Source organism: Kineococcus sp. AC630 (genome assembly GCF_979255925.1).
Genome location: NZ_CEEDMJ010000027.1, coordinates 1 through 52,749, shown reverse-complemented (window position 1 = coordinate 52,749; position 52,749 = coordinate 1). Strand labels below are relative to the sequence as shown.

The window sequence follows — 52,749 nt, the reverse complement described above, 5'->3', positions numbered from 1 at the left end:
GAAACAACACTTTCCGCCCCCGGAGGGGCCCCCGCGAGGGCGGAAAGTGTTGTTTCCGCGGGATCCGGGGGCCTCAGTGCAGCAGCGTCGTCCAGTTCCACGGGACGCGGCCGTGCGGGCCGGGGGCGGGCTGGTCCTCGGGGTGGTTCAGCGGCGGGGCGAGGTCGGGTCCGGACTCGAAGGTCTCCTCGGTGCCGAAGTCGTAGAACCACTCCTCCCCCGGTTCGTAGGAGCGCACCACGGGGTGCCCGGAGGACGCGGCGTGGCCACTGGCGTGCTGGCCGGGCGAGGAGTCGCAGCAGCCGACGTGCCCGCACGCGGCGCAACGGCGCAGGTGGAACCACCAGCCCTGCGGATCGGAGACCTCGCAGTCGGCGCAGCCGGGGCCGCTGGGGGCGGCGGTGGGGTCGATCGGTTCGGTCACTGTTCTCCTCCGGACGAGAGCTCGGACGTGGGGGGTTCTGAGGTGAGCGGCAGCCACACCCGGAACACGGTGTTGCCGGGTTCGCTGGTGACGCCGAGCCGCCCGTGGTGGCGGTGCACGACGATCCGCCAGGCGATGTCGAGGCCGAGACCGGTCCCCTGACCGACGTCCTTCGTGGTGACGAAGGGTTCGAAGATGCGGCCCAGGAGTTCCGGGGGGATCCCCGGTCCGTCGTCGGCGATCTCCACCACGACCCCGGGGTCGCCGTCGCGGACCCGCACGGTGACCGTTCCCGGTCCCGGCGCCAGCGCGTCCAGGGCGTTGTCGAGGAGGTTGGTCCAGACCTGGCCGAGCTCGCCGGCCTGCCCGAGCAGCTTGGGCACGTCGGCGTAGTCCTTCACGACGTGGGCGTTGCCGACCGCGCGGCCGGCGCCCGCACCGAGCATCTCGATCGCCGCGTCCAGCAGTTCCCGGACGTCGACCCAGCCCTCGGCCGCGCGGTCGAGCTGGGCGTAGTTGCCCGCCGAGGCCAGCAGCGCGCTGATGCGGGCCGACGCCGCGGCGGCCTCGGCGACGAGGGAACGCACCGACAACCCCCGCGCGTACGTCTCGACGGCGGTCCGCCCGCCCAGCGACCCGAGGAACTCGGCGCTGACCCCGTGCTCGACGAGGACCGGGGCCAGGTCGTCGGGCTCGGCCACCCCCAGCTCGTCGAGGACGTCCAGCAGCCGGTCCTCCGCCTCGGCGCGTCCCAGCGGATCACGCGGCACCGCAACGGCTCCGGTCACGGGGACGGGAGGTGCGAGGACGTCCAGGCCCTCTTGCAGCTGCCCGAGCGTCCGGGCCAGCGCCGCGGCCGGGTTCCCGAGTTCGTGGGTGAGTCCCGCGGTCAACGAGCCGAGGGCCAGCAGGCGCTCGCGAGCGCCGATGAGTTCTTGGGCCTCGGTGATCCCGATCCGCAGGCCCTCCAGGAGGTGGACGGCCATCGGGAACCACTCGCGGACGACCTTGCCGAACTTCCAGGCCGGCAGGACGAAGAAGCGGGCGGGTTCGAGGACGCGGACGGAGGAGCCGTACCCCTCGGGTGCGTCGTCGCCGAGGTAGGCCTCCCACGCGCCGCAGTAGACCCCGCGCTGGCGGGTGCGGCCGACCTCGAGGTCGTCGGTGCCGCCGCCGCGGTGGGAGAGGGCGATGGCGCCGGAGAGCAGGACGTAGAAGCAGGTGGCCTTCTCGCCCTCGGCGTAGAGCGGGCCGGGCGCGACGTCGACGACCTCCCCGGTCGCCGACAGCATCCGCAACTGCTCCTCCGACAGCTTCTCGAAGAGGAACAGGGTCCGCAGTTCCTCGGGGGCGAGCCGCACGGCGGGGTTCGCGTCGGGGTTCACGACCGGGCCAGGTAGCGGTGGACGAGCATGACGGCCATCGCTCCCTCACCCACGGCGGACGCGACCCGCTTCACGGAGTCCGCGCGGGCGTCGCCGGCGACGAAGACCCCCGGGACGGAGGTCTCGAGGTGGTACGGCGCGCGGTCCAGGGTCCAGCCGGGTGGGCGTCCGTCGACGAGGTGCAGGTCGGGGCCGGCGACGACGAACCCGTGGGCGTCGCGCTGCACGGTCCCGTCGAGCCACCCGGTGCGCGGGGAGGCGCCGATGAAGACGAAGACGTGGGTGGCGGGGAGTTCCTGTTCCTGGCCGGACTGCCTGTCCCGCACCACGATCGAGTGCAGGTGCCCGTCGCCGGCGGCGCGGACGACCTCGGTGCAGGTGCGCACGTGGACGTTGTCCAGAGCACGGATCTGCTCGATCAGGTAGGACGACATCGACGCCTCGAGCGAGGGGCCCCGCACGAGCATCGTGACGCTGCGGGCCGAGCGGGCGAGGTTCACCGCGGACTGCCCGGCGGAGTTCGCGGCGCCGACGACGAAGACGTCCTCCTCGGCGCAGGCGTTCACCTCGCTCAACGCGGCCCCGTAGTAGACGCCGCGGCCGGTGAACTCGTCGAGGCCGGGTCCCTCCAGGGTCCGGTAGGACACCCCGGTCGCGAGCAGGACGGTGTGCGCGGCGACGCTGGTCCCGTCGGCGAAGCGGACGACGTGCGCGCCGCCGGAGGTCTCCAGGGCGGTGACGCTGCGCGCGGCGAGGGTCTCGGCGCCGAACTTCGCGACCTGTCGTCGGGCCCGGTCGGCCAGTTGCGCCCCGGAGAGGCCGTCGGGGAAGCCGAGGTAGTTCTCGATCCGGGAGCTCTGCCCGGCCTGCCCGCCGGTGGCGTGCTCCTCGACGAGGACGGTCCGCAACCCCTCGGAGGCGCCGTAGACCGCGGCCCCCAGCCCGGCGGGGCCGCCGCCGACGATGGCGAGGTCGTAGAAGTCCTGCTGCGGGCGGGTCGAGAGCCCGACGTGCTCGGCCAGGGCGGTGTCGTCGGGGTCGACGAGCACGACGGGGCCGTCGGAGCCCGGGGCGACCACGACGGGCAACCGCGCCTGGTCCGTCTCCGCGGCCGTGGCGGCCAGCAGGCGCACGGCCTCGGGCTGCTCAGCGAGCAGCCACCGGTAGGGGACCTCGTTGCGCGCGAGGAAGTCCCGCACCGCGAAGGACCGCGCCGACCACCGGTCGCCGACGACGACGACCTCGTCGACGGGCCGCGCCGGGATCGCCCGCCAGCCCTCGAGGAGGGCGTCGAGGACGGGGTAGAGCTTCTCCTCCGGCGGGTTCCACGGTTTGAGCAGGTAGTGGTCGAGGTCGACGTCGTTGATGGCCCGGATCGCCGCGGAGGTGTCGGCGTAGGCGGTGAGCAGCACCCGGCGGGCGGTGGGGAAGAGGTCCATCGCCTGCTCGAGCAGTTCGACGCCGTCCATCTGCGGCATCCGGTAGTCGGCGAGGACCGCCGCGACGGGTTCCCCGCGCAGCTTCAGCTCGCGCAGGGCGCCGAGCGCGTCGGCGCCGGACTCTGCGCGCACGATCCGGTACTCGCGGCCGTAGCGGCGGCGCAGGTCGCGGGCCACCGCCCGGGAGACGGCCGGGTCGTCGTCGACGGTCAGCAGGACGGGGCGCGGTGCCGCACCGGCACCGGGGGTGTCCTCGAGTTCTGCCACGCCCGGAAACTGTCATCCGCCCGGACGCGGGTCAAGTGGCCCGCCGGGAGTGCAGTCAGTCGACGGATGCCCGTGCGTCGCGCCGGGCCGTCCGTGCGGCGCTCCACGCGGCGTTCAACGCGGAGCCGACCACCAGCAGCACCCACACCGGGGCCGTCACGCGCCAGAAGCCGGGCATGACCGAGAGCACCACGACGAGGACCTGGGCGATCACGAACCCGACGGCCGTCGACGTCCGTCCCAGGTACGCGTGCCCGAGGCCGGGCCAGAGCAGCGAGAGACCCGCCGCGGCCAGGGCCCGGGCCCGGAGCGGGTCGCGGCGCACCTCGAGATCGCTCGTGCGGTGATTCGCGCGGTGCCCGTGGGCACCTTCCATCCTCGTGACCGTCATGTCAGCCCCCCGGCCGTTCGCTCGTCCGGCTGCCCCCCGGCACCCGAGGGGCAGTCTGCCGTCACGGGGCGTGATCCCGCTCGTGATTCGCCCGGACGGCTCTCAGCGGAGCACGAACCGGGTGCAGTGCGTCCGGTACGGGACACGGACCTCGTCCCGGCCGCGCAGGTCGGGGTGGCCGTCGAGGACGCTCGCCACGGCGGCGAGGAGGTCGCGGCGTTCGTCGTCGGGCAGGACGATGACGTAGCTGCGGGAGGCGACGAGGTCGAGGATCCCGGCCCGGTCGGTGACGTGCTCGAACCGGGTCCCGAAGCGTTCGGCCGGCCCGAACGGCGGGCCGACCTCGGTCGTGTCGGTGCGCATCTCCTGCTCCTGCCCGCGCTGGGCCAAGTCCCAGACCTGGCGGACCCAGTCGACGGTGTCGTCGCGCACGTTCCAGACCAGGCCGAGGCTCCCACCGGGACGCAGGACCCGGGCCACCTCCGGCACGGCCCGCCCCGGGTCCACCCAGTGCCACGCCTGGGCCACGACCACCGCGTCGACGGACCCCGACGCCAGCCCCGTCGCCTCCGCCGAGCCCTCGTGCGCCTCGACCTCCGGCAGGACCTCCCGCAGCTGCGCGAGCATCCGGGTCGAGGGTTCGACGGCGACGACCTCGTGCCCCGCCGCGACCAGGGCCTGGCTGAACTTGCCCGTCCCCGCGCCGAGGTCGAGCACCCGGGCCGCGTCCCCCACGAGGAAGTCGACCGCGTCGCGCGGGTAGCCGGGCCGAGCCCGGGCGTAGGAGTCGGCGGCCGCACCGAAGGACCGGGCGTGCTGGGTGGCGTCCACGGTCGTCATCCTGCGCCCCGGGGAGAACGTGAGCGACGAGGGGCCGCGCGACGGGCGAGAATGGTCCGGTGAGTGCAACCCTCGTCGCCAAGGACCTCAGCGCCGCCCACGGCACCCGCGCGCTGTTCTCCGGTCTGGACCTCGTCGTCGCACCCGGGGACGTCGTCGGGCTGGTGGGGGCCAACGGCGCGGGGAAGTCGACGCTGCTGCGGCTGATGGCGGCCCAGGACACCCCCGAGACGGGCACGATCTCGTTGTCGCCGCCGAGCGCGACCGTCGGCTACCTGCCGCAGGAACCCGAACGCCGCCCGGGTGAGTCGGTCGCGCAGTTCCTCGGCCGGCGCACCGGCGTCGCCGAGGCCCAGCAGCAGATGGACGACGCCGCGAACGACCTGGCCGAGGGGAAGCCCGGCGCCGACGACCGCTACGCCGACTCCCTGGACCGCTGGCTGAACCTGGGCGGTGCGGACCTCGACGAACGCACCGACGAGGTCCTCGCCGACCTCGGCCTGACCGTCTCCGCGGACGCGGCGATGACGTCGCTCTCCGGCGGGCAGGCGGCCCGGGCGGGGCTGGCCGCGTTGCTGCTCTCGCGCTACGACGTGTTCCTGCTCGACGAACCCACCAACGACCTCGACCTGGACGGTCTGGCCCGGCTGGAGAAGTTCGTCACCGAACTGCGCTCCCCCGCCGTCGTCGTCAGCCACGACCGGGAGTTCCTGGCCCGCACCGTCGACCGGGTCGTGGAGCTCGACCTGGCCCAGCAGGTCGTCCGCGTCGTCGGCGGCGGGTACGAGGCGTTCCTCGCCGAACGCGAGGTGCAGCGCCGCCACGCCCGCGAGGCCTACGACGACTTCGCCGACACCAAGGCCGGCCTCGAGGCCCGCGCCCGGATGCAGCGCGGCTGGATGGCGCAGGGCGTGAAGAACGCCGTCCGCAAGGGCGACCCGGACAAGAACATCCGGGCCAAGATGCGCGAGGGCAGCGAGAAGCAGGCCGCGAAGGCCAAGCAGACCGACAAGATGATCGAGCGCCTCGACGTGGTCGAGGAACCCCGCAAGGAGTGGAAGCTCCAGATGGAGATCGCGGCCGCTCCCCGCTCCGGGACGGTCGTCGCGACGACCCGGGAGGCCGTCGTGCAGCGCGGGGGGTTCACCCTCGGGCCGGTCACGCTGCAGATCGACGTCGGCGACCGGGTCGCCGTCACGGGCCCCAACGGCGCGGGCAAGTCGACCCTGCTGAACCTGCTGCTGGGTCGTCTGGCGCCCGACTCCGGTTCCGCCGCGCTGGGTTCCGGGGTGGCGGTCGGCGAGGTCGACCAGGCCCGCGGGTTGTTCCTCGGCGAGCAGCCGTTGGCCCGCGCGTTCTCCGACGCCGTCCCCGACTGGCCCGACGCGGAGGTCCGCACCCTGCTGGCCAAGTTCGGCCTCGGTCAGCACCACGTCGCCCGGACGGCGTCGAGCCTCTCGCCGGGTGAGCGCACCCGCGCGGCCCTGGCCCTGCTGCAGGCCCGCGGGGTGAACCTCCTCGTGCTCGACGAACCGACGAACCACCTCGACCTGCCGGCCATCGAGCAGCTGGAACAGGCGCTGGAGAGCTACGCCGGGACCCTGCTGCTCGTCAGCCACGACCGCCGTCTGCTCGAGGCCGTCCACGTGACCCGCCGGTTCGCCGTCGAGGACGGGCGGGTCCGCGAACTCTGAGGTCAGGCGATCGCGGAACCGCTGAAGTCGTCGCAGCAGACGACCACCCGCGGCGCGCCACCGGGATCGGGGATCGTCCCGTCCTCCTCCTCGCGCACCCCGCGGGCCAGCACCTCACCGGTGGTCGGGTCGATGACCCGGTAGGGCCGCGGCACCTCCGTGCCCCGGACCACCCGCACGTCGCCGCCGTCGTGGGCGTAGACGAGGAGGAACCGGCCGGGGACGACGAGCCCGCGGGGCACGGTGCTGTGTTCCCAGCTGGGCCGGGCACCGGTGAACGGCAGCCCCTGCAGGACCCGGCCGAGGACCCCGGGGTAGGTCGACCCCTCGAAGTCCAGGGCCTCCCGCCAGCCCGCGCCGGGCGCGCTGAAGAACGTGGACTGCCCGACCTCGTCGGGACGCAGCTGCCACTGCCACAGGCTGCCCGCCCCGTAGACGACGCCCATGGTGGCGCCGGCGCAGAGGTTGCTCCACGCCTCGTGGCCCTGCCACCAGCCGGCGTTGAACCCGGAGCGGCCGGTGTTCTCGTAGCTGGGTTCACCGTTCGCGACGGCCTTCTCCGGCTGGTTGCGGGCCATGTCCGCGACCCGTTCGGGGACGTGGTCGCCGCGGTGACCGGTCTGGCACCACTGGAAGTCCAGCCAGTCCGCGTCCTGGTGGGCCCGGTTGTGCGCGAACGGGCGGTAGTGGATCCCCGTCGGGTGGCGGTGGTCGTCCCACTCCTGGACCTCCCGGCCCCCGGCCAGGGTCTGCGGTTCCTCCCCGCTCCCGTCGGCGCCGACGAGCCAGACGACCGGGCCCGCGCCGTAGCGGGCCACGAGGTAGCGGCAGTAGCGCGCGTACTCCTCCGGCGGCACCGTCCCGCCGGCCGCCCGCAGCCCCTTCCAGCCGAACCCCTGGAACACCGGCTGCAGGACGGGGACGAGGTCGTGGGCGCGCAGGACGTCGAGGAGGCGGTCGAGGTCCTGGAAGTAGTCCGGCCGCAGCGCCCGCAACGTGGCCTGCGGCAGGTCGTCGAAGGCGACGCCGAACCCCTCGTCCGCGCCGCGGTCCTCGGGTCCGCGGGCGTCGCTGTCCGGTTGCAGGCTCATGAGCAGGACGGCGTTGAACCCCTTGGCGGCGCGGTCGCGGGCGTAGACCTCGACCTGCTCGGGGGTGGCGCGCCAGGGCAGGGCCCAGGCGGTGTCGCCGACGAGCAGCGCGGAGGTGCCGTCGGCGTGGACGAGGTGACGTCCCTCCTCCGACATCCGCCAGAACCCGTGCCGTTCGAACCGTCCGCGGGGCGCGTCGGCGCCGATCGCGACGGTGCCGCTGACCCCGTGCAGGCCCGGGTCCGGCGCGTTCGCGGAGCTGGTCCAGCTCCACTCCCCGACGGGGCCCGGGGAGGAGAAGCGCACCCGCCAGGTGCGTCCGCCGTCCCAGAACGCGGGACGGCGCAGCACGAGACCGTCGGGGTGGCTGAACACGACGTGGACGTCGAGTCCGCCGTAGGGGTCGGGGTGGTCCTGCCGGGCGGTCAGGGTGAGCTCGACCGGACGCCAGGGTGCGGTCGGGAGTGTCGCCGTCGTCACGGGGCCAGTCTGTCTCCCACCTGCCCGCGCGGCCCTGAGGGGTTCCTGAGGTCTTCCGGCCACGCCCGGGAGGGTCTGGGACGCAACGATTTCGGGACGGCGTCCCGCCGGGCTGGAACAGACCCGTGGCGGCGGGCGATGATCGAGGTGTCGACAGGCGACGGAGCACTGGTCGAACGCCCCTGTCCACCCCCGCACCAGAGGATCCCCACCCGTGCCCATCGCCATCCTGGCCCTCGCCGTCGGCGCCTTCGGGATCGGAACGACCGAGTTCGTCGCCATGGGGCTGCTGCCCCAGATGGCCGCGACGTTCGGCGTCTCCATCGCCGGCGCCGGCTGGCTCATCACCGCCTACGCCCTCGGCGTCGTCGTGGGTGCGCCCACGCTGACGGCGCTCACCCACTCCTGGCCCCGCAAGCGGGTCCTGATGGGCCTGATGGGGATGTTCGTCCTCGGTCACGCCGCCACCGCGCTCGCGCCGACGTTCCACCTGCTGGTCGGGGCGCGCTTCCTGTCCGGCCTCTCGCACGGGGCCTTCTTCGGCGCCAGCGCCGTCGTGGCCCGCAAGCTCGCCCCGCCCGGGCGCCAGGGTCAGGCCCTGGCCCTGGTCTTCACCGGGCTGACCGTCGCGAACGTCGTCGGGGTGCCGCTGGGCACCTACGTCGGCCAGCAGCTCGGCTGGCGGTTGACCTTCGCCCTCGTCGGGATCATCGGTCTGGTGACCATCGCCTCGATCCTGGCGCTCGTCCCCGAGGTCGAGACCCGCACCGGGTCGCTGCGCTCGGAGTTCGCCGCCTTCCGCCGCCGCCAGGTCTGGTGGACCCTGGCCATCACCACGGTCGGGTTCGCGAGCATGTTCACCGTCCTGAGCTACGTCTCGCCGCTGCTGACCGACGTCGCCGGGTTCTCCGAGGGTTCGGTCAGCTGGGTGCTGATCCTCTTCGGGCTCGGGGCGACCTTCGGCAACGTCCTCGGCGGCCGGCTCGCCGACTGGCGCCCCTACCGGACCCTGGCCGTCGGCTTCGTCGCGCAGGTCGTGGTGTTCGGGGCGGTCTACCTGCTGGCGGAGAGCAAGGTGGCCGTCGCGGTGGGCGTGTTCCTCTTCGCCTTCACCGGGTTCACGATGTCCGCGCCGATCCAGACGCGCGGCATCACCGCCGCCGGCGGTGGCGCCTCGATGGCCTCGGCGGCCATGCAGGCCGCGTTCAACGTGGGCAACGCGATGGGTGCCTTCCTCGGCGGCCTCGCCATCGACGGGGGTTTCGGCTACGCCTCGACCGCCCTGGTGGCCCTCGTCCTCGCGCTGCTCGGCCTGGCGATCCTGGGTGAGGCGACCCGCGTGGACAAGAACGGTCGCGCCCCCCTCGACCCGGAGGTCGCCGCGATCCCCTCGCAGCGTCGTCGCGGGGTCCGTGACACCGTGGATTCGTGACCAGCTCGACCACCCTGCAGATCCAAGAACGCACGCTCGGCGACCCCGACCTCGACGCCCTCGTCGTGGCGGCGGTCGCCGAGCTGAACCGCCGCTACCGGGTCCCCGGCGAACCCGACGACGACTACACCCTGGCGCAGGACGCCGTCTGCCTCATCGCGTTCGTGGACGGCGTCCCCGCCGGCTGCATCGCCCGCGAGGCGGTGACCGAGGCCGGCTGGGAGGCCACCGCGGAGATGAAGCGGGTCTTCGTGCACGACGACTTCCGCGGCCGGGGCGTGGCCAAGGCCCTGGTCGCGGCCTACGAGGCCGCCGCCCGCCGCGACGGGTTCACCCGGGTGCGGTTGGAGACGGGCACCAAGCAACCCGAGGCCATGGCCCTCTACGAACGCCTCGGCTACGAACGGTCCACGACGAACTTCGGCCCGTGGGCGGACAGCCCCCTGAGCGTCTGCTACACGAAAAACCTCTGACCACACCGAACTCCAGAGTTCGGTGCTCCGAACTTCTGCCATGATGCTGCGATGACGACGGACGCCCGCGCCGACGCGCCCGCCCGCACCGCCCGACGCCGGCCCCTGCTGCGACTGCTGGGGCCGGCGTTCGTCGCGGCCATCGCCTACGTCGACCCCGGCAACGTCGCCGCGAACCTCACGGCCGGCGCCGGGTACGGGTACCTGCTGCTCTGGGTGCTCGTCGTCGCGAACGCGATGGCCGTCCTCGTGCAGTACCTCGCGGCCAAGCTGGCCGTCGTCACCGACCGGACGCTGCCGGAGGTGCTGCGGGACCGGCTGGGTCAGAAGTCCCGGCTGGCCTTCTGGGCCCAGGCCGAGCTCGTCGCGGTGGCCACCGACCTCGCCGAGGTCATCGGCGGGGCCGTCGCCCTGCACCTGCTGTTCCAGATCCCGCTGCTGCTGGGCGGGGTCATCGTCGGCGTCGTCTCGGTCGGGATGCTGGCCCTGCACAACCGCAACGGGGTGCGCCGGTTCGAGACCGTGATCATGGGCCTGCTGCTGATCATCGTCATCGGGTTCGTCTCCGGGGTCTTCTACTCGCCCCCGGACCCGGGCGAGGCCGTGAAGGGGCTCGTCCCCCGCTTCGACGGGGCCGAGACCGTGCTGCTCGCGGCCAGCATGCTGGGCGCGACGGTCATGCCGCACGCGGTCTACCTGCACTCCGCGATGGCCCGCGACCACCACGGCACCGTCGCCCCGGAGCAGCGCCGGCGGGTGCTCGGCGCGACCCGGATCGACGTCGTCGCGGCCCTCGTCGTGGCCGGTCTGGTGAACATCTCGATGTTGCTGCTGGCGGCGTCCGCGCTGCGCGGGGTCCCCGGCACCGAGACCCTCGAGGGGGCGCACGCTGCCGTGGCCACCCACCTCGGGACCGGCGCGGCCCTGTTCTTCGCGATCGGCCTGCTGGCCTCCGGTCTGGCCTCGACGTCCGTCGGGGCCTACGCCGGCGCGGTGATCATGCAGGGGTTGCTGCGGATCGAGGTCCCGCTGCTGGTCCGCCGGGTGGTGACGTTGATCCCGGCGCTGGTGTGCCTCGGGATCGGGGTCGACCCGACCCGCGCCCTCGTCGTCTCCCAGGTCGTCCTGAGCTTCGGGATCCCGTTCGCGCTGATCCCCCTGGTCCGGCTCACGAGTTCCCGCGAGCTCATGGGCGAGCACGCCAACCGCCGCGCCACCCAGGTCGCCGCGACGGTCGCCGTCGTCGCCGTCGTGGTGCTCAACGTCGCCCTGCTCTGGCTGACCTTCACGGGGTGACCTCTTCCCACTAGGCGGCGGACCGCGCGTCCGCGGGACGGCGTCGCAGCGACGGGGTGAGGATCGGCGGCGTCCGGTAGGCCATGTCGAGCGGACTGACGTCGCTGCCGGGCGGGACGATCGCGTCGATCCGGTCCAGCACGGCGTCGTCGAGGTGGAGGTCGGCGCCGGCGAGGAGGTCGTCGAGCTGCTCCATCGTGCGCGGGCCGATGATCGCCGACGTCACACCCGGGTGGGCGATCGCGAAGGCCATCGCCAGGTGGGTGAGCTTCACGCCGAGCTCGGCGGTCAGGACGAAGAGTTCCTCGACGACGTCGAGGCGGCGTTCGTCGCTGAGGTACCGGAAGCCGTAGGCGGCCCGGCGACCGTCGGTCTCCTGCCCCTTGCGGTAGCGGCCGGTGAGCATCCCGCCGGCGAGCGGTGAGTAGACCAGCGTCCCCATGCCGTAGCGCTGCGCCACCGGCAGGACCTCGTTCTCGATCCCGCGGTTCATGATCGAGTAGGTCGGCTGCTCGGTGCGGAAGCGCTGCAGCCCGCGCCGTTCGGCGACGACCTGGGCCTCGACGATCTCGCTCGCCGGGAAGCTCGAGGTCCCGATGGCGCGGACCTTGCCGGCCCGGACGAGGTCGGTCAGCGCCGACAGCGTCTCCTCGACGTCGGTCTCCGGGTCGGGCCGGTGGACCTGGTAGAGGTCGACGTGGTCGGTGCCGAGCCGGCGCAGCGAGTTCTCGAGCGCGGTGGTGATCCAGCGACGGGAGTTCCCCCGCATGTTCGGGTCCTCCCCCATCGGGAGGTGGAACTTGGTCGCGAGGACGACGTCGTCGCGGCGCCCGACGAGGGCCTTGCCGAGGATCTCCTCCGACTCCCCCTGGGAGTAGAAGTCGGCGGTGTCGACGACGTTCACCCCGGCGTCGAGCGCCTTGTGGATGATCCGGATCGACTCCTCGTGGTCGGGGTTGCCGATCGCGCCGAACATCATGGTGCCGAGGGCGTAGGGGCTGACCTTGATTCCGGTTCGACCCAGGTTGCGGTACTGCACGGGGACCCTCCAACGGGTAGCATCGACGTAAGCGGAACGTGCTTCCGCAACTGTACGGAACGACGTTCCGTTTACGCAAGGGGGTCCCGTGGCGGAGGAACGACGGGTGCGGGCGGACGCCCGCCGCAACGTGGAGTCGCTGCTGGCCGCGGCCCGTGAGGTCTTCGCGACCGCCGGCGTCGACGCCCCCGTCCGCGAGATCGCCGCGAAGGCCGGCGTCGGGGTCGGCACGGTCTACCGGCACTTCCCGCTGCGCTCGGACCTGGTGACGGCGGTGTTCACCCACGAGGTCGACGCCTGCGCCGACGAGGCCCCACGCCTCGCCGCGGAGCTCCCACCCGTGGACGCGCTGCTCGCCTGGCTGCTCCGGTTCACCCGGTTCATCGCCACCAAGCGCGGCCTCGCCGCGGCCCTGCACTCCGGCGACCCGGCCTTCGAGCCCTTGCCCGCCTACTTCCGGGCGCGCTACCTCCCGGCCCTGGAGTCGCTCCTCGACGCCGCGGCCGGTGAGGTCCGGCGCGACGTCGACGCCCACGACCTGCTGACCGCCGTCGCGAACCTGTCGATCCCCGCCGAGGGCGACCCCGAGCACACCGAGCGCATGGTCGCCCTCCTCGTCGACGGCCTCCGCTTCGGCGCCCCCGTCCCCTCCTGAGCCGCCCCCGGCCGCGCGGAAACAACACTTTCCGCCCTCGAACGAGCCCCCGCGGGGGCGGAAACAACACTTTCCGCCCCACGAACGGACGCGGGAGGGCGGAAAGTGTTGTTTCCGCGGGCCTCAGGGGAGGTGACGGGCGACGAAGTCGAGTTCGACCCGCATCTGCCGGACCCGCTCGTCGTCGAGCAGCGAGCCGTGGCCCGCGTCGTAGCGGTACACCTCGTGGGTCGCGCCGCGGGCGTCCAGTCGCTCCAGGTAGTTGTCGATCTGCCGGATCGGGCAGCGGGGGTCGTTGCGACCGGCCAGCACCAGCACCGGCGCGGTGACGGCGTCGACGTAGGTGAGCGGTGAGGAGTCGGCGTACTTCTCCGGGACCTCGCTCGGGGACCCGCCGAACAACGACCGGTCGAAGGCCTTCAGCCCCTCCATCTCGTCCTCGTAGGCCGCGACGTAGTCGGCGACGGGGACCCCGGCCAGCCCGAGCGCCCACCGCTGCGGCTGGGTGCCCAGCCCGAGCAGCGTGAGAAAACCGCCCCAGGACGCCCCCGCCAGCACCAACCGCCGCGGGTCCGCGATCCCCTCGGCGACGAGGTGGTCGGCGACGGCCGCGATGTCGTCGAGTTCGACGTGCCCGACCCGCGCCTCCAGCGCGTCGCGCCAGACCGAGCCGTAGCCCGTCGACCCGCGGTAGTTCACCTGGACCACGGCGAAACCCTCGTCGACCCACGTCGCGCAGTACGGCCGGAACCCGTCGGTGTCGTGCGCGGTCGGCCCGCCGTGGACCTCGACGACGAGCGGCAACGGCACCGGCACTGGCCCGTCCGCCCCGGCGGGGAGGCGGAGCAGGGCGTGGATCCGACCGCCCTCCCCCTCGACCCAGACGTCGCGGACCTCGACGGACTCCGGCGCCGGTTCCCCGGGCGCCCGCAGCAGGACGTCGCCGGCCAGGTTCCGCACGACGCTCGGCTGGGCGGCGGAGGACCACGTGAGCCACACGTCGCCGTCGGGACGCGCGGTGGCGCCGCCGACGCTGCCCTGGTCCGGACCGATCCGCTGCACCGCACCGGTTCCCAGGTCCATCCGGTAGGCGAGGGTGCGAGCCTCGTGGTCGACGAGGAGGACGAGGCCGGTCGCGTCCCGCGTCCACTCCGCACCGGCGACCTCCCCCGGCACCCCGAGGACGATCGGCACCTCACGGCCGGTGAGCAGGTCGAGGACGAGCAGTTCGGCGCGGCCGGACCGCTCGTGCTCGACGAGCAGCCGAGCGTCCCCGCGGACGGGGGAGAAACCCAGCGGCGAAACGCCCCTCCCGGCGCCGTCGGACAGTTCGGCGACCGTGGACCCGTCGGTCATCGCCAGCACCCGCAGGTCCGGGTGCCGGGAGTCGCCGTGCTCGGAGTGCGCGATGGCCAGGAACTGCTCGTCCGGGGAGAGGTCGCCGGCCCAGGCGTCCTCGCGGTGCTCGTAGATCCGCCGCGCCTGCCCGTCGCGGACGACCTCGATGCGCGTGCCGTAGTCGTCGTCCTGCGAACCCACGACGACGACCCCGCTGCGCCCCATCGACAGACCCGCCGGGTAGGCGGCGGGCAACCCCAGCGGGTCCTCGACGGAGGTCCCCGGGGCGGAGCCGAAGGGTTGCCGCCGCCACACGCCGTACTCGTCGCCGGCGGTGTCGTCGAACCACCACACGAACTCCCCCGCGTGGTCGATCGTCGCGCTCGACGTGCCCTCCGGGCGGTCGGTGAGGCGGCGCAACTCCCCCGACGCGGCCTCGAAGGAGTGCACCTCGAGGACCCCCGCGACGGTCGCCTCGACGACGCACCGGTCCGGTGCGTCCTCCGCCCACTCGGGCAGGCCCACCCGGCCGGCACGGAAACGCTTCTCCCAGCGGGGCACGTCAGCTTCGGTCACCCGACCGATCGTGCCACCGTCCCCTCGCGGGGGAACAACCGGCGCAGCACGTCGGCCAGCGTGACGACCCCTTCGACGTGTTCGGCCCCTCCGGCGTGACTGGTCACGACGGCCAGGTGCTGGCGGGTCTCGCGCATCCGCGTCAGCGCCACGTGCACGCTCGTGTCGGCGTCCAGGGTGAACGCCGGCCGGACGAACGGCGTGACGGGGGTCCCGTCGGGTTCGGTGAGGGTGTCGCGGACGTGCACGACCCCCGTGATGCGCTCGGGGGACCCGATGAGGATCCGCAGGTGTCCGGTGCGGCGGGTGACCTCGCGGACCTCGTCCACGCTCGCCGAGGCGGGGACGCAGACCGGCGCCGAACCGAGCAGTTCCCGCACCGTCAGCCGTTCCAGCTCCAGCGCCCCGGACAACTGCTCGGAGAACCCGGCGTCGAGCGCGCCGACGTTGGTGGAGTGCTCGAGCAGGTGCCGCAGCGCGTCGGGGCTGTGCCCGGCGGCCACCTCGGAGGCGGGTTCCGCTCCGGCCCGCCGGACCAGGGCGTTGGCCATCGAGTTCAGCAGCAGCAGCACCGGGCGGAACACCCAGATGAACCCGCGCATCGGCAGGGCCAGGAGCAGCGCGGACCGCTCCGGGTGGGCGATCGCCCACGACTTCGGGGCCATCTCGCCGACGACGAGGTGCACGAACGTCACGACGAACAGGGCCAGCACGAACCCCAGCACGTCGGCCGCGACGGCCGGCAGCCCGACCGCCTCGAACGCCGGCGTCAGCCAGTGGTGCACGGCGGGTTTGCTGATCGCGCCGAGCGCCAGCGTGCAGGCGGTGATGCCGAGCTGGGAACCGGCCAGCAGCACCGTGAGTTCCGAGGCGCTCTTGAGCGCCGCGCGCCCGGCGGCGGTCCCGGCCGCGTCCTCCAGCCGGTGCCGCTTCGCGGCGAGCAGGGCGAACTCGGCGGCCACGAAGAACGCGCTCAGCCCGACGATGACGAGGGTCACCGGGACGATGACGAACGGGTTGTCGGTCACCGGCTTCCCTCCTGGGGCAGTTCCAGACGCACCCGGGCGGGCACGTGGCGTTCGACGGTCAGGACCCGGACGCTGAGGGTCCGGGGTTCGGCGTCGAGCTCGCCGGGGTCCACCGGCAGCTCGACGAGCAGTTCCGTCCCCGGTTCCGGCAGACCGCCGTGGGTGGCGATGACCAGCCCGGCGATCGTCTCGTAGTCCCCGCGGGGAAGGTCGACACCGAGGGCGCGTTCGACCTCGTCGACGTGCACCTCCCCGGACATCTCCCAGATCCCGTCGCCCTCGACGGGGACGTACTCGGGACGGGCGTCGTCGTGCTCGTCGGTGATCTCGCCGACGAGTTCCTCGGCGAGGTCCTCGACCGTCACGACACCGGCGAAACCGCCGTACTCGTCGACGACGCAGGCGAGCTGGTTGCGGGTCGCGCCGAACTGGCGCAGGACGTCGGGCAGCGTCGTCATCGTCGAGGCCACCAGCGCGGGCCGCATGATCCGGGTCACCGGGGCGGTGTCGGGCTCCTCCGTGGCGAGGAGGTCGGCGAGGTGCACGACCCCCATGACGTCGCCGGAACCCTGGGCCAGCACCGGGTAGCGGGAGTGGCCGACGGCCATCAACGCGCGCACGAGCCCGAGGTCGTCGGACTCGGTGACCGTGTCGACCCGCGACCTCGGGATCATCGCGTGCTCCACGTCGCGCTGCGGGAAGTCGAGGATCCGGTCCAGCATCACCGCGAGTTCCGGGGAGAGGTCACCGCTGTCGCGCGACTCCTCGACGATGTGCTCGAGGTCGCGGGGCGTCGCGGCGTGCTCCACGTCGTGGACGGGTTCGATCTTCAGCGCCCGCAGCAGGGCGTTGGAGGCCTGGTCGAAGAACCAGATCAGCCAGCCGAAGACCTTGAGGTAGCCGAGCGTGGACCGCGCCAGCCAGGTCGCGACGGGTTCGGGTCTCGCGATGGCCAGGTTCTTCGGGAACAGCTCCCCGAACAGCATCTGCACGACGGTCGAGAACACCAGCGCGAACACCGCGCCGATCCCGACGCTGACCCCGACCGGGATCCCGACGCCGCCGAGCAGCGCACCGAGGGACTCCCCGATGAGGGGTTCCGCGACGTAGCCGACGAGCAGACCCGTCACGGTGATGCCCAGCTGGGCGCCGGAGAGCATGAACGAGGTCCGCCGGGTGACCTTCAGCGCCCGTTCCGCGCCGGCGTCACCGTCGGCGGCGCGGGCGTTCAGCCCTGAGCGGTCCACCGACATGTAGGCGAACTCCTGGGCCACGAAGTAGCCCGTGACCACGGTGATCGCGAGGACCACCACGACGCCCAGGAGCAGCGCGAGGACGTCCGTCACCGGACCACCCCCGCAGGTTCAGGCGGGTTCGTACTCGGGGGGTCGTCTGATCGAGCGTCGTCGCGCACGGCGGCGGCGTTCCTTCCTGGGTGTCCGGGAGCGTCTGTCCCCGGTCAACGGGTCCGGGTGCCGGGGAGTTCCCGTGGCAACGCGAAACGCGTCGTGACCCGCTGGGCGAAGCAGACGTGGTCGGGCGGTCCGGCGAGGTCGAACCCCGCCGCCCCGCGCAGTCCGTCGTCGAGGACGAGCACCTCGGCGCTGCGCAACGGCCACGGCTCGTGCTCGTTCGCGACCCACCAGGTGCGCCCCCGGTGGGCGACGTGCAGCCCGAACCGGGCGGTCACGAACGCCGCGACCTCGTCCTCCACCCGATCGGTGCCGAGGCGGACGGCGATGCGGCTGCGCACGCCCGCGCGGGTCCGGCACGTCCACGCCAGCTCGCGCGCACCGTCGCGGACCCGTTCCGCCCGCCGCATCCGCGACCACCGGTACGGCAGCCCGAACGCCGTCCGCGCGCCGAGGACCACCGCGAGCCGCGTCGCGTCGAGGCTGGCGAAGACGACCCCGCGCCGGCCCTCGTCGTCGACGGAGTAGAGCCGGACGTTCGTCTCCAGGAACGTCCCCGCGTACGGCACCGCGGGAGCCCGACCCGGCCCGGCGCCGCGCAGCGTGAACGGGATGAGCCCGACGTAGGTGACGCCGTCGAGGACGTCCGGGCGGACCCCGGGCGGCAGGTGCGGGGCGACGAGCGCCGGGTCGACCGCCCAGTGCAGGAAGGCGAGGTCGTCCCAGTGCTGGTGCATCATCACCGGCCCGGAGAGGGCCGGGGCGGTCACGGGCGGGAGACGGTCCAGGGTCGGGACGGTGGCGGGCACGGTTCATCGTGCCTGGCCGGGGCGCTCCCGGCGCGGCAGCCACTCCTCGTGCGGTCGCGGGTGGTTGTCGTCGCAACTTGCCTTACCCTGGATCCACCATCCAGAGCGGCTGAGAGACCTGGCTCCGCGACGCCGCAGCAACCTCCCCGTCCGCGGGGTGTGGTGCTCACGCCAGGACCGATGGAGGAACCCGTGTCCGTGACGTCCCCGCCGAGCACCGAACCCACCCGCGTGGACGCCGCCGACGTCCGGCTGCGCGGGGTCGGGCGGACCTTCGGCGAACGCGACGTGCTCGCCCCGCTGGACGTCACCCTCGAGGCCGGGCGCACGGTCGCCCTGCTCGGCGCCTCCGGCAGCGGGAAGTCGACGCTGCTGCGCCTGGTGGCCGGGCTCGACACCCCCACCACCGGCTCGATCGAGGTCGGCGGGGAACAGGTCCGCGGGGTCCACCCCCGCACCGCCGTCGTCTTCCAGGAACCGCGGCTGCTGCCGTGGCGCGACCTCGCCGGGAACGTCGCCTTCGGGCTGCCGCGCGGCACCCCGCGGGCGGAGGGCCGGACGGAGGTCCTGCGCTGGCTGGACGTCGTCGGGCTGGGCGAGTTCGCCGGCCACCGGCCGCGTCGCGTCTCCGGCGGGATGGCCCAGCGGACGGCCCTGGCCCGGGCCCTGGTCCGCCGGCCCGGGGTGCTGCTCCTCGACGAGCCCTTCGCGGCCCTCGACGCCCTGACCCGGCTGAAGATGCAGGACCTGCTGGACGAGGTGCAGCGCGAGACCGGCGCCACGGTCCTGCTGGTGACCCACGACGTCGACGAGGCCCTGCACCTGGCCGACCGGGTCCTGGTCCTCGGCCCCTCCCCCGACACGGCCGGTGCGACGGTCGTCCGCGACCTCGCCGTCCCCGCTCGGCGCCCCCGCGACCGCGGTGACGCCGCCACCGCGGAACTGCGGGTCGAACTGCTCGACCTGCTCGGCGTTCCCCGCACCGTCTGACGCAGACCCCCCACCACCGCGAAACCCCAGGAGAACCGTGTCCGTCGTGCCCTCGAACCTGCCCACCCGCCGTCTCGCCCTCGGCCTGGCCCTGGGCGGGGTCTCCTTCGTCGCCGCCGGGTGCGTCAAGGGCGAGTCCTCCAGCGGGGGTGCCCCCGCCACCGCCACCGGTTCCGGGAGCGCCTCGGGCGGGGGGACCGTCCGCCTCGACTACGCGCTCTACAACCCGCTCAGCCTCGTCGTCCGCGAGCAGAAGATCCTCGAGAACGCCGGCCTCACCGTGCAGTGGGAGCAGTCCGCGGGCAGCAACAAGGCCAACGAGTTCCTGCGCAACGACAACCTCGACATCGCCTCCACCGCCGGGTCGGCCGTGCTGCAGGCCCGCACCAACGGTTCCCCGGTCCAGACGATCGACGTGTTCTCCCAGCCGGAGTGGACGGCCCTCGTCGTCGGCAAGGACTCCACGATCACCGACGTGGCGGGGTTGCGCGGCAAGCAGATCGCCGCGACCACCGGCACCGACCCGTACTTCTTCCTGCAGCAGGCCCTGGACAAAGCGGGTCTGTCCGCGAGCGACGTCACGATCACCAACCTGCAGCACGCCGACGGTCGCGCTGCCCTGGAACGCGGCGACGTCGACGCGTGGGCGGGGCTGGACCCCAACATGGCCGGCTCCGAACTGCTCGCCGGGTCGAAGCTGCTGTACCGCAACGTCGACTTCAACACCTACGGGATGCTGAACGCCCGCGAGGCCTTCATCAAGAGCTCTCCTGAGCTGGTGCAGCAGGTCGTCGACGCGTACGCGACCGCCCGCGCCTGGGCCATCGCGAACCCCGCGGACCTCGCCACGCTCTACGCGACCCAGGCGCAGTTGACCCCGGAGGTCGCCGCCCGGGTGCTGGAACGCACGACGCTCGACGTCGACTCCGTCCCCGGTGACGCCCAGCGCACCGTGCTGGCGGGGATCATCCCGCTCATGGCCTCCGCCGGTGACGTCCCCTCCGCGGACGCGGCGACGGAGGCGCTCGACGGGTTGCTGGTGCCCGACTTCGCCGAGAAGGCCACCGTCTCGTGAGCGTGCTGGACACCGAACGCCCCCTTCCGGTGCGCCGGTCGCGGGGTCCGCGGAACCGCGGGTGGCTGGGCTGGGTCGTCCCTCTGCTGCTGCTGCTCGCGTGGTTCCTCACGACCGGGGCGGGGGTCTTCGAACGCGTCCAGCTGCCGCCGCCGGTCGACGTGCTGAACGCGGCCCGGCAGATGTGGGCGACGGGGCAGTTGCAGCTGAACATCGCGATCAGCGTGCAGCGCGTCCTGCAGGGTTTCGCCGTCGGCGCGGTGGCGGGGGTGGTGCTCGGTGGGCTGACCGGCTCGTCCCGGGTGGTGCACGACCTCCTTGCCCCCACGCTCGGCGCGTTGCGGGCCGTGCCATCGCTGGCCTGGATCCCCCTGCTGGGCCTCTGGATCGGGCTCGGGGAGACCCCGAAGATCACGCTGGTCGCGATCGGGGCGTTCTTCCCGGTCTACACGACGGTGCTGAACGCCCTCACCCACCTCGACCCCGCTCTCGTCGAGGTGGGCCGGGCCTACGGCCGCCGCGGGATCGGGCTGTTCCGGGAGGTGCTGCTGCCGGCGACCGCTCCCGCCCTGCTGTCGGGGTTGCGGCTGGGGTTGGCCCAGAGCTGGCTGTTCCTGGTGGCCGCGGAACTCCTCGCCGCCTCGATCGGCCTGGGGTTCCAGCTGACCAACGGGCAGAACACCGGCCGGACCGATCAGGTGCTGCTGGCCATCATCCTGCTCGCGGTGCTGGGCAAGGGGTCCGACCTCGTCCTCGGGCTGGTCGAGGGTCAGGTCAAACGCGCCCGGGGGTGACGGGTTGTCCCCGCCGCGGTCGTCCGCGACAGTGGTCGGCGTGAGCGCGACGGGTGAGAAGGCGACGTTGCTCGACTACCTCGGCCACTACCGCGAGGTCATCGAGCGCAAGTGCGAGGACCTCGACGCGGGGCAGCTCGCGACCCGGTCCGTGCCGCCGAGTTCACTGAGCCTGCTCGGCCTCGTCCGCCACCTGGCCAAGGTGGAACGCGACTGGTTCCCCCGGACCCTGGCCGAGCGTCCGGAGACCCCGCGGCTCTACTGGACCGCGGAGGACCCGGAACTCGCCTTCACCGGTGCGGTGGCCGACGACGCGGTCGTGAGCGAGGCGTTCGCCACCTGGCGGCAGGAGGTCGCGGCCGCCGACGCGTGGCTGGCGGAACTGCCCGAAGCCGACCTCGGCCGCGAGGTGCCGCACCGCGACGGTCCGGTGAGCGTCCGCGACGTGCTGGTGCACCTGATCGAGGAGTACGCCCGGCACGCCGGGCACGCCGACCTGTTGCGGGAGTGCCTCGACGGGCGCACCGGGGAGTAGCGTCACCGCCCCTCGGAGGGTGTGACTCCCTCGCCGGAACGGAACGACCGTACCCACGCCCGCGTCAGCGAGGGCGTCGCGAGGACGACGATCGGTCCCGCGAGCACCGTCACAACCCAGAGGACGGGGAACCCGGAGCCGCCCAGGAGGGCCCGCACGGCGACGAGCACCACGAGAACGGCTGCGCCGCAGATCAGCTGGCGACTCGTGCGACCCGCCGCGACCACCCCCGTCGACACCACGACCAGCACGACGAGCGCCGCGTGCAGCACCGCCGCGGCATCGAGGTCGACGGGGTGGAGGACCGTCCCGACGACCAGGACGACGAGCGCCGCGACCCCGGGAACACGCAGCGCCGGCCGGGTCACTGCCGCAGGTACCCCGGTCAGGACCGCGACGAGGACCGGCAGCAGACCCAACCCGACGTCCAGGGCGATCTCGTCCCACGGCCATCCCACGGGCAACGTCGCCCGGCTCGGGTCGGCAGGCAGCAGTAGACCCCCGGTCAGGGGGAAGCGGTCGATCGCGCCCGCGAGGTCGAGTCCGACGACGGCACCCACCGCCCACCACCGCCGGCCCACCAGGGCCAACGCCGTGCCGAGGGCGACCACCCCGACGAACGGGACGAGGAACCCTGCCGACTGCCCGATCGAGTCGAGGACCCGGGGCGCCTCAGCGTGCGGGAACCCCGACACCGTCTGCGGGTCGAGCCCTGCGAGGTGGGCGAGTCCGTCCCGGTACAGCCGCCACAGGGAGGTGTGCGTCGAGATCGACAGCGCCACGAGCGACGCGACCGAGACCGCCGCAGCCGCCGACACCGTCAGGACCGGTCCGCGTCGACTCACCGTTCTGAGATCGGCCGCGCGGACGGCCGGGTTGAGCCCCGGGTCACGCCTGGGTGGCGCGGCGTCCGACCCACCAGGTCGTCCCCCAGATCCCGGCCAGGGCGAGCAGCCCGACGCCGAGAACGCCCGCCAGCCACCAGGTGTGCCGCACGATCGAGACCACGAAGACGGCAACGATCGCGACGAAGAGGACCGTGGTCGCCGCGGTCGGGCGCTTCAGGCGGTGCAAGAGCACCTGCCCGGCGAACCCGACGAGGAAGATCCCCGGCGCGAGCGCACGTCCCCACTCCCGGTCCGCGACCGAGATGGCCGTCTGGCCCGCGAAGACGGCGACCAGCACCCACTCCGACCAGCGTGCCTTCCGTGGTGTCGTCACCACCCCACGCTACCGATCACTCCCGCGGCCGGTGCTGGGCCGATCTCAGCGGATTCAGCGGTCGGCGGTGATGAAGTCGGCGAGCGCGGTGGCGACGGCTTCAGGCTGTTCGTCGGGGATGAAGTGCCCCGCGCCGGGCACCACGACGCTGGTGGTGTTCTCGGCCCACGGACGCAGGGACGCGGCCATGTCGAGGATGGAGCCGTGGCTGCTGGAGATCCCGAGGACGGGGACCGTCAGGTGCTGCCGGTCGAGCGCCTCGTGGTTCCTGCGCGCGGACTCGGCGGCGTCGCGGTAGTAGGCGAGGGAGGCGCGCAGTCCCCCGTCGGCGGCGAGGGCCGCCGCGAAGTGGTCGAGGTCGCCGGCCTCGAAGGTGGCCGGGTCGAGGGCCTTCGCCTTGAGGAACCAGTCGACGTACTCCCGTTCGCGTCCGGTCAGCAGCGTCTCGGGGAGGTCGGGCACGAGGTGGAAGGCGAAGTGCCACGTCTTCCACGCCCGGGCCGGGTCGGTGGGGATCGTCTTGGGAAGGGTGATGCCGGGGATGCCGGCGTCGAGGAGGGCGAGGCCGTGGAGGGAGCTGCCGTGGGTGAGGGCGAGGGAGAAGGCGACCCAGGCGCCGATGTCGTGAGCGGCCAGCCAGTAGGTGCGCGCTCCGAGTGCCTGGACGGCGGCGTGGACGTGGGCGGCGACGCTGTGGGTGTCGTAGCCGGCCTCCGGCCGTTCGGAGTGCCCTTGGCCCGGCAGGTCGATCGTGAGGACCCGGAACCGGTCGGAGAGGTGGGGCATGACCTTCCGCCACGCCCACCAGGTCTGCGGGAACCCCGCGAGCAGCACGAGCACCGGTCCGTCCGGTCGGCCGCCGTCGACGGCGTGGAGGCGGACGCCGTCGGCGTCGACCCAGCGGTGGGTGAACCCGTCCAGGCCGTGCGCGGCCAGGTCGTGGAGGGCCAGGTCGGGCACGGGGCTGGTTTCAGTCGTGGTCACGTGATCCTCCATCGGTGGGCGCCGGATGCTTTGCGTCGCAGCGCGAGTGCCGTGCGTTCGTCGCCGCGTTCGGACGCTAACACATCCTGGACTGCTCAGTTCAAGATAGGGTGACGTCATCACCCGAGGGGCGCAGACAGGAGAGCCAGGTGGCAGGCAAGAAGCAGTTCGACGTGGACACGGCCCTGGACGCCGCGATGGTCCAGTTCTGGCGTGCCGGTTACGCCGACACCTCGCTCGACGACCTCTCCCGGGTCACCGGCCTGAACCGCAGTTCGATCTACTCCTCGTTCGGCGGCAAGGACGAACTCTTCCTGCGCTGCCTGGACCGTTACACCACGCGCTACGGCGAGAAGTACGACGCCGCGCTGTCGTGCGCTGCGTCAGACGTCATGGCCGCCCTCCAGTCGTTCTTCGACGTCACCCTCGAGCGCATCGCCGATCCGGATCTCCCCGACGGGTGCCTGATCGCCCAGACGACGATGGTGACGCCCGTGCTGAGCCCCGCCGTCGCTGCGCACACGCGCGAGGCTCTGGGCTTTCAACGCCGACGTCTGCACACGGCCTTGAAGGCCGGCCGGATGAATGACGAGAACGCCGAAGCCTTCGCCCTCCACGCGGCAGCCGTCAACCAGTCCCTCGCCGTCATGAGCAGGGCCGGAGCGAGTCCTGCGCAGCTCCGGAGCATCGCGAGGGTCACCGTCGATGGGGTCGCGAAGGCCCTGGGTGAGCCGGAGCGTTCCTCGTAGATCCTCGCGGCTGCCCCGGCGGTCAGTCGCACACAACGCCAGAGGCCCGGTCCCGCTGACGCGGTTCCGGGCCTCTGATCTGTGATCTTGCTGGTCGGGGTGACAGGATTTGAACCTGCGGCCTCTTCGTCCCGAACGAAGCGCGCTACCAAGCTGCGCCACACCCCGATGCTGCTGACGGCCGCCGAACTGCGCGGCCTCGTAGAGGATAGCCCACCCAGGCAGGTCCCCGGGACCACGAGGGTCAGCGGCGGGACACGAGCTCCAGCAGCGTCGCCTCGGGTCGGCAGGCGAAGCGCAGCGGCGCGTAGGGGGAGGTCCCGAGGCCGGCGGAGACGTGCAACCAGGCGTCGTGGCGGGCGGCGGACCAGCGGGACAGCCCGGAGGCCTGCTTGCGCGGGAGGTCGCAGTTGGTCACGAGCGCCCCGAAGCCGGGGACGCAGAGCTGGCCGCCGTGGGTGTGGCCGGCGATGAGCAGGCCGGCGCCGTCGGCGGTCATCGCGTCGAGGGTGCGGCGGTAGGGGGCGTGGGTGACGCCGATGGTGAGGTCGGCGTCGGTCGCGGCGGGACCGGCGACGTCGTGGTAGCGGTCGTAGCGCAGGTGGGGATCGTCGACGCCGACGAACTCGAGGTCGAGGCCGTTGACGGTCAGCCGGGTCCGAACGTTGTCGAGGTCGACCCAGCCGGCGTCGGTGAAGCCGCGGACGAGGTCGTCCGTCGGCAGCCGGACGGCCTCGTCGCCGGCACCACCGTCCGACGGACCCCTCAGGTACTTCGACCAGTTGCGCGGCTTCGGGGCCCAGTAGTCGTTGGAGCCGAGGACGAAGACCCCCGGACGTTCCAGCAGCCCCGCGTAGGTCTCCAGCACGGCCGGGACGGCGTCCTGTGCGGCGAGGTTGTCCCCGGTGGTGACGACGAGGTCAGGTTCGAGGTCGGCGAGCGCCGTGACCCACGCGCGCTTGCGGTGCTGACGCGGGACGAGGTGCAGGTCGGAGAGGTGCAGGACCCGCAACGGCGCGGCGCCGACGGGCAGGACCGGCACGACGGCGTGCCGGAGCACGAACGCGCGGACCTCGTAGCCCGCGGCGTAGCCGACGCCGGCGGCACCGGCCAGCGCGCCGACGCCGACGGTTCCGGCGGCCAGGTGGAGGACTCGCGCTGCAGTGGGCATCCGGTCATCCTCGCCGGAGGGCGGAAACGGGTCGCGGTGGGGTGGGAGGATCGCCCCATGAGCGACACCCTCAAGGACTCCCTGCAGGCCGACCTGACCACCGCGATGAAGGCCCGGGACGAGCTGCGGTCGGCGACGCTGCGGATGGTCCTCACGGCGGTCCGCTCCGAGGAGGTCGCCGGGAAGTCGGCGCGCACGCTCTCCGACGACGAGGTCATCGCGGTCCTGCAGCGCGAGGCGAAGAAGCGTCGCGAGGCCGCGCAGGCCTTCGGTGACGCCGGGCGCACCGAGCAGTCCGAGCGCGAGACCGCTGAGCTCTCCGTCATCGAGACTTACCTCCCGACCCCGCTCACCGACGAGGAGCTCGACGCGCTCGTGGACGAGGCCGTGCTCATCGCGACCGCGGAGGGGCTGACCGGCATGGGCGCGATGGGCGCCGTCATGTCGCAGCTCAAGCCGAAGGTCGGGGCCCGCGCCGACGGCAAGCGCGTCTCCACCGCCGTGCGGACCCGTCTGCAGGCCTGAGACCCGCGGAAACAACACTTTCCGCCCCTCGAGGGGCCCTCGCAGGGGCGGAAAGTGTTGTTTCCACGCGGGACGGGGCCGCTAGTTCGCGCCGCCGGTCGCGGCGACGGTGCTCGTGACGATCGCCGTCGTGACCGCGGCCTGGGCGGCGCGCACGGCGGCGGAGACAGCCTCCACGGCCCACTCCCCCTCGGCCATCCCGTCGCTGATCTGCTGCACCCGGTCGGCGAGCTGACGGCGGGACAACCTCAGCCCGGGGACGACCTTCGGGATCGCCCCGACGGACTGCAGCAGCGACACCAGCGCGGCCGCGTGCGGGGTGACGTCTGCCCCCTCCCCCAACGCTGACGCGACCTCGGCCACGAGGACCTTGCGCGTGCCCGGCTCGGGGTGGTCGCGGGCGAAGCGCAGGAACCCGCCCGGCTCGTGGCGGACGAGGCCGCGCGCGACCATCCGGTCCCGCACGGCACGACCGAACTTGAGGCCCCCGAGCCGTTGCACGGCGGTGCGGGCCGCGGTCGGCCGGTCGCCGAGTCGCCGCAGGGCCTCGTCGAGCACCTCGTCACCGGTGGGCGAGGCGTCGCGCACGCGCACCTTCTCGCCGCCCCAGCGACTCGGTTCGGACTCGAGCCGTTCCCGCAGGGCCAGGTCGAGCAGCACGGCTCCGGGCAGGACCGCGCGGAGCCGGGTCGCGTCCGTCAGCGGACGCCCCGTCTCCGGGTTCAGCAGGAGCAACGTCACGTCGTCCACGAGGGGTGTGTCCACGGCCCCAGCCAACCAAGGACGCGACGGGTGGGACCACCCCCCGAAAGGAGGACGGGCCGGACGGGGAGAGTCCCCCGTCCGGCCCGTCTCCGCCCCTCAGTTCGTCGGGAGGGCGGGGAGGTCGGGCAGCGGCGGCAGTTCCGTCGGGAGCTGGATCCCGGGGCTGTCGCTCGACGGCGGGGCCGACGGCTCCTGCGTCGGGACCGGCGCCGGGCCGGAGCTGCGGGTGATGGTGATGACCGAGCCGGCCGCGGCGGAGCGGGCGCTCTGCGAGGCGACGAGGCCCTTGTCGACGTTGGAGGTCACCGAACCCCCCACCTTCACCTGGAACCCGGCCGCCTTCAGCGCGCTCGTCGCCGAGGAGACGCTCCGGCCGACGACGCTCGGGACCTTGATCCGGCCGTCGGAGGTCGTCGTCTTGAGGCCCTGGTTGGTGCCCGGGGTGAACCCGACCTTGGGGAGGTTCAGCTGGTCGGAGGCGGTGCCGACGATGGCCTTCCAGGTCGGTGCGGAGATCGTCCCGCCGAAGATGGTGCGGCGACCACGACCGTTGATGCGGTCCGAGTTCAGCGACTTGGTCCCGTCGGCGTGGCCCATCCACACCGCGGAGGACAGCTGCGGCGTGTAGCCCACGAACCAGGCGTCCGTGCTGTCGTTGGTGGTGCCCGTCTTGCCGGCGGCGGCGCGGTCGATGCGGGCCGACGACCCGGTGCCACCGGAGATGACGCCCTGCAGCGCCTCGGTGACGTTGTTGGCGACGTTCGGGTCGAGGACGGGCTTGCAGTCCGCGCTGGGGATGTTCATCGGCTGGCCGTTGGTGTCCAGCGACTCGAGGATCGCGATCGGCTTGCAGAAGGTGCCCTGGGCGGCGAACGTCGCGTAGGCCCCGGCCATGGCCAGCGGGGCGATCTCGTTGACCCCGAGGGTCAGCGACGGGCTGACGTAGAGGTCGGAGTTGACCCCGCTGTCGTTGTCGTTGGTGTTGCTCATGTCGCTGGCCTTCTGCGCCGGCACGCTGCCGTTCTTCGGGTTGGCCAGGTGGACACCCATCGACTGCGCCGTCGCGGCGATGTTGCAGAGGTCGAGGGACTTCTCCATCGTCACGTAGGCCGTGTTGACGGAGTCCGCGGTCGCCTTGCGGATGGACATGACGCCACCCTCGTGCGATTCCGAGTTCGAGTACTTGTAGACCTTCGAATCACGGGACTTGGCGCCGCAGGCGGTGAACTGGCTGAAGGAGTCCGACCCGTTGAACGGCGCGTTGATCGTGCTGTCGATGGACTTCCCGGCCTTCAACCACTCCGCCAGCGTGAACGCCTTGAACGACGAACCGGTCTGGAAACCGTTGCCGCCGTTGTACATCTTGTCGACGTTGTAGTTGATCGTGGTGACACCGGGCTGGTCGGTGTCGAGCGAGAAGGTGGTGTCCTGGGCCATCGCGAGGATCTGCCCGGTCCCGGGCTGGACGACGGAGGAGGCCATCCGGGGCTTCTGCCCCGGGTTGACGCCACCGTTCACGGCGTTCTGGGTCGTGATCTGGACCTGCGGGTTCAGCGTCGTCTTGATGGTCAGACCACCGGTGCGCAGGAGCTTCTTGCGGTCGTCCGCGGTCGCGCCGAAGGCGGGGTCGGTCTCGACGATGCGGGTCACGTAGTCGCAGAAGTAGGCGGCCGACTCGGCGTTGATGCAGCCCTGCTGGCTGCGCTGGAGGTTCAGACCGATGGGGGCGGCGACCGCTGCGTCGTGGTCGGCCTGGGAGATCTTGCCCAGTTCGAGCATCCGGTTCAGCACGACGTTGCGCCGCTTGATCGAGGCGTCGGGGTACTTCACCGGGTTGAAGGCCACGGGGTTCTGCACGAGACCGGCCAGCATCGCCGACTCCGGCAGCGTCAGCTCCGCCGCGGTCTTGTTGAAGTAGAAGCGGGCCGCAGCTTCGACGCCGTAGACGCCGTTGTAGAAGTACGCGACGTTCAGGTACCCGGCGAGGATGTCGTTCTTCGACATCTCCTTCTCGACCCCGATGGCGAGCTTCATCTCGCGCAGCTTGCGGGCGTAGCCCTCGGTCCCGTCGGCGGTCGTCGCGGCGGCGGCGGCCTCGGTGTCGCCCTGCTCGACGGCCTGCTCGACGAGGATGTTCTTCACGTACTGCTGGGTGATCGTCGACGCGCCCTGGGTGCCCCCGCCGCCGGCGTTGGACGCGAGCGCCCGGGCGATGCCCTTCATGTCGATGGCACCGTGCTCGTAGAAGCGGTAGTCCTCGATCGCGACGATGGAGTCGCGCATGACCGGCGCGATCTGGTCGAAGCCCACGACGACGCGGTTCTGGTCGTAGACCCTCGCCATGGGCGTGCCGTCGGCGTAGAGGATCGTCGTGGCCTCGGACAGCGTCTGGTCGCCCAGGTCCGCCGGCAGCTCGTCGAAGATGTTGACCCCTGCGCTCGTCAGGCTGCCGCTGAACGCGACGGCCGGGACGACGAGCCCCGCCGTGAGCACACCGGCCACGGCGCTGACGGCCGCGAAGGCGGCGAGCAGCCGCAGGACGGGACGCCGCCGGTGAGCGGTGGGGGGAGGAGCCATGCCGACAGGGTAAGCGCCGGGCCGTCGCGGGTCGGGGCATCCACGGGTCCTCCGCGAGCGCTCCGCAGGATCGTGACCGCAACGCAACTCTGCGTTGATCTATGTGGGTGACGAGTCGGTAGCTCGAAGTGACTACCCATGTTCATCACAAGATGCTCTGGGGAAGAGTCCCTCGCCGAGCCTACGCTGCAGACGTGCCCGACGTGGGGCACTCAGGGGGATTCACAGGTATCGCTGAACCGGGGGGAAACCGGTGCTCGCAGAGCACCGGACCGGGGGGGCGTCGACGGGAGGGGCCGTCATGGCGTGGACGTTGGAATGGGCTAGTCGCGGGGCCTGCAAGGCCACCGAAGCGGACGAGCTGTTCGTGCAGGGCTCGGCGCAGAACCGCGCCAAGCAGATCTGCGGGGGGTGCCCCGTGCGCACCGAGTGCCTGGCCGATGCGCTGGACAGCCGCATCGAGTTCGGGGTCTGGGGCGGCATGACCGAACGTGAACGGCGTGCGCTGCTCAAGCGCCGTCCGAACGTGCAGTCGTGGCGCCGTCTGCTCGAGACTGCGCGGGACGCGGCCCTGGGCATCGACGGGGCCGAGGTCACCGGGTCGGGCACCGCGGTGCCCGAGATCTCGCTGGTCGGGGTACCCGCCGCCGTCTGAGCACGCGGCGTTCGAGCGCATCGCCGCCACCCGTGAGCGCCCCCGGTCCCTCGGGACCGGGGGCCCACTAGGTTGGCGCCCATGAAGACATGGGAGTACGCCACCATCCCGCTGATCGTCCACGCGACGAAGCAGATCCTCGACCAGTGGGGCGCCGACGGCTGGGAGCTCGTGACGGTCCTCACCGGGCCCGGTGGCAACGGCCTGGTCGCCTACCTCAAGCGCCCGATGGGCGCCGACGCGTGAGCACGACGGAGCGGCTGGCCGAACTCGGCCTGACGTTGCCGGCCGTCGCCGCACCCGTCGCCTCCTACGTGCCCGCCGTCCGTGACGGCGACCTCGTCTTCACCTCCGGCCAGCTGCCGTTCGTCGACGGCCAGCTCGCCGTGACCGGCAAGGTCGGCGGGAGCGTCGACGCGGACACCGCCCAGCAGCTCGCCGCGACGTGCGCGCTCAACGCGATCGCGGCCGCCGCGAGCGTGGTCGGGTCGGTCGACGACATCGTGCAGGTCGTCAAGGTCGTGGGCTTCGTCGCCAGCGAACCGTCCTTCACCGGTCAGCCCGGCGTGGTCAACGGCGCGTCCGACCTGCTCCGCGAGGTCTTCGGTGATGCCGGCCAGCACGCCCGCAGCGCCGTCGGGGTGGCCGTGCTGCCGCTCGACTCCCCCGTCGAGGTCGAGATCGTCGTGCGGGTTCGTTCCTGACGTGACCCCTCCCGGCCCCTGGACAGGTGGTCCGGTCACCGACCGGGCCACCTGCGTCCTGGAGCCCAACCCCGGGCCGATGACGCTGGACGGGACGAACACCTGGCTGCTCGCCGCCCCCGGTTCCAGCGACGTCGTCGTCGTGGACCCGGGTGAGGACGATCCCGGCCACCGGGCCGCGATCACGCGGGCCCTGGCGGGACGGACCGTGGCACTCGTCGTCGCCACCCACCACCACCTCGACCACGTCGGCGGGCTCGACGCGTTCCTGCGCGAGCACCCCGCCCCGGTCGTGCGGACCGCGGGTGAGCACGCGATCGCGGGGCTGGCGCTGACGGTCGTCGCGACCCCCGGCCACACCGCCGACTCGGTCTCGGTGCTCCTGAGGAGCGGCGAACTGCTGACCGGCGACACCCTGCTCGGGCGCGGGAGCACGGTCATCGCCGACGACGGCGACCTCGGTGACTACCTGACGTCACTGCGGACGCTGATCGACCTGGACACGACCGTCGTCCTCCCCGGCCACGGCCCCGCCCGGCCGGACGCCCGCGCCGCCCTGGAGACGCAGCTGGCGCACCGCCTCGAGCGGCTGGACCAGGTCCGCGCCGCCGTCGCCGCGGGAGCCTCGACGCCGGAGGAGGTCGCCCTCGCCGTGCACGGCCGGCTCGCCGGCCCCCTCGCCCGCGCCGCCGTGCTCTCGGTCCGCGCCCAGCTCACCCACCTGCAACTCCCCTAGCGCGCGGAAACAACACTTTCCGCCCCGGAGGAGGCGCTACGAGGGCGGAAAGTGTTGTTTCCGCGCGATCCGGGGGCGCGACGCGTCCGAGGGACGCGAGGGGTCAGCGGGCGCGACGGGCCAGTCGCTCGATGTCGTGCAGCACGACGGCCCGCGCTTCCAGCCGCAGCCACCCGCGGGAGGCGAAGTCGGCGAGCGCCTTGTTCACCGTCTCCCGCGAGGCGCCGACGAGCTGCGCGAGTTCCTCCTGGGTCAGGTCGTGGGCGACGAGCTGACCGTCGGCGATGGGCCGGCCGAACCGGCGGGAGAGGTCGAGCAGGGCCTTCGCGACGCGGCCGGGGACGTCGGTGAAGACGAGGTCGGCCAGGGTCACGTTGGTGCGGCGCAACCGCTGGGCCAGCGCCTGCAGCAGGTGCTTGGCGACCTCGGGACGCCGGGCGAGCCAGCGCATCATGTCGTCGTGGCCGAGGGCGATGAGCTCGGACTCGGAGACGGCGCGCGCCGAGGAGGTGCGGGGTCCGGGGTCGAAGAGGGAGAGCTCGCCGAACATCTCGCCGGGGCCCAGGACGGCGAGGAGGTTCTCCCGGCCGTCGGGCCAGCTGCGGACGAGCTTGATCTTGCCGGTGCGCACGACGTAGACGCGCTCCCCCGGCTCGCCCTCGCCGAAGAGCTGCTCACCCCGGTCGAGGTGGACGGCCTCCATCGTCTCCAGCAGTTCGCCCGCGGCCTCGTCGTCGAGGGCGGCGAACAGCGGGGCGCGACGGACGACGTCGCCGGGGCGGTCGCCGAGGCGTTCGTCGAGACGGTCGGCACCGGGGGCGCCGTCGATCTGCCCGTAGTCCACCGACCGACCTCCTCTGCTGTCGTGACGCGCGTCACCTCGACACGGCCTCCCGACAGTCTGCCGCACGATCCCGCCGAGGGAGCGGTGGGGAGCGACCGCAGGTACCGGAACTAGGCGCCGGAACTAGGAGCCGGAACGGTGGAACAGCGCGCGGGCACGTTCCGCGAGGACGTCGGTCGCCACGGCCAGTTCGGCCAGGAGGGCGGTGTCGTAGTCGGCGAGGCGCTGCTGGGCGAAGGACAGTTCCTGCAGCTGCTCGTTCAGCCCGGGCGCTCCGAGCGGGCGTTCGAGGACGAGGAGTCCGCGCAGGCCGTGAGCCGGGTCGAGGGCGTGGACGCCGGTGACGTCGGGCAGCAGGGTGTCCCCCGCGGTGGTGCCGGAGAGCAGCTGGTCGAGCGGGCCGCCGTGCGCGGCGGCCTCGAGCGGCACGTGCAGCTCCTCCGGGCCGCAGGCCGAGGCGACGAGCAGGTCGAGGCGGGCCCGCACGAGCCGGCTCCAGTGCTGGACGCGGCGCAGCTCCTCCTGCAGCAGCCCCCGTCGGCGGCGCAGCGCGGGCAGCGGCAGCTCCGCGAGCTCGACGCGGACCGCGTTGCGGCAGCGCAGCGCGTCGGCGTCCTCCAGGACACCCGTCAGGACAGGTCGGAGGTAGGCCTCCAGCAGGTCGATCTCGGAGGTGCGGTCGGGTTCGCCGTCGTGCTGCATGCCAGGGATGTCGTCTCTCCCCCGGGGACGCTTGACGGGGTGTCACCCTCCCGGTCGTCTCCCGTCACCCGACCGCACCTGTGGCACGGGGCAACGGTTTCCGGAGGTCGGCCGTGGAGGGTGTGCAGAACTCGTACCCCGGCCGGGACGGACGGGTGATCACCCGGCCCCTCCGACGTAGGGTCCAAGGGTGGAGACCGAGCTGGCCCGGACCCGACGAGCCCGCCGGGTCCACCGGGCGCTGGCGCTGCGCTACCCCGACGCGCACTGCGAGCTCGACTTCACCAGCCCGTTCGAACTGCTGGTCGCGACGATCCTCTCGGCGCAGTGCACCGACGCCCGGGTCAACCAGGTCACGCCGGCGCTGTTCGCCCGCTACCCGAGCGCCACCGACCTGGCCGCGGCCGAGCGCTCCGAGCTCGAGGGCCTGATCCAGCCGACGGGGTTCTTCCGGGCCAAGTCCGACGCACTGCTGAAGATGTCGGCCCAGCTCGTCGCCGAGCACGGCGGGGAGGTCCCCCCGCGCCAGGCCGACCTGGTGAAGCTCGCGGGGGTCGGGCGCAAGACGGCCAACGTCGTCCTGGGCGACGCGTTCGGCGTCCCCGGCCTGACCGTCGACACCCACGTCGGACGGTTGTCGCGCCGGCTCGGGTTCACCACCCACGAGGACCCGGTGAAGGTCGAGACCGACCTGGCCGGGCTCATCCCGCGCCAGGACTGGACGATGTTCAACCACCGGATGATCTTCCACGGCCGCCGGACCTGCCACAGCCGCCGACCCGCGTGCGGCGCGTGCCCGGTCGCCCGGCTCTGCCCGTCCGCGGGGATCGGCGAGAACGACCCGGTGCGGGCGGCGAAGCTCGTGAAGCAGGGCCCCCCGGGTGTCGCCGTGGCGGCGACGGCGTGATCCCCGACTGGCTGGAACCGCTCGCCACCCGGCTCCCGACCCTCACCGTGGCCGACCTGGACTGGCGCGTGGACAGCTCCGGCTCAGGGCGTCCGGCCGCCGTCCTCGTCCTGCTCGCCGACGGCCCGGCCGGCCCGGAGGTCCTGCTCACCGAACGCGCCGGGACGTTGCGCCAGCACTCCGGTCAGGTCGCCTTCCCCGGGGGCCGCAGCGACCCGGGCGACGCCGACGCCGCGGCCACCGCCCTGCGCGAGGCCGAAGAGGAGACGGGACTGGACCCCGCGGGGGTCGAGGTCCTGGGCGCGCTGCCGCCGCTGCTGCTGGCCCACTCCGGTCACGAGGTGACCCCGGTGATCGCGCACTGGCGCGAGCCCGCGCCGGTCGGCCCGGTCGACCCCGACGAGGTGGCCCGGGTGGAACGCGTCCCGCTGTCGGAGCTGCTCGCCGACGACGCCCGGCTCACCCTGCGCGGCCCGGGCGGCTACGTCGGGCCCGCGTTCGCCGTCCGCGGGCTGCTGGTCTGGGGTTTCACGGCCGAGGTCCTCGTCCGGGTCCTGGCCTTCGGCGGCCTCGACCGTCCCGCCAGTGAGGCGCGCGGGGGTGCCGCGCTGACGCTGCAGCAGGCCCTGGACCGCGCCGGAGCCCGCGCGTGACGTCGTCGGACGTCCTCGACGTCGCCCTGCTGGTGGTGGTGCTGGTCCAGGTCGTCGCCGGGTACCGGGAGGGGTTGCTCGTCGGGCTGGCGGGTCTCGTCGGGCTGGTCGGCGGCGCGGCCGTCGGGGTCGCGTGGCTGCCGCACCTCGTCGCCGGCTGGACGCCGGGGGTGCGCCGCACGCTCGTCGTGGTGCTCGGGACGCTGGTGCTGGCGGTGCTGGGCCGCCTCGTCTTGAGCTTCGTCGGGGCCCGGTTGCGCTCCCACGTCCGGTGGCGACCGGCGCGCTTCGCCGACGCCGTGCTCGGCGCGGTCGCGGGCCTCGTCGCGACGCTGCTGGTGGTCTGGGTCGTGGCGGGGGCGGCGCGGACGGCTCCGCTGCCCCGGGTGGTGCAGGCCGTGACCGGGTCGCGGGTCGTCGGGGCCCTGGACGGCGTCGTGCCCGTGAGCACCGGCAGCCTGCTCTCGACGTTCTGGGCCGCGGCCCAGGCCAACGGGTTCCCGCGGGTCTTCACCGGTCTCGACGCCGAGCCGATCACCGCCATCGCCGCGCCCGACCCCCTCCCCGGCACCGAGGGGCTCGAGGCGGCCGCGGGCAGCGTCGTGAAGGTCACCGGGGTGGCGACGACGTGCCGGCGCGGGCTGGAGGGCAGCGGTTTCGTGGTCGACCGGGTCGGGGACTCGGCGCGGGTCGTCACCAACGCCCACGTCGTCGCGGGGGTCAGCGACCCTCTCGTCCAGCCCGGTGGGGTCGGCCAGCAGTACCCGGCGAGCGTCGTCGCCTACGACCCCGGGCTCGACCTCGCCGTCCTCGACGTCCCCGGCCTCGACGCCGCGGCCCTGCCCCGCGCGAACGAGCTCACCCGGGGTGACACGGCGCTGGTCGCGGGCTTCCCCCTCGACGGCGGCTACGACGTGCAGCCCGGCCGGGTCCGCGAGGTGCTGCAGGCCCAGGGCCGCGACATCTACGACACCACCGACGTCGTCCGCGAGGTCTACTCGGTGTACTCCACGGTCCGGCCCGGGAACTCCGGCGGGCCGCTGCTGAGCGCGGACGGGCGGGTCGTGGGCGTGGTCTTCGCCAAGTCCCTCGACGACGAGCAGACCGGGTACGCGCTGACCCCCACGGAGCTCGACCGGGTCCTCGCCGAGGCCGGCTCCCGGACCGCGGAGGTCTCCACCGGCTCCTGCACGGCCGAGTGATCGCCGTGGACGCCCCCAGGGCCCTGCTCGCCGCCGCGACCCTGCACCTCGGGTTCCAGCTCGTGGTCACGGCCGTCGTCTACCCGGCCCTCGTCGCGACCCCGCCGCGGGACTTCCCCGCCGCGCACACCGCCCACTCCCGCCGGATCACCCCCGTGGTGGCCGTGGTCTACGGCTCCGTGCTGGCCGCGTGGGTCTGGGTCGCCGTCTCGGTGCCGTCCTCCCCGCACCTGTGGGTCGCCCTCGCGGGGACCGTCCTGAGCGGGGTGAGCACCGCGGTCGCGGCCGCCCCCACGCACTCCCGGCTCGGCCGGGAGGGACCCCGACCGGCCCTGCTCACCCGGCTGCGGCGGGCCGACGCGGTGCGCCTCGCCGGGGCGGTGCTGACGGTCGCGGGCGCCCTGGGGTGAGCGCTCACCCGGCCCGCGAGGGCCACCGGATCGTGAGGGTCGTGGTCTCCTCCACCGGGGAGGTCTCCCAGGTGTGCTCCTCGCCGGGGAACCAGATCACGTAGTCGCCCGGCGTGGCCAGGACGGCCTCGCCCTCCCGGAACCGCAACCGCTGCCACCCGGCGACGAGCACGCACAGGGACGTCTCCGCCTCCGGCGCGGTCCACTCCTCGTCCCGCGACCCGGCCGCCATCCGGGCCCACTTCACCTCGACGTGCTCGCTGGCCAGCGCGGGGACCCGCCCGGCCATGAAGCTCCCGAAGAACCAGCCGCCGTCGTCGGCGCCGTCGAGGTCGGCGTTGCCCGTGTGGAAGGTCACGACGGCGATGCTGCCGGGCCGCTCACCAGCGCGCGAGCCAGCCGGTGAGCAGCGTCGTCGTCCGCTCGGGGGACTCCTCGGGCAGGTAGTGCCCGACGTCGGGCACCTCGACCACCCGGTGCGGGCCGTGGGCGAAGCGGGCGGCCGCGTCCAGGGCCCCCGCGGACACCGTGGGGTCGAGCGCGCCGCGCACCTGCAGGACGGGGACCTCGACGCCGTCGCGCAGGGCGGCCGCGAACCGGCGGCCGTCGGCGCGGACGGCGGAACGGGCGATCCAGCGGTGGTACTCCAACGCGGAGTGGGCCACGAACGGCACGCGGATCGCGTCGCGGTAGCGCTCGACGTCGGCGGCGGGCGGCCAGCCGGGACCGGAACGTTCGCGCAGCACCCGCTCGACCCCGTCGCCGCTCAGGAGGCGACGTTCGGGCAGGGCGGGCAACTGGCGGGCGAACGCGGTCCGGGTGGTGGCGAGCCCGGCGCCCTCGCCGAGCCGTTCGAGCAGGACGTGGCGGGACAGCAGCGGGTGCGCGGCCCCCACGACGACGATCCCGCGGACCTGCTCGGGGTGCAGCGAAGGCAGGGCCCACGCCGTGCGACCCGAGACGCCGTGGCCCACCACGACGGCGTCGCGCTCCCCCAGGGCCCGCACCACGGCCGCGACGTCGGCGGCCGAGGTGGGCGTGTCGTAGCCGCGGGGAGGTTTGTCGGAGGCGCCGTAGCCGCGCAGGTCCATCGCCACCGCGCGGTACCCCGCCGCCGCGAGCGCCGTGAGCTGGGCGCGCCACGCCCACCAGAACTGCGGGAAGTCGTGGAGCAGCAGGACGAGCGGTCCCTCACCGAGCTCGGCGACGTGGAACCGCGCACCGTGGGCGGCCACCAACCGGTGCCGCCACGGTCCTTCGACCAGGACGGCCGAGACGTCGGTCGAGCGGACGCCCACGTCTCGGCCCGGGGGTCAGTGCCCGAGGCTGCGCGAGCCCGGGCCCCCGGTGATGGTCTTGGCGACGGGCTTGCCGGTGGCGGCGGCCTTGATCGCGGCGATGCTGTCCTTCGTCGTGCGGATCGTGCGCTCCGGCGGCTTGACCTGCTTGATGCGGCCGAACCCGATGGCTGCGGCGAGGCCGGCGACGACGAGCATCGCCGCGGCGACGACCAGGAAGCTCAGCCAGATCGACCAGCCGGCCCCCTCGTGCAGCGCGAACGCGACGGTGATGCCGAGGAACACGAAGGCGACGAAGCCGAAGAGCGCGGCGACCCCGAAGAGCCCACCGCCGATGGCGCCGTTCTTCACGTCGGTGGTGATCTCGGACTTGGCCAGCGCGATCTCGTAGCGGACGAGCTCGCTCATGTCCTTGGTCGCGTCGGCCACGAGCTGACCGATCGTGCGTTCGGGCGCACCGACGGGACGGTCGTTCAGGGTGGTCATCGAGTCCTCCTAGGCCCAGGCTGCGCGCACCGCGCGAATGACGGTGCGCCGGGGTGAACCCTAGGAGTTCGTCGCGGCGCGTGCACGGGAGGGGGAGCGCGTCGCCGTCGGCGGGGGGACCGACGGCGACGCCAAGGTCGCTCTCGTACAGGGGGGACGAGCGACGACGTGACCGACACTACGGCCCTCGACCTCCGCGCGTGGGAGTTCCGCGCAACCCAAACCTGTGAGTTCGAAGGTTCGCCCGGACGGCCCAGCGCGCCCGCGTCCGGTCACGACGACCGGACGGGTCGCCACCGCGACAGCAGGGCGCGGTGGTCGCTGCCGGGGATGTCCCGGACGCTGGAACCCACGGCGCGCCAGGCGTTCCCGTCGGCGAGGGCGTGGTCGATCGTGGCGCCGAACGCCGCCGGGTACTTCGCGGGCCACGTCCCGCGCGCGCCCGTGCCGGTCTGCTCGCCGGCGTCGACGCAGGACCCCCGCAGGTGCAGTCCGGGGTGGTCGAGGGTGGCGTTCAGGTCCCCGGCCAGGATCGAACCCGGGGTGTTCGCGCACCAGTCGGCGACCGCCCGCACCTCCACCGCCCAGGCCCCGAGGAGGTCCGGGACGGGCGCGGCGGTGTGGGCCGCGGCCAGCACCGGACCGTCCCCCGAGACGGGTGCAGCGGTGACGACGGCCTTGACCCCGCCGGCCAGCTGCCCCGTCGTGCGGTACGGCCCGAGGGACTGCGAGACGAGCAGCGCCGTCCCGTACCCGCCCCCGCCGAGGTCGCGGGCCCAGAAGACCTGCACCGGGGTGCCGGTGGCGGCCCTGATGCGCGCGGCGACGTCGTCGGCCAGGGCCTGGTCCGACTCGGGCATCGAGACGACGTCCGCGCCGCCGTCGACGGCGAGGCGGGCCAGCCCGGCGGGGTCGGCCTGGGCCTTGAGGACGTTCGCGGCGAGCACGGTGACGTCCCCGGGGCGGGCCGCGGGCAGCTCCCCCGGCGCGGTCCCCCGGGCGAGGGTCGTCCCCACCGATCCGGCCGCGACCAGCGCGAGCGCCGCGGCCGAAGGCAGCACCCGTCGCCAGCGCATCCCCACCGCACCCGCCACGACGGCCGCCCCGGCCAGCCCGGCCCCGACCGGCACCCGGAACGGCGCGGTCCAGACGAAGGGGCGGTGCCCGGCGAGGCCGAAGAGGTCGGGGGCGCCGACGAGCGCCGCCCCGGCGGCGACCACCCCGGTCGCGACGACGGTTCCGGTGAGGGCGGCCGTGCTGCGGCGTGGGTGGTGTGAGCGCACCCTCCGAGGGTGCCGCACCCCCGCGCTGCGGGGGCGTACCGGGCGCGGGGGTGCGGTGAGGATCGGGTGTCAGTCCGTGGCGGGCGCGGACATCCCCTGCGAGATCGCGTCCATCACCGAGGAGTCGGTGAGCGTCGTGACGTCGCCGGGCGCGCGGTGCTCGGCCACGTCGCGCAGCAGCCGGCGCATGATCTTGCCCGACCGGGTCTTGGGCAGTTCCGCGACGACCATGATCGACCTCGGCTTCGCGATGGGGCCGATCTCCTTCGCGACGTGGTCGCGCAGGTCCGCGACGGTGTCGGGACCCTGCTCGTGCCCGCCGCGCAGGATGACGAAGGCGACGACGGACTGCCCGGTCGTCTCGTCGGTGGCGCCGACGACGGCGGCCTCGGCGACGTCGGGGTGGCTGACCAGGGCCGACTCGATCTCGGCCGTGGAGAGCCGGTGCCCCGACACGTTCATGACGTCGTCGACGCGGCCCAGCAGCCAGATGTCGCCGTCCTCGTCGCGCTTGGCGCCGTCGCCGGCGAAGTACTTCCCGGGGAAGCGGGCCCAGTAGGTGTCCTTGAAGCGCTGCGGGTCGCCCCAGATCCCGCGCAGCATCGCCGGCCACGGTTCGGTGACGACCAGGTAGCCGGCCTGACCGTGCCCGACGGGTTCACCCGCGTCGTCGACGACCTCCGCGACGATCCCGGGGATCGGGATCTGCGCCGACCCCGGTTTGAGCGCGGTGACCCCGGGCAGCGGGGCGATCATGTGCGCGCCCGTCTCGGTCTGCCACCAGGTGTCGGCGATGGGCGTCCGGTCGGAACCGATGACCCGGCGGTACCAGTTCCAGGCCTCCGGGTTGATGTTCTCCCCGACGCTGCCCAGCACCCGCAGCGAACTCAGGTCGTGCTTCTGCGGGTACTCCTCGCCCCACTTCATGCAGGTGCGGATCGCCGTCGGCGCGGTGTAGAGGACGGTGACGCCGTACTTCTCGACGATGGACCACCACCGGTCCTTGTCGGGAGTGTCGGGGGTGCCCTCGTAGACGACCTGGGTCAGGCCGTTGGCCAGCGGGCCGTAGACGATGTAGCTGTGCCCGGTGACCCAGCCGATGTCGGCGGTGCACCAGTAGACGTCGCGTTCGGGCTGCACGTCGAAGACGTTCTTCGTCGAGTACGCGGTCTGGACGAGGTACCCGCCGGAGGTGTGCAGGATGCCCTTGGGTTTCCCGGTGGTACCGGAGGTGTAGAGGACGAACAGCGGGTTCTCCGCGTCGAAGCTCTCCGCTTCGTGGTGCGGCGCAGCGGCTTCCAGCGCCTCGTGCCACCAGACGTCGCGGCCCTCGGTCCAGTCGACGGCCTCGCCGTTGCGCCGCACCACGAGGACGTGGGTGACCGACGGGGCGCCCTTGGCCAGGGCGGCGTCGACGGCGGGTTTGAGCGTGGTCGGCTTGCCGCGGCGGTAGGAACCGTCGCAGGTGATGACGACCTTCGCCTCGGCGTCGGTGATGCGGGAGTTCAGCGCGTCGGCGGAGAAACCGCCGAACACCACCGAGTGCGCCGCCCCGAGGCGGGCGCAGGCGAGCATGGCGACGATCGACTCGACGAGCATCGGCAGGTAGATCGCGACCCGGTCACCGCGTTCGACGCCCATCCCGGCGAGGACGTTCGCCGCGCGCTGGACCTGCTCGTGCAGCTGCGCGTAGGTGACGGTCGCGGTGTCGCCCGGTTCGCCCTCGAAGTGGATGGCGACGCGGTCACCGTGGCCGGCCGTGACGTGGCGGTCGACGCAGTTCACGGCGACGTTCAGCGTCCCCCCGACGAACCACTTCGCGAAGGGCGCGTCGGACCAGTCGAGGACCTGCTCGAAGTCGCGGTCCCAGGTGACGTGCTCCCGGGCCAGCTCGCCCCAGAAGCCGAGGCGGTCGGCGGCCGCCCGGTCGTACAGGTCGGCCTGAGCCACGGCGTTCGCGGCGAACTCCGGGTCCGGCGCGACAGTGGGCACGGTTTCCTGCGGGGTGGTCACGGGGTCGTCCTCCTCGACGGGCTGCTCTCCACGGCGTACCCGGGTGAGGTTAGTCACCCCCCGCCGGCGTCGCGTCGCGGCCCGTCCCCCAGCGGGGTCACCACTGGTAGTCGAGGAACTTGCCGTCGAGGGTGATGACGACGCGGTCGCCCCCGGGGTCGGCGCGCCGGGAGACGTCGACCTTGAAGTTGATGGCGCTCATGATGCCGTCGCCGAACTCCTCGTGGATCAGCTCCTTGAGCGCCGGTCCGTAGACCCCGAGGGCCTCGTGGAGGCGGTAGAGCGTCGGGTCGGTGGGGATCTCCTGGTGCCCGGAGCCGCGGTAGGGCTGCATCCGCAGCGCCTCGACGACCTCCGGCGCCAGGTCGAGCAGCGCCCCGACCGTCTCGGCGGACTCCGCGTCGACGGGGTGCTGGCCCAGCAGCGCGGCCACCGTCCAGACCGGGTCCCTCCCGATCGCCTGCGCGATGGCGGCCCAGGTGAGGTCCTTGCGGAACTTCTGGAGCCGGACGACCTGCCCGGCCTCGTCCTTGCTGATCACGACAGCACCTCTTCCGTTCGACGTCGCGACGATCACTGCAGGGGAATCTCCACCCCCCGCTCGGACTCCGCACGCGGGCCGTGGATGCGACGCTCCTCCGCGGTGATCCGCACGTCGTCGATGCTGGCCTCCCGCCGGGTCATGAGGCCCTCCGCGTCGAAGTGCCACAGCTCGTTGCCGTAGCTGCGCCACCACTGCCCCGTGAGGTCGCGGCACTCGTACTGGAACCGGACGGCGATCCGGTCCTCGGTGAACGCCCACAGCGACTTCCGCAGGGCGTAGTCGAGCTCCCGGGCCCACTTGGCCGTCAGCAGCTCGACGATCGCCGCGCGTCCGGTGACGAAGGTGTCCCGGTTCCGCCAGACGGAGTCCTCGCTGTAGGCGAGGGACACCTTCAGCGGGTCACGGGTGTTCCAGGCGTCCTCCGCGGCCTGGACCTTCTGGAGGGCGGTCTCACGGGTGAAGGGCGGCAGGGGTGGGCGCACGCTGCGCATCCTGCTCCCCGGCCGCGCGACCCTCGACGCCGGGCGGGGAGCCGGGCGGGGGTGGGATCGTTGCCTCCCCGGTGTCGCGGAGTGAGACCGGGGAGGCAACGATCCCCCTCGCGAGCGGCTACTTGCGCCCGGTCCGCCACTTCATGCCCCAGCCGAACGCCTCGTCGAGGGCCTGCTGGCCGCCCTGCACGTAGCGGACCTCGCGCTGCACGGTGATCTCGCGGCCGTCGGAGACGATCTGGGCGATGGCGCACATGGGCGACTTGTCGTCGTGCTCGTCGAGGCCGACCTCGACCTCGGGACCGCTGACGGGGTGCAGCGTCACGACGGCGTCCGCGGCGGCCCAGTTCGGGACGCCTTCGTAGATGAACGCGAACACGAGGATCCGCTTGATCTTCGCGGCGGCGCGCAGGTCGACGAAGAGGTTCTCGCCGCCGCCGCCGGTGCGGTCGTCACCGTCGAGCCAGACGATCGGATCGCCGTCGCCGCGGTCGCGGAACGCGTTGCCGAGGGCCTGGACGACGCCCTTGGACCCGTCGGTGAACTCGTAGAGCGCGCCGATGTCGAGGTCGATCCCGCCCTGCGGCGCCGCAGCGGCCTTGAGCTTGGAGAAGAAACCGCCGCTCGCGGCGGGCGCGGTGCCCGCGGGACGCGCGTTCCAGGCCAGGTGCACGCGCAGCGTCCCGCCTGCCCCGCCGGACTTCGACAGCGAGACCTTGGGCGTGGACTTGGTCAGCGTGACCTTGGAGAGCGAGATCCCGCCACCCGCGGGCTTCTCGGGTTCGGGAGCCTTCTTCGAGTAGTCGATCGCCACGGGTCCTACGCCTTTCGTTCGAGGAGCTTCCTCACCCCGGAACGAACGGGCTCACAGGGAAGTGCCGTCAGCGCCACGGACCGGCGAGCAGGGCCCCCGTGAGCGGCGCCGACGGGTCCGCCCCGAGGTCCAGCCCGGAGGCCGGGGCACCGGCGCGCACCAGCAGGTCCCCGACGGCGGCGATCATCGCGCCGTTGTCCGTGCACAGCCGGATCGGCGGCACCCGCAGCTCGATGCCGGCTGCGGCGCACCGTTCCTCGGCCAGCGCGCGGACGCGGGTGTTGGCCGCCACCCCGCCCACCACGAGCAGCGTGTCGACCCTGTGCTCGCGGCAGGCGGCGACGGCCTTGCGGGTCAGGACGTCCGCGACGGCCTCCTGGAAGCTGGCCGCGACGTCGGCGACGGGGACCTCGCCGCCGGCGTCGACGCGTGCCTCGACCCAGCGCGCGACGGCCGTCTTCACCCCGGAGAAGGAGAACCCGTAGGCGGGGTCGGAGGGCCGGGACAGCGCCCGCGGGAACTGGATCGCCCGCGGGTCCCCCTCCCGGGCGGCCTTGTCGATGGAGGGGCCGCCGGGGTAGCCGAGCGAGAGGACGCGGGCGACCTTGTCGAAGGCCTCCCCCGCCGCGTCGTCGATGGTGTCGCCGAGGTGCACGATCGGGTCGCGGCCGAGGTCGCCGAGCAGCAGCAGCGACGTGTGCCCGCCGGACACCACGAGCGCCACGCACCTCGAAGGCAGCGGCCCGTGCTCCAGGACGTCGACGGCGGCGTGACCGGCGAGGTGGTGCACCCCGTAGAGCGGCTTCCCGAGCGCGAACGCGAGCGCCTTCGCGGAGGCCAGCCCGACCTGCACGGCCGTCGACAGCCCCGGACCGGCGGTCACGGCGACGGCGTCGACGTCGGAGAGCTGCAGCTGCGCGACGTCGAGGGCCTGGTGCAGCACCGGGACGATCGCCTCGAGGTGCGCGCGGGCCGCGACCTCGGGGACGACCCCTCCGAACCGGGCGTGCGCGTCCATGCTCGAGGACAGCGCGTCGCCCAGGAGGACCCCCTCGGAGACGAGCCCGACCCCGGTCTCGTCGCAGCTGGACTCGATGCCGAGGACGATCACTGCGGCGCGTCCAGCCCGGCCGCGAGCAGGATCTCGGCGCGTTCCTCAGCCGGCAGCCGGTCGACGTAGACGACGCCGTCGAGGTGGTCGGACTCGTGCTGCAGGCAGCGGGCCAGCAGCCCGGTCCCCACGATCGTCACGGGCTCGCCGTGGACGTCGAACCCCGTGACCTTCGCGGCGTCGGGGCGGGCGAGGTCGGCGTACTCGCCGGGCACCGACAGGCAGCCCTCGCTGTCGAGGTCGAGCCGGCGCTTGCGGCCGGTGGGCAGCACGAGGACGGGGTTCACGACGTGGGCGACGACGTTCTCGCCGGTCTCCTCGGTGTCGTCGTCCGGGCAGTCGACGACGAAGACCCGCGCGTCCACGCCGATCTGGTTCGCGGCGAGCCCGACACCGTCGGCGGCGTCCATGGAGGCGAACATGTCGGCGACGAGCTGCACGAGGTCGTCGTCGAAGGACGTCACCGGCGCGCAGGGGCGGTGCAGGACGGGCGTGTGGTAGCGGGTGATCGGGTGCACGACCCCGACGCGCCCCTCGAACTCGACGGGCACCTTCTCGATCGGCTCGACCTGTTCGTCCTGCTCGACCTGCTCCTCGCTCACGGGGAAGATCGTAGGTCAGTCCTGGGCGTGGAACCGGACGGCCAGCAGGGCGACGTCGTCGCTCCCCGCCCCACCCGCGTCGGCGATCAGCGACTCCAGACCCGCCCCGAGGTCCGGCCCCGCCAGCACCGACGCGCGGGCCCGCAACCGCTCGATCCCCGAGTCCAGGTCGTCGTCGCGCCGCTCGACGAGGCCGTCGGTGTAGAGCAGCAGGGTCGACCCGGCCGGGACCTCGACGACGTGGTCGCTGCGTCGTGCGGACCCGACCCCGAGGAGCAGGTCCGGTTCGGCGTCCAGCACGCGGGCCGCGCCGTCGACCGCGACGAGGATCGGTGGGGGGTGCCCGGCGTTGGCCCAGCGCAGGGTCCGCACGCCCGCGGCCCGGGCCGGCGGGGTCTGCTCGACGCGGGCGACGAGGCAGCTGGCGAGGATGGCCTCGCCGCGCAGGTTGTCCACGACGGACTCGAGGCGGTCGAGCAGCTGGGCGGGCGGGTCGTCGCGGTCGACGGCGAGCGCCCGCAGCGCGATGCGCAGCTGGCCCATCTCGGCGGCCGCGGTGACGTCGTGCCCGCTGACGTCGCCGATGACCAGCAGCGTCGTCCCGTCGGGCAGCAGGATCCCGTCGTACCAGTCGCCGCCGACCTGGTCGCCGGCGTGCGCGGCGACGTAGCGGGCGACGAGTTCCAGCCCGCCGCGCTGGGGCAGGTCGGTGGTGAGCATCGACTGCTGCAGGGTCCGGGCGGCGGTGGTTCGCTCGGCGAGCAGCAGCGCCCGTTGCAGGGCCTGGGTGGAGTAGGAGGCGAGCGAGACGAGCATCGCGCGCTGGTTCTCGGACAGTTCGAGGTCCTCGTGCCAGACCATCGTGAGCAGCCCGACGGTGACGCCGGCCGCGACGAGCGGGACGGTGGCGAGGTAGCGGACGTTCGCGACCTCCCAGCGGTGCATCAGCTCGGGGAAGTTCGTCCGCAGGCTGGTGGCGTCGTCGAAGCGCGGGCTGCCCTGGCGCATCGCGAGGGTGCCGGGGCCGGGTCCGTCCAGCGGCAGGTCCTGCCACTCCTGCTCGGCGCCGACGGCGAGCTCGCCCGTGAACGGGGTGCGCAGCAGCCGGCGCTCGTGGTCGACGACGGACAGCGCGGCGTAGGCCGCGCCGAAGCCCTGGGCGGCGGCCGCGACGACGACCTCGGCGACGTCGGCGACGGTCCGCGTCGCGGTGAGGGCCTCGGAGAGGCGCAGCAGGTCGCTCGTGCGTTCCAGGGACCCGCGCAGCGAGTCGGTCAGCCGGTCGCGTTCCTCCTGCAGCCGGAGTTCGTGGGTGACGTCGCGGAAGGAGCAGACGACGTGCTCGCCCAGGCGCCGGGCCCGGACGGCCACGGAGCGGTCGGTCCCGGGCAGCGGCCCCGTCCCGGCGACGAAGTCGGGGGCCTCGGGGTGGGCCAGCTGGTCGTGGAAGGCGGCACGGACCTCCTCGGGGAAGGCGACGGGCAGCAGAGCGCCGACCAGGTCCTCGGGGGTGCGGCCGAAGAACGCGGCGCCGGCCCGGTTGACGTGCTCGACGTGCCACGTGGCCGCGTCGAGCACCATGATTCCCTCGGCGACCTCCTGCCACGCACGTAGGAGCAGCGGGTCCACCGCTCCCGCGGACGACATGGCCTCACCCTAGGGACGAGCGTGGTTGCCTCGCAGGCGATCTCACGCATTGCCCTCAGGGGACGCGCCCCGGCTGGTCGCCGGAGGGTGTCGGGGGTGCGGCGTGAACCAGCGCTGCATCCTTCCGACGGCTCACCGACGTGCGGTGCCGTTCCGTCGGTGTGTCCCGCGATGGCTGCAGCGCTGGTTCCCGCCGTCGTCAGGAGGGGTCGGTCAGGAGGGGTCGGCGCTGAAGGAGAACTCGATCGTGCCCTGGTCCTCGACGGAGACGAAGCCGAGGTTCGGGGCGTTGACGCCGTAGTCGGACCAGGTCAGCGGGAGCGAGCCGGTGATCGTGACGGCGTCGGCGGCGGTCCGCTCGACGGTGGCGGGGATCGTCGCGTCCCGGGTCGTGCCCTTGAGGGTCATGGTGCCGACGAGGCTGACCGAGATCGTGGAGCCGACCTCGAGGCCACCGAGCGGGACGGGCTGGGTGAGGGCGAAGTCCGCGGTCGGGAACTGGTCGGTGTCCATGACCATCCCGCGGAACTGGTTGTCGCGCTGACCGGAGTCGGTGGCGACGCTGGCCAGGTCGACGGAGACGGTGCCGGTGGTGAGCCGGCCGTCGGCGACGGTGAGGTCACCGGTGACCTCGTCGGTGCGGCCCGTGACGGTGACGTTCTGGCCGTTGAGGACCTCGTCGACGCGGTAGCCCGCGGTCCCGCCGGCGGCGATGGCCCAGGGTCCGTCGAGGGAGGCGTCGGTGGAGGCCGCGGTCGCGGTGGCCGACGGTGTGGAGGCGGAGGTCACCAGGGGTGCCGCGGCCTTGCCGGACTCCATGCTCGCGTAGATGCGGGGTCCGACGACGGCCGCCAGCACGAGCAGGACGACGACCACCGCCAGCGCGATCCACAGCCTGCGGCGGCGGGGGCGTTGCGGCGCGGGGGGTCGTTCGGTGGTGCGGGTGCTGCTCATGGCGGGTCACCTTCGGGGTCGGGAGCGTCGTGGCCTGCTACCGGGTTCACGACCCCGACGGCCCGCGGGTTCACCGCGGGACCTGGCAACTCCCTGACCGCTTCCGGTCACTCCTTCGACGTTCACCTACGACGCTGTGTCGTTGCAACCCGTTGCGCCGCAGGGTGTGGGCTGGTCCGGACCACCGCCCTGGAGGGCCTACCCTCGTCGGGTGCCTTTTGAGCGACTCCGCTTGATGAGCGACTACCTCGCGCCGACCCCGGTGTGGGCTCCGGCGGACCTCGGTGGGTTCGTCCTCAGCATCACGCACCTGGACGACCTGGGCCTGGACGAGACCCTGCGGACCGGCCTCCTGCGGTGGCAGGCCTACTTCGACGAGCACCACCCCGTCGACCTCTGCGGCTGGGACTCGCCGATGTCCTGCACCCGCTACGCGGGCGAGGGCTTCCGGTTGCAGCAGGAACTGACCGACGCCCTGCCCGGGGTCCGCTTCGACCTCGACCTGTGGCCCGTGCGGGCCGTCGACCAGGACGTCCTGAGCCTCTGAGACCCACCGGCAGGGTGGGCCGGCAGAGGTGGGTCGTGGCGTGATCGCCCACGCGACGAGACCTGGGCCGGCACCCGACGGGGGCGGTGTCCGGATCGTGCTCAACTGCCCACGAAGGCCGTCAGGAGGCTGTTGACCTGCGCGGCGTGCGTCGTGCAGATGCCGTGCGGACCGCCCTCCACGATCTCCAGCCTGCTGTCGTGCAAGGCGTGGAAGGTGCGCAGACCGAACGTCCGGACCGGAAGCAGTCGGTCGCTGTCCCCGTGGACGACCAGCGTCGGGACGTCGATGTGGTCGAGGTCGTCCCTGAAGTCGGTGCGCCACGCGTCGACCGACTGGATCGCGGCGTTCGGTGCGGCGCTGAGGGCCAGCGAGACGGCGTAGTCGTGGGCGCTGGAACTGACCAGCTCCCCGTCGCCACCGGCGGGGGTGAACATCTCCTCGACGATGTGGTCGATGAAGGCCGGTCGGTCGTTCCGCAACCCGGTCTGGAGGAGATCGATGACGTCGTCGGTGAGTGTTCCCGCCGGGTTGTCCGGTGCGGCGAAGCAGTACGGCGGTGTCGCGGAGACGAAGACCGCCCGGTCGACCCGTTCGCTCCCGTAGGTGCCGAGGTAGCGGGCGACGTCGCCGCCGCCGTTGGAGAACCCGACCAGCGCGACGTCGTGCAGGTCGAGCCGGCGGAGGACGGCGTGCAGGTCGGCGGCGAAGGCGTCGAAGTGGTGCTCGCCCCACACGGTGGACGACTGCCCGAACCCCCGCCGGTCGTAGGTGATCACGCGGTGGCCTCGCTGGACCAGGGCTTCGACCTGTGACTCCCAGATCCGGCCGGTCTGCAGCCAGCCGTGGACGAGGACCACGGTCCGGCGGGCGGCGTCGGTGAGCTGGTCGTCCTCGTAGTGCAACTCGATCACGGGTCGGCCCTCAGGGGCGGCGTTCAGGTACGGCACGGTCGGTCCTCCTGGTGAGGGTGGGGTGTCGGGGTTCGTGGGATGTCGGGGTTCGTGAGATCAGGAGACGGTCTCGGCGGTCGTCCGCGCGGACTCCTCGGCAACCGGTCCGCCGGAGCGGACGACAGCCAGGACCAGCGCGCCGCACACCAGGGCGCTCACCCCGCAGACGAGGAAGACGTCGTCCAGTCCGGAGGCGAAAGCTCGGTGCGCCACGGCGGTGAGGGTGGCGCGGCTCTCGGCGGGAGCCGCGGCGAGGATCGCCGCCGCCCCACCGCTGGCCAGCCCGCCGGCGACGGCGTCGGGGTTCGGGACGGTGCCGGCGGTGACGACGTCCCGGATGCGTCCGGAGAACACCGTCCCGAGGACGGCGATGCCGAGGGCCGTACCGAGCTGGCGGAAGGTGTTCACCGCACCCCCGGCCATGCCGGCCCGGTGACCGGGCACCGTCGCCAACACCGCGGAGACGAGCACCGGCGTCGCCAGACCGACCCCCAGACCCGAGACGATCAGCCCGGGCAGCAGCACAGCCCAGCCGGACCTGTTCCCGATGAACGTCATCAGCAGCCCTCCCCCGCCGATGAGCAGCATCCCCACGCCGACCGGCAGTCGGGGTGATCGTCCGTGCAGCAGACGGCCGAGGAATGCGGAAACCCCGAACGAGGCGATGCTCAGCGGCAGCACGACGAACCCGGCGCGGACGGGACTGAGCCCCAGGAGGGACTGCAACCAGAGGGAGGTGTAGGCGAAGGGCCCGAACGCAGACGCCGACAGGACGACGGCGGTCAGCATCAGGACGACGAAGGACGGCCGGCGGAACAGCCCGAGGTCGAGCAGCGGGTACGCGCTGGGCCGTTCGACGAGGATGAACCCGGCCAGGGCGACCGCGGCCACCACGAAGGACGCCACGGTCCTCCCGTCCCCCCACCCGTTCTCTCCCCCGTTGATCAAGCCGAACACCGCAGCCGCCGTCGCGAGGGTGAACCCGATCCCGCCCAGGACGTCGACGCGGCCGCCGGCGTTCCTCGTCTCCGGCAGGACCCGCAGCGAGAGGACGACGGCGACGACGGCGACGGGGAGGTTCACCAGGAAGATCGCCCGCCAGCTGATGCCCTGGGTCAGCACGCCGCCCAGCAGAGGACCGGCAGCCGCCGACGCACCGTTGACCGCGCCCCAGACGCCGAAGGCGGTCCCGCGGTCACGACCGCTGTAGGAACTCTGGAGCAACGCGGTCGTGGCGGCGAACATCGCCGCCGCCCCGACGCCCTGGACCACCCGGGCAGCGATGAGCGCCCCGGCGGCGGGAGCCAGCCCGCAGGCCAGCGAGGCCAGCGCGAACAGCGTCAACCCGACCACGTACGAGCCACGGCGGCCGAAGCGGTCGGCCAGGGATCCCGCGACGAGGAGCAGGGCGGCCAGGGACAGGGCATAACCGTCGATCACCCACTGCAGGGAGGTGAAGGAGGTGTCGAGGGCCAGGGCCATCGAGGGCAGGGCGACGTTGACGATGGTGACGTCGACCAAGAGCATGAACGTGCCGAGGCACACCACTACGAGCGGGGACCACTTGCGCATCGAAGATCCTCAGGAGTCGGGTGCGGCGCACTTCGCCGCTGTCACCACCGTCGACTCTCCCGACCTCCCGCCCCAGCTGGGCGAGGGACATCGGCGGATGTCGACACGGCTGCCGTGCGGACGGTGAGACTCGACACCTTCGACGCCCTGGACCGGCAGATCCTCGCCGCCCTCCAGGTCGATGCCCGCGCCCCGTTCCGCCACCTCGCCGACGTCCTCGAAACCTCAGACCAGACGATCGCGCGACGGTGCGCCCGCATGCGCGCCACGGGCCGGGTGCGCATCGTCGGGCTCACCAACCCCGACCGTCTCGGGGAGGTGTCGTGGTTCGTCCGGGCACGGACCACCCCGGACGCCGCAGTACCCATCGCCGAGGCTCTGGCACGTCGGCCGGACACCTCCTGGGTGAACATCACCTCCGGCGGGACGGAGGTCGTGTGCTCCACCCGCGCCCGCGACCTGAAGGAGACCGACGCGCTGCTGCTCACCAAGCTCCCGCGGACCCAACGCATCGTCGACGTCAGCGCGCAGCAGCTGCTGCACGTCTTCTACGGCTACGCGGCCAGTCCCCTGCTCAAGGCGGGGGTCCTGAGCGCAGACCAGGTGCAGCGGCTGGAGGCCGTCGTCCCCCCGGTGGAGGCCGTCGGTACCGAGGAGCCGGCCAGCGTGGACGACACCGACCGTTCCCTGCTGACTCTGCTGGCCCGCGACGGCCGGACGTCGGTGGAGGACCTCGCCGAGCGGACCGGGGTCCCGGCCAGCACCGTGAGACGGCGCATCAACGCGTTGCGCGCCAGCGGCGTCCTCTACTTCGACATCGACTTCAACCGCAGCACCCTCGAGACGGGTGTCCCGACCCTCGTGTGGCTGACCGTGTCCCCGGGCGACATCGCAGCTGCGGGTCAGGTCCTGGCGGCACGACCTGAGGTCGCCTACGCCGCAGCGACGACGGGACGGACCAACCTGTACGCCAGCATCCTCCCCAGGAGCACCCCCGCGTTGTACGACTTCCTCACCGGCCCGCTGGCCGCGCTGCCCGGCGTCCAACAGGTCGAGACCGCACCGGTGATCCGCAGCTTCAAGGGCGCGGCGTCCTCCCCCGATCCGCTGCCCCGCCCGGTCTGACTCGTTCCGTCCCGGTCACCGCGGGAGGTGTGGAGGTCGACACCTCGACGGCGGTCAGGAAGCACGTGCGGACGGCGGCTGCCGATGTGCGCCCAGAAGGCACCCGGGCCGGTGCGGCAGCACGTCGCGAACGGGGAGTCCTACTGCCGGTCGCCCTGACGGGAGTTGATGAGGAAGCCGCCGTCGACGGGCAGGGTGTGCCCGGTGATCCACGCCGCGTCGGGCGAGGCGAGGAACGCGACGGCCGCCGCGACGTCCTCCGGCTCCCCGACCCGCCCCAGCGGGTACCAGTCGCTGCGGGCGTCGGCGCCGCCCTTCCAGACCCGGGTGCGGACCGTCCCCGGGGCGACGGCGTTGACCCGCACCCCCTCGCCCGCCCCCTGCGCCGCGAGGTTCAGCACGAGCCCGCCCAGCCCGGCCTTCGCCGCCGAGTAGGCGTCCGCCCCCAGCCCCGCGAGGGCGTTGATCGAGCTCACCAGCACGATCGCCGACGCCGGTGCGACCCGCAGGTGCGGCATCGCCGCCCGGCAGCAGCGCACCGCTCCCATCAGGTTGAGGTCGAGGTTGGCGAACCACTCCTCGTCGCTGGAGTCCTCGAAGGACGACTCCGGCACGCCCCCGCCCGCCGTGTGCGCCAGGACGTCGAGACCGCCGAACTCCGCGACCACCGCGGCGAAGGCCGCGTCGACGGAGGCCCGCGACGTGAGGTCGAGGGGGAACGCGCGGCCGTCGACCTCCGCCGCCGTGGCCCGGGCGGCGTCGAGGTCGAGGTCGAGCGCGGCGATCCGGGCGCCCTCCCCCGCCAGCCGCAGCGCGCAGGCCCGGCCGATGCCGTGACCCGCACCGGTCACGACGACCCGGGAGCCGGCGAAGCGGTTCACCCCTCCGCCGTCCTGGTGGCGCGTCCGATCTCCGGCTTCGCGGCCCGAACCCGGGTGAGCGACCCGACGTCGGCGGCGGCGTCGTCCTGGGTCAGGTGAACCGTGGGCACGTTCGCACCCTACCCAGCGGAGGGCACAGCGGGGGCGGGCGTCGAGGGGG

At 73.1% G+C, this 52,749-nt stretch carries 55 protein-coding genes, 1 tRNA gene and 1 riboswitch; of the genes, 21 read left to right on the top strand and 35 right to left on the bottom strand.

Features of this window, described 5'->3' with window-relative positions; all coding sequences use genetic code 11:
- Positions 1-73 precede the first annotated feature (73 nt).
- From AC0I8G_RS22490 to AC0I8G_RS22470, 5 genes are all read right to left on the bottom strand, one after another.
- Positions 74-424, bottom strand: a complete 351-nt coding sequence (locus AC0I8G_RS22490; protein WP_380258001.1) for a UBP-type zinc finger domain-containing protein — start codon at positions 422-424, stop codon at positions 74-76.
- Positions 421-1,809: a sensor histidine kinase gene (locus AC0I8G_RS22485; RefSeq protein ID WP_471731917.1), complete on the bottom strand. Its 1,389-nt coding sequence runs from the start codon at positions 1,807-1,809 to the stop codon at positions 421-423. The genes AC0I8G_RS22490 and AC0I8G_RS22485 overlap by 4 nt, the downstream gene beginning before the upstream one ends.
- Positions 1,806-3,515 (bottom strand): NAD(P)/FAD-dependent oxidoreductase, encoded by a 1,710-nt coding sequence (locus AC0I8G_RS22480; RefSeq protein WP_471731916.1) that lies wholly within the window; start codon positions 3,513-3,515, stop codon positions 1,806-1,808. Before AC0I8G_RS22480 ends, AC0I8G_RS22485 begins: the two co-directional genes overlap by 4 nt.
- A gap of 55 nt (positions 3,516-3,570) precedes the next feature.
- Entirely contained in the window at positions 3,571-3,891 is a 321-nt protein-coding gene (locus tag AC0I8G_RS22475) for a hypothetical protein (protein ID WP_471731915.1), read from the bottom strand.
- A gap of 117 nt (positions 3,892-4,008) precedes the next feature.
- Complete coding sequence (locus AC0I8G_RS22470) at positions 4,009-4,746, bottom strand: class I SAM-dependent methyltransferase (RefSeq protein ID WP_471731914.1); 738 nt, start codon at positions 4,744-4,746, stop codon at positions 4,009-4,011.
- Positions 4,747-4,805: 59 nt separating this feature from the next.
- Between AC0I8G_RS22470 and AC0I8G_RS22465 the strand changes: the two genes are divergently transcribed.
- A complete protein-coding gene (locus tag AC0I8G_RS22465; protein WP_380257991.1) occupies positions 4,806-6,440 on the top strand; it encodes an ABC-F family ATP-binding cassette domain-containing protein in 1,635 nt (544 codons plus the stop codon).
- Positions 6,441-6,442: 2 nt separating this feature from the next.
- On the opposite strand, the gene AC0I8G_RS22460 is transcribed toward AC0I8G_RS22465, so the two are convergent.
- Positions 6,443-8,011 carry a glycoside hydrolase family 140 protein gene (locus tag AC0I8G_RS22460; RefSeq protein ID WP_471731913.1) on the bottom strand — a complete coding sequence of 523 codons (1,569 nt, stop codon included), beginning with the start codon at positions 8,009-8,011 and terminating at the stop codon, positions 6,443-6,445.
- Between the two features lie 214 nt (positions 8,012-8,225).
- On the opposite strand from AC0I8G_RS22460, the gene AC0I8G_RS22455 reads away from it, so the two are divergent.
- The 3 genes from AC0I8G_RS22455 to AC0I8G_RS22445 are packed head-to-tail and all read left to right on the top strand — an operon-like array spanning position 8,226 to position 11,212.
- Entirely contained in the window at positions 8,226-9,443 is a 1,218-nt protein-coding gene (locus AC0I8G_RS22455) for an MFS transporter (protein ID WP_471731912.1), read from the top strand.
- The gene (locus tag AC0I8G_RS22450; RefSeq protein WP_471731911.1) at positions 9,440-9,916 is read left to right on the top strand and encodes a GNAT family N-acetyltransferase; all 477 of its coding nucleotides are present in this window, start codon (positions 9,440-9,442) and stop codon (positions 9,914-9,916) included. Before AC0I8G_RS22455 ends, AC0I8G_RS22450 begins: the two co-directional genes overlap by 4 nt.
- A gap of 51 nt (positions 9,917-9,967) precedes the next feature.
- Positions 9,968-11,212 carry an Nramp family divalent metal transporter gene (locus AC0I8G_RS22445; protein ID WP_471731910.1) on the top strand — a complete coding sequence of 415 codons (1,245 nt, stop codon included), beginning with the start codon at positions 9,968-9,970 and terminating at the stop codon, positions 11,210-11,212.
- A gap of 10 nt (positions 11,213-11,222) precedes the next feature.
- On the opposite strand, the gene AC0I8G_RS22440 is transcribed toward AC0I8G_RS22445, so the two are convergent.
- Positions 11,223-12,251 carry an aldo/keto reductase gene (locus tag AC0I8G_RS22440; protein ID WP_471731909.1) on the bottom strand — a complete coding sequence of 343 codons (1,029 nt, stop codon included), beginning with the start codon at positions 12,249-12,251 and terminating at the stop codon, positions 11,223-11,225.
- Between the two features lie 88 nt (positions 12,252-12,339).
- Between AC0I8G_RS22440 and AC0I8G_RS22435 the strand changes: the two genes are divergently transcribed.
- Positions 12,340-12,906, top strand: a complete 567-nt coding sequence (locus AC0I8G_RS22435) for a TetR/AcrR family transcriptional regulator (RefSeq protein ID WP_471731908.1) — start codon at positions 12,340-12,342, stop codon at positions 12,904-12,906.
- A gap of 123 nt (positions 12,907-13,029) precedes the next feature.
- Here the strand turns inward: AC0I8G_RS22435 and AC0I8G_RS22430 are convergent, their stop codons facing one another.
- From AC0I8G_RS22430 to AC0I8G_RS22415, 4 genes are all read right to left on the bottom strand, one after another.
- Positions 13,030-14,829 (bottom strand): S9 family peptidase, encoded by a 1,800-nt coding sequence (locus tag AC0I8G_RS22430; protein WP_471731922.1) that lies wholly within the window; start codon positions 14,827-14,829, stop codon positions 13,030-13,032.
- The gene (locus tag AC0I8G_RS22425; protein WP_471731907.1) at positions 14,817-15,848 is read right to left on the bottom strand and encodes a hemolysin family protein; all 1,032 of its coding nucleotides are present in this window, start codon (positions 15,846-15,848) and stop codon (positions 14,817-14,819) included. The genes AC0I8G_RS22430 and AC0I8G_RS22425 overlap by 13 nt, the downstream gene beginning before the upstream one ends.
- On the bottom strand, positions 15,845-17,194 hold the full coding sequence (locus tag AC0I8G_RS22420; protein ID WP_471731906.1) for a hemolysin family protein: 1,350 nt from the start codon (positions 17,192-17,194) through the stop codon (positions 15,845-15,847). The genes AC0I8G_RS22425 and AC0I8G_RS22420 overlap by 4 nt, the downstream gene beginning before the upstream one ends.
- Before the next feature lie 113 nt (positions 17,195-17,307).
- The gene (locus tag AC0I8G_RS22415) at positions 17,308-18,069 is read right to left on the bottom strand and encodes a YqjF family protein (RefSeq protein WP_471731905.1); all 762 of its coding nucleotides are present in this window, start codon (positions 18,067-18,069) and stop codon (positions 17,308-17,310) included.
- A 93-nt stretch (positions 18,070-18,162) separates the two neighbouring features.
- Positions 18,163-18,256, top strand: a riboswitch (SAM riboswitch).
- Between AC0I8G_RS22415 and AC0I8G_RS22410 the strand changes: the two genes are divergently transcribed.
- The 4 genes from AC0I8G_RS22410 to AC0I8G_RS22395 all read left to right on the top strand — a co-directional run bounded on the left by AC0I8G_RS22410 (position 18,250) and on the right by AC0I8G_RS22395 (position 21,463).
- Positions 18,250-19,059 carry an ABC transporter ATP-binding protein gene (locus AC0I8G_RS22410; protein ID WP_380257969.1) on the top strand — a complete coding sequence of 270 codons (810 nt, stop codon included), beginning with the start codon at positions 18,250-18,252 and terminating at the stop codon, positions 19,057-19,059. Its footprint overlaps the riboswitch before it by 7 nt.
- Positions 19,060-19,096: 37 nt before the next feature.
- Positions 19,097-20,134 (top strand): aliphatic sulfonate ABC transporter substrate-binding protein, encoded by a 1,038-nt coding sequence (locus tag AC0I8G_RS22405; protein ID WP_471731904.1) that lies wholly within the window; start codon positions 19,097-19,099, stop codon positions 20,132-20,134.
- A complete protein-coding gene (locus AC0I8G_RS22400) occupies positions 20,131-20,928 on the top strand; it encodes an ABC transporter permease (protein ID WP_471731903.1) in 798 nt (265 codons plus the stop codon). Before AC0I8G_RS22405 ends, AC0I8G_RS22400 begins: the two co-directional genes overlap by 4 nt.
- Before the next feature lie 40 nt (positions 20,929-20,968).
- Positions 20,969-21,463, top strand: a complete 495-nt coding sequence (locus tag AC0I8G_RS22395; RefSeq protein ID WP_471731902.1) for a DinB family protein — start codon at positions 20,969-20,971, stop codon at positions 21,461-21,463.
- A gap of 2 nt (positions 21,464-21,465) precedes the next feature.
- On the opposite strand, the gene AC0I8G_RS22390 is transcribed toward AC0I8G_RS22395, so the two are convergent.
- Genes AC0I8G_RS22390 through AC0I8G_RS22380 form a run of 3 tightly spaced genes read right to left on the bottom strand, consistent with a single transcriptional unit; the run spans position 21,466 to position 23,680 of the window.
- Positions 21,466-22,308 (bottom strand): hypothetical protein, encoded by an 843-nt coding sequence (locus AC0I8G_RS22390; RefSeq protein ID WP_471731901.1) that lies wholly within the window; start codon positions 22,306-22,308, stop codon positions 21,466-21,468.
- A gap of 43 nt (positions 22,309-22,351) precedes the next feature.
- The gene (locus AC0I8G_RS22385; RefSeq protein WP_471731900.1) at positions 22,352-22,684 is read right to left on the bottom strand and encodes a hypothetical protein; all 333 of its coding nucleotides are present in this window, start codon (positions 22,682-22,684) and stop codon (positions 22,352-22,354) included.
- Between the two features lie 54 nt (positions 22,685-22,738).
- Positions 22,739-23,680 carry an alpha/beta fold hydrolase gene (locus tag AC0I8G_RS22380; protein ID WP_471731899.1) on the bottom strand — a complete coding sequence of 314 codons (942 nt, stop codon included), beginning with the start codon at positions 23,678-23,680 and terminating at the stop codon, positions 22,739-22,741.
- Between the two features lie 137 nt (positions 23,681-23,817).
- Between AC0I8G_RS22380 and AC0I8G_RS22375 the strand changes: the two genes are divergently transcribed.
- Entirely contained in the window at positions 23,818-24,417 is a 600-nt protein-coding gene (locus AC0I8G_RS22375; RefSeq protein ID WP_471731898.1) for a TetR/AcrR family transcriptional regulator, read from the top strand.
- A gap of 91 nt (positions 24,418-24,508) precedes the next feature.
- On the opposite strand, the gene AC0I8G_RS22370 is transcribed toward AC0I8G_RS22375, so the two are convergent.
- Positions 24,509-24,585 (bottom strand) — tRNA-Pro (locus tag AC0I8G_RS22370).
- Positions 24,586-24,661: 76 nt separating this feature from the next.
- Positions 24,662-25,588 carry a metallophosphoesterase gene (locus AC0I8G_RS22365; protein WP_471731897.1) on the bottom strand — a complete coding sequence of 309 codons (927 nt, stop codon included), beginning with the start codon at positions 25,586-25,588 and terminating at the stop codon, positions 24,662-24,664.
- A gap of 57 nt (positions 25,589-25,645) precedes the next feature.
- Here AC0I8G_RS22365 and AC0I8G_RS22360 point away from each other — a divergent pair, with 57 nt between their 5' ends.
- The gene (locus AC0I8G_RS22360) at positions 25,646-26,113 is read left to right on the top strand and encodes a GatB/YqeY domain-containing protein (RefSeq protein WP_471731896.1); all 468 of its coding nucleotides are present in this window, start codon (positions 25,646-25,648) and stop codon (positions 26,111-26,113) included.
- 81 nt (positions 26,114-26,194) lie between these two features.
- On the opposite strand, the gene AC0I8G_RS22355 is transcribed toward AC0I8G_RS22360, so the two are convergent.
- Together AC0I8G_RS22355 and AC0I8G_RS22350 are read right to left on the bottom strand one after the other, a co-directional pair.
- A complete protein-coding gene (locus AC0I8G_RS22355; RefSeq protein WP_471731895.1) occupies positions 26,195-26,878 on the bottom strand; it encodes a GOLPH3/VPS74 family protein in 684 nt (227 codons plus the stop codon).
- Positions 26,879-26,974: 96 nt separating this feature from the next.
- A complete protein-coding gene (locus AC0I8G_RS22350; protein ID WP_471731894.1) occupies positions 26,975-29,455 on the bottom strand; it encodes a penicillin-binding protein in 2,481 nt (826 codons plus the stop codon).
- Positions 29,456-29,756: 301 nt separating this feature from the next.
- On the opposite strand from AC0I8G_RS22350, the gene AC0I8G_RS22345 reads away from it, so the two are divergent.
- The 4 genes from AC0I8G_RS22345 (at position 29,757) to AC0I8G_RS22330 (ending at position 31,550) form a co-directional block, all read left to right on the top strand.
- Positions 29,757-30,110 carry a WhiB family transcriptional regulator gene (locus tag AC0I8G_RS22345; RefSeq protein WP_328294384.1) on the top strand — a complete coding sequence of 118 codons (354 nt, stop codon included), beginning with the start codon at positions 29,757-29,759 and terminating at the stop codon, positions 30,108-30,110.
- A gap of 81 nt (positions 30,111-30,191) precedes the next feature.
- The gene (locus AC0I8G_RS22340; RefSeq protein WP_328294383.1) at positions 30,192-30,356 is read left to right on the top strand and encodes a DUF4177 domain-containing protein; all 165 of its coding nucleotides are present in this window, start codon (positions 30,192-30,194) and stop codon (positions 30,354-30,356) included.
- Positions 30,353-30,814 carry a RidA family protein gene (locus AC0I8G_RS22335; RefSeq protein WP_471731893.1) on the top strand — a complete coding sequence of 154 codons (462 nt, stop codon included), beginning with the start codon at positions 30,353-30,355 and terminating at the stop codon, positions 30,812-30,814. Before AC0I8G_RS22340 ends, AC0I8G_RS22335 begins: the two co-directional genes overlap by 4 nt.
- 1 nt (position 30,815) lies before the next feature.
- Positions 30,816-31,550, top strand: coding sequence for an MBL fold metallo-hydrolase (locus AC0I8G_RS22330; RefSeq protein ID WP_471731892.1), 735 nt, complete (start codon positions 30,816-30,818; stop codon positions 31,548-31,550).
- A gap of 103 nt (positions 31,551-31,653) precedes the next feature.
- Here the strand turns inward: AC0I8G_RS22330 and AC0I8G_RS22325 are convergent, their stop codons facing one another.
- On the bottom strand, positions 31,654-32,379 hold the full coding sequence (locus AC0I8G_RS22325) for a Crp/Fnr family transcriptional regulator (RefSeq protein WP_328296251.1): 726 nt from the start codon (positions 32,377-32,379) through the stop codon (positions 31,654-31,656).
- Positions 32,380-32,517: 138 nt separating this feature from the next.
- Positions 32,518-33,096 carry a hypothetical protein gene (locus tag AC0I8G_RS22320; RefSeq protein ID WP_471731891.1) on the bottom strand — a complete coding sequence of 193 codons (579 nt, stop codon included), beginning with the start codon at positions 33,094-33,096 and terminating at the stop codon, positions 32,518-32,520.
- Positions 33,097-33,286: 190 nt separating this feature from the next.
- Here AC0I8G_RS22320 and nth point away from each other — a divergent pair, with 190 nt between their 5' ends.
- From nth to AC0I8G_RS22300, 4 genes are read left to right on the top strand one after another with little or no spacing between them, the layout of a single operon-like run.
- Positions 33,287-34,003 (top strand): endonuclease III, encoded by a 717-nt coding sequence (nth, locus tag AC0I8G_RS22315; RefSeq protein WP_471731890.1) that lies wholly within the window; start codon positions 33,287-33,289, stop codon positions 34,001-34,003.
- A complete protein-coding gene (locus AC0I8G_RS22310) occupies positions 34,000-34,656 on the top strand; it encodes an NUDIX hydrolase (RefSeq protein WP_471731889.1) in 657 nt (218 codons plus the stop codon). The genes nth and AC0I8G_RS22310 overlap by 4 nt, the downstream gene beginning before the upstream one ends.
- Positions 34,653-35,858, top strand: a complete 1,206-nt coding sequence (locus tag AC0I8G_RS22305) for a MarP family serine protease (RefSeq protein WP_471731888.1) — start codon at positions 34,653-34,655, stop codon at positions 35,856-35,858. Before AC0I8G_RS22310 ends, AC0I8G_RS22305 begins: the two co-directional genes overlap by 4 nt.
- A 5-nt stretch (positions 35,859-35,863) precedes the next feature.
- Positions 35,864-36,268, top strand: a complete 405-nt coding sequence (locus AC0I8G_RS22300; protein ID WP_471731887.1) for a hypothetical protein — start codon at positions 35,864-35,866, stop codon at positions 36,266-36,268.
- A gap of 4 nt (positions 36,269-36,272) precedes the next feature.
- On the opposite strand, the gene AC0I8G_RS22295 is transcribed toward AC0I8G_RS22300, so the two are convergent.
- The 12 genes from AC0I8G_RS22295 to AC0I8G_RS22240 form a co-directional block, all read right to left on the bottom strand.
- Positions 36,273-36,626, bottom strand: coding sequence for a hypothetical protein (locus AC0I8G_RS22295; protein ID WP_328294375.1), 354 nt, complete (start codon positions 36,624-36,626; stop codon positions 36,273-36,275).
- A gap of 22 nt (positions 36,627-36,648) precedes the next feature.
- Entirely contained in the window at positions 36,649-37,566 is a 918-nt protein-coding gene (locus AC0I8G_RS22290) for an alpha/beta fold hydrolase (protein WP_471731886.1), read from the bottom strand.
- Between the two features lie 15 nt (positions 37,567-37,581).
- Complete coding sequence (locus AC0I8G_RS22285; RefSeq protein ID WP_380257922.1) at positions 37,582-38,052, bottom strand: phage holin family protein; 471 nt, start codon at positions 38,050-38,052, stop codon at positions 37,582-37,584.
- A gap of 272 nt (positions 38,053-38,324) precedes the next feature.
- Complete coding sequence (locus AC0I8G_RS22280) at positions 38,325-39,335, bottom strand: endonuclease/exonuclease/phosphatase family protein (RefSeq protein ID WP_471731885.1); 1,011 nt, start codon at positions 39,333-39,335, stop codon at positions 38,325-38,327.
- A 69-nt stretch (positions 39,336-39,404) separates the two neighbouring features.
- Positions 39,405-41,348: an acetate--CoA ligase gene (gene acs / locus AC0I8G_RS22275; protein ID WP_471731884.1), complete on the bottom strand. Its 1,944-nt coding sequence runs from the start codon at positions 41,346-41,348 to the stop codon at positions 39,405-39,407.
- A gap of 97 nt (positions 41,349-41,445) precedes the next feature.
- On the bottom strand, positions 41,446-41,886 hold the full coding sequence (gene cynS, locus AC0I8G_RS22270) for a cyanase (RefSeq protein ID WP_471731921.1): 441 nt from the start codon (positions 41,884-41,886) through the stop codon (positions 41,446-41,448).
- A 35-nt stretch (positions 41,887-41,921) separates the two neighbouring features.
- Positions 41,922-42,383 carry a nuclear transport factor 2 family protein gene (locus AC0I8G_RS22265; protein ID WP_471731883.1) on the bottom strand — a complete coding sequence of 154 codons (462 nt, stop codon included), beginning with the start codon at positions 42,381-42,383 and terminating at the stop codon, positions 41,922-41,924.
- Positions 42,384-42,501: 118 nt separating this feature from the next.
- Positions 42,502-43,197: a TerD family protein gene (locus AC0I8G_RS22260; protein WP_380257914.1), complete on the bottom strand. Its 696-nt coding sequence runs from the start codon at positions 43,195-43,197 to the stop codon at positions 42,502-42,504.
- A 67-nt stretch (positions 43,198-43,264) separates the two neighbouring features.
- Positions 43,265-44,308, bottom strand: a complete 1,044-nt coding sequence (gene tsaD / locus AC0I8G_RS22255; protein ID WP_471731882.1) for a tRNA (adenosine(37)-N6)-threonylcarbamoyltransferase complex transferase subunit TsaD — start codon at positions 44,306-44,308, stop codon at positions 43,265-43,267.
- On the bottom strand, positions 44,305-44,868 hold the full coding sequence (gene def, locus AC0I8G_RS22250; protein ID WP_471731919.1) for a peptide deformylase: 564 nt from the start codon (positions 44,866-44,868) through the stop codon (positions 44,305-44,307). Before def ends, tsaD begins: the two co-directional genes overlap by 4 nt.
- A gap of 57 nt (positions 44,869-44,925) precedes the next feature.
- Positions 44,926-46,557, bottom strand: a complete 1,632-nt coding sequence (locus tag AC0I8G_RS22245) for a PP2C family protein-serine/threonine phosphatase (RefSeq protein WP_471731881.1) — start codon at positions 46,555-46,557, stop codon at positions 44,926-44,928.
- Positions 46,558-46,770: 213 nt separating this feature from the next.
- A complete protein-coding gene (locus AC0I8G_RS22240) occupies positions 46,771-47,511 on the bottom strand; it encodes a YceI family protein (RefSeq protein WP_471731880.1) in 741 nt (246 codons plus the stop codon).
- A gap of 235 nt (positions 47,512-47,746) precedes the next feature.
- Here AC0I8G_RS22240 and AC0I8G_RS22235 point away from each other — a divergent pair, with 235 nt between their 5' ends.
- Complete coding sequence (locus AC0I8G_RS22235) at positions 47,747-48,058, top strand: hypothetical protein (protein ID WP_328294363.1); 312 nt, start codon at positions 47,747-47,749, stop codon at positions 48,056-48,058.
- A 101-nt stretch (positions 48,059-48,159) separates the two neighbouring features.
- On the opposite strand, the gene AC0I8G_RS22230 is transcribed toward AC0I8G_RS22235, so the two are convergent.
- Together AC0I8G_RS22230 and AC0I8G_RS22225 are read right to left on the bottom strand one after the other, a co-directional pair.
- Positions 48,160-48,972 (bottom strand): alpha/beta fold hydrolase, encoded by an 813-nt coding sequence (locus tag AC0I8G_RS22230; RefSeq protein WP_471731879.1) that lies wholly within the window; start codon positions 48,970-48,972, stop codon positions 48,160-48,162.
- Between the two features lie 96 nt (positions 48,973-49,068).
- Entirely contained in the window at positions 49,069-50,583 is a 1,515-nt protein-coding gene (locus tag AC0I8G_RS22225; RefSeq protein WP_471731878.1) for an MFS transporter, read from the bottom strand.
- Between the two features lie 123 nt (positions 50,584-50,706).
- On the opposite strand from AC0I8G_RS22225, the gene AC0I8G_RS22220 reads away from it, so the two are divergent.
- Positions 50,707-51,708, top strand: a complete 1,002-nt coding sequence (locus tag AC0I8G_RS22220) for an Lrp/AsnC family transcriptional regulator (protein WP_471731877.1) — start codon at positions 50,707-50,709, stop codon at positions 51,706-51,708.
- A gap of 140 nt (positions 51,709-51,848) precedes the next feature.
- Here the strand turns inward: AC0I8G_RS22220 and AC0I8G_RS22215 are convergent, their stop codons facing one another.
- Positions 51,849-52,589: an SDR family NAD(P)-dependent oxidoreductase gene (locus AC0I8G_RS22215; RefSeq protein WP_471731876.1), complete on the bottom strand. Its 741-nt coding sequence runs from the start codon at positions 52,587-52,589 to the stop codon at positions 51,849-51,851.
- Positions 52,590-52,749 lie beyond the last annotated feature (160 nt).

Coding starts and splice junctions, on each gene's coding strand:
- AC0I8G_RS22475 (WP_471731915.1), bottom strand. CDS start 3,891: ATGGAAGGTGCCCACGGGCACCGCGCGAATCACCGCACGAGCGATCTC.
- AC0I8G_RS22470 (WP_471731914.1), bottom strand. CDS start 4,746: ATGACGACCGTGGACGCCACCCAGCACGCCCGGTCCTTCGGTGCGGCC.
- AC0I8G_RS22445 (WP_471731910.1), top strand. CDS start 9,968: ATGACGACGGACGCCCGCGCCGACGCGCCCGCCCGCACCGCCCGACGC.
- AC0I8G_RS22410 (WP_380257969.1), top strand. CDS start 18,250: ATGGAGGAACCCGTGTCCGTGACGTCCCCGCCGAGCACCGAACCCACC.
- AC0I8G_RS22380 (WP_471731899.1), bottom strand. CDS start 23,680: ATGGAGGATCACGTGACCACGACTGAAACCAGCCCCGTGCCCGACCTG.
- AC0I8G_RS22365 (WP_471731897.1), bottom strand. CDS start 25,588: ATGCCCACTGCAGCGCGAGTCCTCCACCTGGCCGCCGGAACCGTCGGC.
- AC0I8G_RS22360 (WP_471731896.1), top strand. CDS start 25,646: ATGAGCGACACCCTCAAGGACTCCCTGCAGGCCGACCTGACCACCGCG.
- AC0I8G_RS22350 (WP_471731894.1), bottom strand. CDS start 29,455: ATGGCTCCTCCCCCCACCGCTCACCGGCGGCGTCCCGTCCTGCGGCTG.
- AC0I8G_RS22345 (WP_328294384.1), top strand. CDS start 29,757: ATGGCGTGGACGTTGGAATGGGCTAGTCGCGGGGCCTGCAAGGCCACC.
- AC0I8G_RS22340 (WP_328294383.1), top strand. CDS start 30,192: ATGAAGACATGGGAGTACGCCACCATCCCGCTGATCGTCCACGCGACG.
- AC0I8G_RS22320 (WP_471731891.1), bottom strand. CDS start 33,096: ATGCAGCACGACGGCGAACCCGACCGCACCTCCGAGATCGACCTGCTG.
- AC0I8G_RS22285 (WP_380257922.1), bottom strand. CDS start 38,052: ATGACCACCCTGAACGACCGTCCCGTCGGTGCGCCCGAACGCACGATC.
- AC0I8G_RS22265 (WP_471731883.1), bottom strand. CDS start 42,383: ATGCGCAGCGTGCGCCCACCCCTGCCGCCCTTCACCCGTGAGACCGCC.
- AC0I8G_RS22245 (WP_471731881.1), bottom strand. CDS start 46,557: ATGTCGTCCGCGGGAGCGGTGGACCCGCTGCTCCTACGTGCGTGGCAG.
- AC0I8G_RS22240 (WP_471731880.1), bottom strand. CDS start 47,511: ATGAGCAGCACCCGCACCACCGAACGACCCCCCGCGCCGCAACGCCCC.
- AC0I8G_RS22235 (WP_328294363.1), top strand. CDS start 47,747: ATGAGCGACTACCTCGCGCCGACCCCGGTGTGGGCTCCGGCGGACCTC.
- AC0I8G_RS22225 (WP_471731878.1), bottom strand. CDS start 50,583: ATGCGCAAGTGGTCCCCGCTCGTAGTGGTGTGCCTCGGCACGTTCATG.